The sequence below is a fragment of the Streptomyces sp. NPDC002643 genome (assembly GCF_053592555.1).
The window spans coordinates 10,511-66,652 of the sequence record NZ_JBSFVY010000018.1; the positions used below are offsets into that span (position 1 = coordinate 10,511).

Annotated in this window: 51 protein-coding genes (1 of these 51 running past the window's edge); 20 read left to right on the forward strand and 31 right to left on the reverse strand. The window is 70.8% G+C overall.

The genetic code is table 11. From position 1 onward, the window contains the following. Nucleotides 1-117: 117 nt before the first annotated feature. The 5 genes from ACWD4G_RS26200 to ACWD4G_RS26220 all read right to left on the reverse strand — a co-directional run bounded on the left by ACWD4G_RS26200 (nt 118) and on the right by ACWD4G_RS26220 (nt 6,906). Nucleotides 118-2,595, reverse strand: a complete 2,478-nt coding sequence (locus ACWD4G_RS26200; protein WP_451297433.1) for a carbohydrate binding domain-containing protein — start codon at nt 2,593-2,595, stop codon at nt 118-120. A 115-nt stretch (nt 2,596-2,710) separates the two neighbouring features. Next, entirely contained in the window at nt 2,711-3,565 is an 855-nt protein-coding gene (locus tag ACWD4G_RS26205) for a glycoside hydrolase family 43 protein (RefSeq protein ID WP_451297435.1), read from the reverse strand. A 179-nt stretch (nt 3,566-3,744) separates the two neighbouring features. After that, a complete protein-coding gene (locus tag ACWD4G_RS26210; protein WP_451297437.1) occupies nt 3,745-4,656 on the reverse strand; it encodes a carbohydrate ABC transporter permease in 912 nt (303 codons plus the stop codon). Between the two features lie 14 nt (nt 4,657-4,670). Continuing rightward, entirely contained in the window at nt 4,671-5,543 is an 873-nt protein-coding gene (locus tag ACWD4G_RS26215) for a carbohydrate ABC transporter permease (RefSeq protein WP_451297439.1), read from the reverse strand. Between the two features lie 91 nt (nt 5,544-5,634). Further along, nucleotides 5,635-6,906, reverse strand: coding sequence for an ABC transporter substrate-binding protein (locus tag ACWD4G_RS26220; RefSeq protein WP_451297441.1), 1,272 nt, complete (start codon nt 6,904-6,906; stop codon nt 5,635-5,637). Between the two features lie 385 nt (nt 6,907-7,291). Between ACWD4G_RS26220 and ACWD4G_RS26225 the strand changes: the two genes are divergently transcribed. Beyond that, the gene (locus ACWD4G_RS26225) at nt 7,292-8,338 is read left to right on the forward strand and encodes a LacI family DNA-binding transcriptional regulator (protein WP_451297443.1); all 1,047 of its coding nucleotides are present in this window, start codon (nt 7,292-7,294) and stop codon (nt 8,336-8,338) included. A gap of 208 nt (nt 8,339-8,546) precedes the next feature. Here the strand turns inward: ACWD4G_RS26225 and ACWD4G_RS26230 are convergent, their stop codons facing one another. The 9 genes from ACWD4G_RS26230 to ACWD4G_RS26270 all read right to left on the reverse strand — a co-directional run bounded on the left by ACWD4G_RS26230 (nt 8,547) and on the right by ACWD4G_RS26270 (nt 17,115). After that, the gene (locus ACWD4G_RS26230; protein WP_451297445.1) at nt 8,547-9,215 is read right to left on the reverse strand and encodes a response regulator; all 669 of its coding nucleotides are present in this window, start codon (nt 9,213-9,215) and stop codon (nt 8,547-8,549) included. After that, complete coding sequence (locus ACWD4G_RS26235; protein ID WP_451297447.1) at nt 9,212-10,582, reverse strand: sensor histidine kinase; 1,371 nt, start codon at nt 10,580-10,582, stop codon at nt 9,212-9,214. Before ACWD4G_RS26235 ends, ACWD4G_RS26230 begins: the two co-directional genes overlap by 4 nt. Before the next feature lie 27 nt (nt 10,583-10,609). Next, complete coding sequence (locus tag ACWD4G_RS26240) at nt 10,610-11,461, reverse strand: ABC transporter permease (RefSeq protein WP_451297449.1); 852 nt, start codon at nt 11,459-11,461, stop codon at nt 10,610-10,612. Next, nucleotides 11,461-12,390, reverse strand: coding sequence for an ABC transporter ATP-binding protein (locus ACWD4G_RS26245; protein WP_451297451.1), 930 nt, complete (start codon nt 12,388-12,390; stop codon nt 11,461-11,463). Before ACWD4G_RS26245 ends, ACWD4G_RS26240 begins: the two co-directional genes overlap by 1 nt. 344 nt (nt 12,391-12,734) lie before the next feature. Continuing rightward, a complete protein-coding gene (locus ACWD4G_RS26250; protein ID WP_451297453.1) occupies nt 12,735-13,133 on the reverse strand; it encodes a hypothetical protein in 399 nt (132 codons plus the stop codon). Between the two features lie 207 nt (nt 13,134-13,340). Next, complete coding sequence (locus tag ACWD4G_RS26255; RefSeq protein ID WP_451297455.1) at nt 13,341-14,654, reverse strand: Gfo/Idh/MocA family protein; 1,314 nt, start codon at nt 14,652-14,654, stop codon at nt 13,341-13,343. 11 nt (nt 14,655-14,665) lie between these two features. Next, nucleotides 14,666-15,253, reverse strand: coding sequence for a hypothetical protein (locus ACWD4G_RS26260; protein ID WP_451297457.1), 588 nt, complete (start codon nt 15,251-15,253; stop codon nt 14,666-14,668). 12 nt (nt 15,254-15,265) lie between these two features. Then, entirely contained in the window at nt 15,266-16,090 is an 825-nt protein-coding gene (locus ACWD4G_RS26265; RefSeq protein WP_451297760.1) for a carbohydrate ABC transporter permease, read from the reverse strand. Between the two features lie 59 nt (nt 16,091-16,149). Further along, nucleotides 16,150-17,115 (reverse strand): carbohydrate ABC transporter permease, encoded by a 966-nt coding sequence (locus tag ACWD4G_RS26270; RefSeq protein ID WP_451297459.1) that lies wholly within the window; start codon nt 17,113-17,115, stop codon nt 16,150-16,152. A 226-nt stretch (nt 17,116-17,341) separates the two neighbouring features. Between ACWD4G_RS26270 and ACWD4G_RS26275 the strand changes: the two genes are divergently transcribed. Together ACWD4G_RS26275 and ACWD4G_RS26280 are read left to right on the forward strand one after the other, a co-directional pair. Continuing rightward, entirely contained in the window at nt 17,342-18,643 is a 1,302-nt protein-coding gene (locus tag ACWD4G_RS26275; protein WP_451297461.1) for an ABC transporter substrate-binding protein, read from the forward strand. 35 nt (nt 18,644-18,678) lie between these two features. Beyond that, the gene (locus tag ACWD4G_RS26280; protein ID WP_451297463.1) at nt 18,679-20,007 is read left to right on the forward strand and encodes an enolase C-terminal domain-like protein; all 1,329 of its coding nucleotides are present in this window, start codon (nt 18,679-18,681) and stop codon (nt 20,005-20,007) included. Between the two features lie 29 nt (nt 20,008-20,036). On the opposite strand, the gene ACWD4G_RS26285 is transcribed toward ACWD4G_RS26280, so the two are convergent. The 4 genes from ACWD4G_RS26285 to ACWD4G_RS26300 all read right to left on the reverse strand — a co-directional run bounded on the left by ACWD4G_RS26285 (nt 20,037) and on the right by ACWD4G_RS26300 (nt 24,402). Beyond that, nucleotides 20,037-21,041 (reverse strand): LacI family DNA-binding transcriptional regulator, encoded by a 1,005-nt coding sequence (locus ACWD4G_RS26285; RefSeq protein ID WP_451297465.1) that lies wholly within the window; start codon nt 21,039-21,041, stop codon nt 20,037-20,039. Between the two features lie 128 nt (nt 21,042-21,169). Next, a complete protein-coding gene (locus ACWD4G_RS26290; RefSeq protein WP_451297467.1) occupies nt 21,170-21,307 on the reverse strand; it encodes a hypothetical protein in 138 nt (45 codons plus the stop codon). A gap of 122 nt (nt 21,308-21,429) precedes the next feature. Continuing rightward, on the reverse strand, nt 21,430-22,929 hold the full coding sequence (locus tag ACWD4G_RS26295) for an MFS transporter (RefSeq protein WP_451297469.1): 1,500 nt from the start codon (nt 22,927-22,929) through the stop codon (nt 21,430-21,432). A 264-nt stretch (nt 22,930-23,193) separates the two neighbouring features. Beyond that, nucleotides 23,194-24,402, reverse strand: a complete 1,209-nt coding sequence (locus ACWD4G_RS26300) for an oxygenase MpaB family protein (RefSeq protein WP_451297471.1) — start codon at nt 24,400-24,402, stop codon at nt 23,194-23,196. A 347-nt stretch (nt 24,403-24,749) separates the two neighbouring features. On the opposite strand from ACWD4G_RS26300, the gene ACWD4G_RS26305 reads away from it, so the two are divergent. The 3 genes from ACWD4G_RS26305 to ACWD4G_RS26315 all read left to right on the forward strand — a co-directional run bounded on the left by ACWD4G_RS26305 (nt 24,750) and on the right by ACWD4G_RS26315 (nt 26,916). Further along, the gene (locus ACWD4G_RS26305) at nt 24,750-25,361 is read left to right on the forward strand and encodes a TetR/AcrR family transcriptional regulator (RefSeq protein WP_451297473.1); all 612 of its coding nucleotides are present in this window, start codon (nt 24,750-24,752) and stop codon (nt 25,359-25,361) included. A 640-nt stretch (nt 25,362-26,001) separates the two neighbouring features. Further along, entirely contained in the window at nt 26,002-26,292 is a 291-nt protein-coding gene (locus tag ACWD4G_RS26310) for a hypothetical protein (RefSeq protein ID WP_451297475.1), read from the forward strand. A 66-nt stretch (nt 26,293-26,358) separates the two neighbouring features. Then, entirely contained in the window at nt 26,359-26,916 is a 558-nt protein-coding gene (locus tag ACWD4G_RS26315; protein WP_451297477.1) for a cytochrome P450, read from the forward strand. A gap of 676 nt (nt 26,917-27,592) precedes the next feature. Here the strand turns inward: ACWD4G_RS26315 and ACWD4G_RS26320 are convergent. From ACWD4G_RS26320 to ACWD4G_RS26335, 4 genes are all read right to left on the reverse strand, one after another. Further along, nucleotides 27,593-27,901, reverse strand: a complete 309-nt coding sequence (locus ACWD4G_RS26320; protein WP_451297479.1) for a hypothetical protein — start codon at nt 27,899-27,901, stop codon at nt 27,593-27,595. 141 nt (nt 27,902-28,042) lie between these two features. Next, nucleotides 28,043-28,627, reverse strand: a complete 585-nt coding sequence (locus ACWD4G_RS26325) for a TetR/AcrR family transcriptional regulator (RefSeq protein ID WP_451297481.1) — start codon at nt 28,625-28,627, stop codon at nt 28,043-28,045. Nucleotides 28,628-28,807: 180 nt separating this feature from the next. Further along, nucleotides 28,808-29,392, reverse strand: coding sequence for a TetR/AcrR family transcriptional regulator (locus ACWD4G_RS26330; protein ID WP_451297483.1), 585 nt, complete (start codon nt 29,390-29,392; stop codon nt 28,808-28,810). 751 nt (nt 29,393-30,143) lie between these two features. After that, complete coding sequence (locus tag ACWD4G_RS26335; RefSeq protein WP_451297485.1) at nt 30,144-30,776, reverse strand: hypothetical protein; 633 nt, start codon at nt 30,774-30,776, stop codon at nt 30,144-30,146. Between the two features lie 281 nt (nt 30,777-31,057). Here ACWD4G_RS26335 and ACWD4G_RS26340 point away from each other — a divergent pair, with 281 nt between their 5' ends. The 5 genes from ACWD4G_RS26340 (at nt 31,058) to ACWD4G_RS26360 (ending at nt 33,832) form a co-directional block, all read left to right on the forward strand. Next, nucleotides 31,058-31,204: a hypothetical protein gene (locus tag ACWD4G_RS26340; protein WP_451297487.1), complete on the forward strand. Its 147-nt coding sequence runs from the start codon at nt 31,058-31,060 to the stop codon at nt 31,202-31,204. A 29-nt stretch (nt 31,205-31,233) separates the two neighbouring features. After that, the gene (locus ACWD4G_RS26345; RefSeq protein ID WP_451297777.1) at nt 31,234-31,449 is read left to right on the forward strand and encodes a hypothetical protein; all 216 of its coding nucleotides are present in this window, start codon (nt 31,234-31,236) and stop codon (nt 31,447-31,449) included. Next, nucleotides 31,419-31,502 (forward strand): hypothetical protein, encoded by an 84-nt coding sequence (locus ACWD4G_RS26350; RefSeq protein ID WP_451297762.1) that lies wholly within the window; start codon nt 31,419-31,421, stop codon nt 31,500-31,502. The genes ACWD4G_RS26345 and ACWD4G_RS26350 overlap by 31 nt, the downstream gene beginning before the upstream one ends. 379 nt (nt 31,503-31,881) lie before the next feature. After that, nucleotides 31,882-32,913, forward strand: coding sequence for a helix-turn-helix domain-containing protein (locus ACWD4G_RS26355; RefSeq protein WP_451297489.1), 1,032 nt, complete (start codon nt 31,882-31,884; stop codon nt 32,911-32,913). A 64-nt stretch (nt 32,914-32,977) separates the two neighbouring features. Then, complete coding sequence (locus ACWD4G_RS26360; RefSeq protein WP_451297491.1) at nt 32,978-33,832, forward strand: hypothetical protein; 855 nt, start codon at nt 32,978-32,980, stop codon at nt 33,830-33,832. A gap of 640 nt (nt 33,833-34,472) precedes the next feature. Here the strand turns inward: ACWD4G_RS26360 and ACWD4G_RS26365 are convergent. Continuing rightward, complete coding sequence (locus ACWD4G_RS26365; protein ID WP_451297493.1) at nt 34,473-35,228, reverse strand: IclR family transcriptional regulator; 756 nt, start codon at nt 35,226-35,228, stop codon at nt 34,473-34,475. 192 nt (nt 35,229-35,420) lie between these two features. On the opposite strand from ACWD4G_RS26365, the gene ACWD4G_RS26370 reads away from it, so the two are divergent. The 3 genes from ACWD4G_RS26370 to ACWD4G_RS26380 all read left to right on the forward strand — a co-directional run bounded on the left by ACWD4G_RS26370 (nt 35,421) and on the right by ACWD4G_RS26380 (nt 40,352). Continuing rightward, nucleotides 35,421-36,137 carry a CoA transferase subunit A gene (locus tag ACWD4G_RS26370; RefSeq protein ID WP_451297495.1) on the forward strand — a complete coding sequence of 239 codons (717 nt, stop codon included), beginning with the start codon at nt 35,421-35,423 and terminating at the stop codon, nt 36,135-36,137. 1 nt (nt 36,138) lies between these two features. Beyond that, complete coding sequence (locus ACWD4G_RS26375; protein WP_451297497.1) at nt 36,139-36,771, forward strand: 3-oxoacid CoA-transferase subunit B; 633 nt, start codon at nt 36,139-36,141, stop codon at nt 36,769-36,771. 434 nt (nt 36,772-37,205) lie between these two features. Further along, entirely contained in the window at nt 37,206-40,352 is a 3,147-nt protein-coding gene (locus ACWD4G_RS26380; protein ID WP_451297499.1) for a S8 family serine peptidase, read from the forward strand. A 120-nt stretch (nt 40,353-40,472) separates the two neighbouring features. Here the strand turns inward: ACWD4G_RS26380 and ACWD4G_RS26385 are convergent, their stop codons facing one another. The 3 genes from ACWD4G_RS26385 to ACWD4G_RS26395 all read right to left on the reverse strand — a co-directional run bounded on the left by ACWD4G_RS26385 (nt 40,473) and on the right by ACWD4G_RS26395 (nt 41,645). Next, nucleotides 40,473-40,835 carry a hypothetical protein gene (locus ACWD4G_RS26385; protein WP_451297501.1) on the reverse strand — a complete coding sequence of 121 codons (363 nt, stop codon included), beginning with the start codon at nt 40,833-40,835 and terminating at the stop codon, nt 40,473-40,475. A 140-nt stretch (nt 40,836-40,975) separates the two neighbouring features. Beyond that, a complete protein-coding gene (locus ACWD4G_RS26390) occupies nt 40,976-41,242 on the reverse strand; it encodes a hypothetical protein (protein WP_451297503.1) in 267 nt (88 codons plus the stop codon). A 166-nt stretch (nt 41,243-41,408) separates the two neighbouring features. After that, nucleotides 41,409-41,645: a hypothetical protein gene (locus ACWD4G_RS26395; RefSeq protein ID WP_451297504.1), complete on the reverse strand. Its 237-nt coding sequence runs from the start codon at nt 41,643-41,645 to the stop codon at nt 41,409-41,411. A 469-nt stretch (nt 41,646-42,114) separates the two neighbouring features. Between ACWD4G_RS26395 and ACWD4G_RS26400 the strand changes: the two genes are divergently transcribed. The 3 genes from ACWD4G_RS26400 (at nt 42,115) to ACWD4G_RS26410 (ending at nt 44,644) form a co-directional block, all read left to right on the forward strand. Further along, on the forward strand, nt 42,115-42,873 hold the full coding sequence (locus tag ACWD4G_RS26400) for a nuclear transport factor 2 family protein (protein WP_451297506.1): 759 nt from the start codon (nt 42,115-42,117) through the stop codon (nt 42,871-42,873). Between the two features lie 329 nt (nt 42,874-43,202). Further along, nucleotides 43,203-44,234: a quinone oxidoreductase family protein gene (locus ACWD4G_RS26405; RefSeq protein ID WP_451297508.1), complete on the forward strand. Its 1,032-nt coding sequence runs from the start codon at nt 43,203-43,205 to the stop codon at nt 44,232-44,234. A 182-nt stretch (nt 44,235-44,416) separates the two neighbouring features. Continuing rightward, a complete protein-coding gene (locus ACWD4G_RS26410) occupies nt 44,417-44,644 on the forward strand; it encodes a hypothetical protein (protein WP_451297510.1) in 228 nt (75 codons plus the stop codon). Between the two features lie 678 nt (nt 44,645-45,322). Here ACWD4G_RS26410 and ACWD4G_RS26415 read toward each other — a convergent pair. Beyond that, on the reverse strand, nt 45,323-48,883 hold the full coding sequence (locus ACWD4G_RS26415; protein WP_451297512.1) for a S8 family peptidase: 3,561 nt from the start codon (nt 48,881-48,883) through the stop codon (nt 45,323-45,325). A gap of 222 nt (nt 48,884-49,105) precedes the next feature. Here ACWD4G_RS26415 and ACWD4G_RS26420 point away from each other — a divergent pair, with 222 nt between their 5' ends. After that, nucleotides 49,106-52,963 (forward strand): nSTAND1 domain-containing NTPase, encoded by a 3,858-nt coding sequence (locus tag ACWD4G_RS26420; protein ID WP_451297514.1) that lies wholly within the window; start codon nt 49,106-49,108, stop codon nt 52,961-52,963. 300 nt (nt 52,964-53,263) lie between these two features. On the opposite strand, the gene ACWD4G_RS26425 is transcribed toward ACWD4G_RS26420, so the two are convergent. From ACWD4G_RS26425 to ACWD4G_RS26435, 3 genes are read right to left on the reverse strand one after another with little or no spacing between them, the layout of a single operon-like run. Next, complete coding sequence (locus ACWD4G_RS26425; RefSeq protein ID WP_451297516.1) at nt 53,264-53,857, reverse strand: TetR/AcrR family transcriptional regulator C-terminal ligand-binding domain-containing protein; 594 nt, start codon at nt 53,855-53,857, stop codon at nt 53,264-53,266. Next, nucleotides 53,799-54,170 carry a hypothetical protein gene (locus tag ACWD4G_RS26430; protein WP_451297518.1) on the reverse strand — a complete coding sequence of 124 codons (372 nt, stop codon included), beginning with the start codon at nt 54,168-54,170 and terminating at the stop codon, nt 53,799-53,801. Before ACWD4G_RS26430 ends, ACWD4G_RS26425 begins: the two co-directional genes overlap by 59 nt. Before the next feature lie 9 nt (nt 54,171-54,179). Further along, nucleotides 54,180-54,392, reverse strand: coding sequence for a hypothetical protein (locus tag ACWD4G_RS26435; protein ID WP_451297520.1), 213 nt, complete (start codon nt 54,390-54,392; stop codon nt 54,180-54,182). A gap of 402 nt (nt 54,393-54,794) precedes the next feature. On the opposite strand from ACWD4G_RS26435, the gene ACWD4G_RS26440 reads away from it, so the two are divergent. Both ACWD4G_RS26440 and ACWD4G_RS26445 read left to right on the forward strand, forming a co-directional pair. Further along, entirely contained in the window at nt 54,795-54,944 is a 150-nt protein-coding gene (locus ACWD4G_RS26440; RefSeq protein ID WP_451297522.1) for a hypothetical protein, read from the forward strand. A gap of 145 nt (nt 54,945-55,089) precedes the next feature. Then, nucleotides 55,090-55,416: a hypothetical protein gene (locus ACWD4G_RS26445; protein ID WP_451297524.1), complete on the forward strand. Its 327-nt coding sequence runs from the start codon at nt 55,090-55,092 to the stop codon at nt 55,414-55,416. A gap of 341 nt (nt 55,417-55,757) precedes the next feature. Here the strand turns inward: ACWD4G_RS26445 and ACWD4G_RS26450 are convergent, their stop codons facing one another. Then, on the reverse strand, nt 55,758-56,142 hold the 3' end of the coding sequence (locus ACWD4G_RS26450) for an alpha/beta fold hydrolase (RefSeq protein ID WP_451297526.1). It continues 425 nt past the right edge of the window; 385 of the gene's 810 nt are visible here — the last part of the coding sequence; its start codon lies off the right edge, out of view — the gene reads right to left on this strand; its stop codon occupies nt 55,758-55,760.

Here is a 56,142-nt window from a genome sequence, read left to right on the forward strand (position 1 = left end):
CGGATGACCCCGCCGTCGCACTGGCGGTTGGTGCGGCCCCGGCTGATGAGGGCGATGAACATACCGACGATCGGGGGGTCCGGCACGGCCCGCCCGAGCGGTCAGGAGGGGTTGGGGCTACGGGAGCTTGATGAGGGTGTAGTCGTCGCAGTATCCGGCCGCGGAACCGGCGTTCTTGTAGCAGTAGACGGCGGCCGAGGTGGCGGAGGCGCCCGTGGTGAAGAAGATCGGCTGCTGGGCGTAGGACGCGGCCGAGGTCCGCAGATACGTTTCCGTACCGCCGAAGCTCTTCACGCCGACCGCCACTTCCTCACCCGCGGTGGCCACCTTGGCCCAGCCGGCCAGCAGGTAGGTGCCGCTGGAGCCGAGGCCGCTCACCGTCTGCTGGGCACCGCTGGCGCTGTTCCCGGTCTTCAGGGCGTAGGTGCCGGAGCGGGGGTTGGAGGCGACCACGCTGGACGCCGTACCCGTGCTCTGTCCCCACGGCGACAGCGCGCCGGTCTCGAAGCCCGGGTTGGTGACCGGGTTGGTGGCGGACGACAGGCGCTCGACCGCGAGGTCGTCGCAGTTGCCGGAGCCTGTGCCGCCGGTGTTCTTCCAGCAGTAGATCAGCGCGGAGGTGTTCGAACCGCCGGTCGTGAACACCACGGCCGCCTGGGAGTACGACGAGGTGGCCACGTTGGTGAACGTCTCCGTGCCGCCGTAGTTCTTGACGCCGATCGCGAGGGTTTCCCCGGCGTTGGCGACCTTGGCCCAGCCGGTGAGCAGATACGTGGTGTTGGGGCTGAGGCCGGTGATGTTCTGGTTGGCGCCGCTGCCGCTGGCCTGGGTGGTCAGCGCGTAGGTGCCGGTGCGGGCGCCCGAGGAGGTGACCGAGGGGGCCGCTCCGCTGTTGGTCCAGGGGCTCATCGCGCCCGACTCGAAGCCCGCGTTGTTGGCGAGGTTGCCGCCGGTGCCGTTGTAGGCGCCGATGTTGGGCGCGGCCGTCGCCGAGACGGTGTTGCCGAAGGCGTCCTTGCCACCGTTGTCGCTGATCACGGTGCCGGCCCGGATCACGGGGGAGGAGGGGTGGACCTGGTAGGCGTCCATGCCGGTGTACGTGGACGAGGAGTCGGCGTTGCCCGGGTTGCGGAACTGCGGGTCCGTCGTGACCTTGACCGTGTCGGCGGGCTCGGAGGAGGGGTGGTTGCCGTAGTAGAGGTTGTTGGACCAGATGGAACCGCCGGTGGTGGTGAAGTAGCCGCCGGTGCCGTAGTTGAAGACCGCGTTGTTCTGGAAGACCAGCCGTCCGGTGACGCTGCTGCCCCTGCGGGAGTAGAGGATCGGGGTGTTCAGGCCGCTCTGGTTGACGTAGATGGTGTTGTTGTAGATGTTCGGGTAGGCGACCGCGCTGCCGCTCTTGTTGGGGATGTTGCCGACGAAGTGGAAGACGCCGGTGCCGTGGGTCGGGGTGCCGGCCATGGGGCAGCCCTCGTTGGTGCCGTCGTTCTCGCTGATGTTGTAGCGGATCACCGTGCCGTCGCTGGGGACGGTCGAGGTGGGCTCGTTGGCGATGGTGAAGGGCGGCATCACCAGCATGAAGCCGCCGATGTTCTGGTGGCTGTAGTTGTACTGGAACGTGGTGTTGTGGTTGCCCCAGTCCACGTCGAAGCCGGTGCCGTCGGCGCCGTCCACGTGGCAGTAGACCTCGTTGTTCTGGACCACGGTGTCGTTGCTGCCGGACATCCAGATACCGGCCGAGGCGCGGTTGCAGTACTGGCCCGACGGTGGGCAGTCCTCCTTCGCGCCGCCGTAGCCGGCCTTGTTGCCCTCGATCAGGGCGCCGTCGTTCTTGACGACGAGGATGTCGTCGGCGCCGCTGTAGGTGATCGTGTTGTCGCGGATGACCGTGTTGGTGGTCTGGTTGGTGCCCTCGCCGTCCCCGTCCGGGGTGACGGCGACGGCTATGCGGTCGACGTGGTCGAAGGTGTTGTCCTCGATCACCACGTCGTCCCAGGTGGATGCCGGGGTGGTGTGGTTGGTCTGGACGCCGACGCCCGCGTTCGTGGCGTACCAGCCGCCCGAGTAGCCGCTGATGTGGTGGATGTTCATGTCGTGCACCCGGATGTGGTGCAGGACGCCGCCGGAGGCGTTCTCGGCGAGGACGCCGGAGCGGTAGTTCGGGGAGGAGGCGGCGTTGGTCAGCTCCAGGCCGCCGATCTCCCAGTACTCCTGGTTGAGCAGGTGGATGACCGGGCCGGTGGCGCCCTGGGCGTCGATCTTCGGCTTGGCGCCGGTGCCGTAGGACCCCATGGTGATCGGGCTGCCGGAGGCGCCCGATCCGCCGGGGGCGACCTGGCCGGTGCAGGTGGTGCCCGCGGCGAAGAGGATGCTGTCGCCCGGGCCGAAGGTGGTGTTGTTGACGCCGGTCACCGAGTTCCAGGGGCTGGACTGGGTGCCGTTGCCGTTGGTGGACGCCGAACAGTTCACGTAGTAGGTGGTGGCCGCCGCCAGCGCGACATGGGCCGGGACCATGACCGCTCCCGCCATGGTGGCGAGCAGGGTCAGAACACGTGCCGCCCGGCGGACCGGACGTGACGGTCTGCGACGCTTCATCGCGACGCTCCTTGCTGGGTGATCGAGTCCCCCGCGTCGCGGAGCGCGACACGGGTCTTCCTGCACCGGGCGGGTCGCACCGAGGCGGACCCGCCCGGAACCTGCGGCCGCTTCCCTAGCCGGGGAGCGAGTTCAGGGCGGATGTTTCGAGGACGGAGGCATGGCGCATGCCCGTCGGCAGGGCCAGGGAGACCGGCTCCCAGTCCACGCCGTCCTTGCTGCGGGCCGCGCCGTATCTCCCCTCAAGGAAGTGGTCGAAGATCATGACGAGTTCGTCGCCCCGGCGGAAGAACGACGGTCCCTCCACCACGGGAGGAGTGACCGGTCCGCGCACGGCGGAGAACGGACCGCCGGGGGTGCCGAAGGCCGCCAGGTGGATGTCCTTGTGCGCGGTGCCGAGGTCGTTGGAGCCCCGCTCGTCCTTGAACGCCATCAGGAATCCCCCGCCGTCGACCTCCCGCACGGTGGCGTCGATGACCGAGTGACCGGGGTCGAAGAAGACGGCCGGGGCCGAGAAGGTCCGGAAGTCCGCTGTCGAGCAGTGCCAGATGCGGTGGTTCTGGCTGTTGTGCTCGAAGTCGCGGCCCTCCGCCGTGGCCCCGGGCTCGACGACCGACGACCAGATGAGGTGGTACAGCCCGCTGGCCCGGTCCAGGAAGAACTCCGGGGCCCAGGCGTTGAGGGCGCCCTCCACACCGGCCATCACGGGGAGCAGCCGCTGCTCGGACCAGTCGATCAGGTCGGCCGAGGTGGCGTGGACGATATACGGGCTGGTCCAGCCGTCGGTGGCCAGCAGATGGAACAGCCCGTCCGGGCCCGTGCCGATGAACGGGTCCCGCAGCCTGCCGGTGCCCACCGTGCCCCGCAGCACCGGCAGGCCGTCGTTGACCGGGGTGAACACCTCGCCGTCGAGGCTGTGGGCCAGATGCAGCGCCTCGTCGGCGTCGGTGAAGTAGGAGACCACGTACATCGGTGGGGGGTCCTTCCAGGACTACGGAACCAGGGGGCACGGGACTGCCGGGCTTGGGGCGTCGTCGCCGAGAGGTGTCAGGGCGCGACGGGACAGCCGTACGACGGCGCGGGACGGCCGACGTCAGCGGGCGAACCGGTGGAGGGCGAACCGGTGGAGGGCGAACCAGCAGGCGGGGGTCAGGACTTGACGGCGCCGGCGGACATGCCGGCCACCACATGGCGCTGCAGGAAGATGAAGACCAGCAGCAGGGGCGCGACACCCAGCAGGGCGGCGGGGAACAGGGTGGTCGGCTGCACCGTGTGCGGGTCGAGGAAGGCGTACGCGTTCACCATGACCGTGCGCTTGCCGGGGTCCTGCAGGAAGACCAGCGGGATGACCAGGTCGTTCCAGACCTGGATGCAGACGAACGTCAGCAGGGTGCTGGTGATCGGGCGCAGCAGCGGCAGGATGATGACGAAGAACGTACGGAACGCCCCGCAGCCGTCCAGCGCGGCGGCCTCCTCCAGGTCCACCGGGATCGACCGGATGAAGCTGGTGTAGAAGAACACCGCGACCGGCAGGAACATCGCGGTGTAGACGAAGACCACGCCCGCGTAGCTGTCCAGCAGGTTCAGGTCCCGCATCAGCAGGTACAGCGGCGCCACCACGACGAAGACCGGTACCGAGGTGCCCAGGATGAACAGCCGGTACGCCCAGGTCGACCAGCCCTGGGTGATACGGGCCAGGGGGTAGCTGGCCGCGGAGCCGAGCACGGTGATGGCCAGGCACGACAGCCCCGTGATGAGCAGCGTGTTGAGCGCGCTGCGCCCGTAGTGGATCTGACTGAAGGCGTCGGAGAAGTTCTTCAGCGTCAGCGAGTCGGGGAAGCCCAGCGGGGACTGGGCCACGTCCGCCGCGGTGCGCAGCGAGGTGACGACGGTGAACAGGAACGGCAGGACGAACACCAGCACGCCGAGGCAGAGGAGCACGGTGCCGAGCGGGCCGCCGACGCGGCGGACGAGACCGGGCCGCGCGGGCCCGCCGTCGACCGGGGGTGCGGGGGGCACGGGCCGGTGGGCCGTCTTCGAGGGAAGGGTGTTGGAAGTCATGGTTGGCTCGCCCGTCAGATTCGGCGCTCGCGCAGGCGCAGCAGTGAGGAGGTGGCGCTGGACAGGACGACCACGGTCACCAGGAGCAGGACGGAGACGGCGACGCCGAAGGCGAACTTCCCGCCGCCGAACACGTTCCGGTAGACCAGCGTGGTCAGGGTCTCGGTGGCTCCGGCCGGGCCGCCGTTGGTGAGCACCAGGGGGAACTCGAAGACCTTGAGCGAGCCGATGAGACTGAGGGTCACGTTCACGGTCAGCGAGGGCGCCAGCATCGGCCACTCCACGCTGCGGAAACGCTGCCAGCCACTCGCGCCGTCGACCGCGGCGGCGTCGAGGAGTTCGGTGGGCACGCTCATGTAGCCGGCCAGGAAGATGGCGCACGAGTAGCCCGCGAACATCCAGATGTTGACGCCCGCCACCGCGTACAGGGCGGTGGAGGTGTCCCCGAGCCACACATGTTCGAGCGAGTCCAGGCCGAACGCGCCGAGCAGGGCGTTGATGCCGCCGTCCGGGGCGTAGAGGTACGACCAGATGAAGGCCGCCATCACCGGGGAGACCAGGGTGGGGGTCAGCAGTACCACGCTGAGCGTCTTGCGGACCTTGGGCCGACGGAAGAGCATGCTCGCGAAGAGCAGGCCGAGACCGTTCTGTGCGACGACGACGACGGCGGCGTACACGATGGTGTGCCACAGGGCCGCGGTGACGTCCGGGTCGTCGGCCATGGCACGGTACTGCTCCGTGCCGACGAAGTTGGCGACGGGTCCGCCGAGGCTGTCGGTCATGCTCAGATAGACGCCTCGGACCAGCGGGTACAGCATGAACGTGCCGTACACGGCGATCGCCGGGAGCAGGAAGGCGGCCATGGTGGCGCGCCGTCGATGGAACACGGGGAATCCTCCTCTTGCCCGGAAGTGCCGTGGCGAGGGCTCCCAGGGAGCCACCCTTCGCCCCCGCCACGGCTGACCGGGAGGTGCCGGACTACTTGGCGGACGCGGCGCTCTGGATGTCCTTCAGGGTCTGCGCGGCGGACGACTTGCCCAGCAGATAGGACTGGATCTTCGAGCCGGTCTCGGTCTCGGCGGCCGCGGCGTACCAGGAGTTGGACGGGAGGATGCGGTAGCGCCCCTCCTCGAAGGCCGTGGTGAAGGCCGTCGTCGAGTCGTTCTTGGGAGTCGTGCCGCCGGTGAACGGCGACTGCGCGTTCTCCGCCTCCAGGAACTTGGCCAGGTTCTCGTTCTGCGACCAGAAGTCGACGTACTTGCGCGCTGCCTCGCCCTGCTCCGACTGGGAGTTGACCGCCCACATCGTGCCGGAGAACAGCATGCTGTTGGGCTTGGTGCCCTTGTCACCGCCCGGCCAGGGCGCGAAGGAGACGGGGAAGCCGGCCTTCTCGATGTTGGAGACCTGCCAGGCGCCCTGGTACCAGAAGGCGCTCTTGCCGGCGCTGAAGTTCTGCGGGCCCTGCGACCACTCGTCGACGCCGAGTTCGTTCTTCCAGTCGATGTACCCCTTGTCCTCCAGGGTCTTCAGCTGCTCCAGCGACTCCTTCCAGTCCGGGTCGAAGGAGGCCTTGCCGGCGGTGAAGTCGGCGTCCCACTGCTTGTTCTTCTGGTAGACGCGGGTCGAACCGGCCGCCTGGAAGACGGAGCCGCCGGTCCAGGCACTCTTGTCGGGCAGCGAGATGGGGGTGATGCCGGCCTTCTTGACCTTGCCGAGCACCTCCAGGAACGTCGGCCAGTCGGCCGGGACCTCGGTGACGCCGGCCTTCTTCAGCAGGTCCATGTTGGCGTACAGGCCGATGCCGATCAGCTCCATCGGCATGGCGAGGGTCTTGCCGTCGGCCTCGGCGAAGGGCTTGGCGTCGGGGGCTATCCGGCTCGCCCATGCCTCGTCGGACAGATCGGCGAGGTAGCCCGAGGCGCCCCACTTCTTCATCTTGTCCGTGTCGACCATGATCACGTCGCCCGCCTTGCCACCGAGCAGTTCGGGCTGGAGCTTCTGGACGTAGGTGTCGTTCGCGGTGATGTACTCGAAGTCGATCTTGATGTTGGGGTTGGCCTTCTCGAAGGCCTTGTTGATCTCCGCGACGTTCGCGGGCTCCGCGCCGCCGCCCTTCCACGCCTCGACGTGGAGGGTCACCTTGCCGTCGCCGGAGGAGGAGTCGGACGACTCGCCTCCGCACGCGGCCAGTGACATCGCCATGGCGACGGCCGTGGCGGTGACCGCGATTCGTCTCCCGGAACGCTTCATTGCACACCTCACCCAAGGTCGGTACAGGCCGACTTGATCTCTGTGAACGGATTTGACGTAGCCGGTCGGCTTCCGTGCGGGTACGGCACTGAATAGGTGCGGAACATGCGGGTCGACCGGAGTTGCGGTGAACGTTACGTGTTGATGGCGGGGACTGTAACGCAAAACTTAGGCGACATCTATGCGTAACTTTCGGTGACTGATCTACTGCGCTTCGCGAGACTTGCCATCCCTGTTCAGGTGGGGTTTCTTTTACGCCGAGCGAGCCTTATCGTTATAGTTTCCCGGAGGTTTCCGTGAAGCTTTGGCGACTGATCCCCTAGGAGTGGGAGAGTGGGCGCGGCTTCAGACGGACAGACGGAGGGGAGTTGGGGTGACAGGGCGGGTGACCATCGCTCAGGTGGCCGGGGAGGCCGGCGTCTCCGCGATGACGGTGTCCAACGTGATGAACGGCAAGCCGGGGGCCTCCGAGGAGACCCGCCGCCGTGTCATGGAGGTCGCCGAACGGCTGGGCTATCGGCCCAATGTCTCGGCCCGCAACCTCAAGGCCGGCCGCAGCGGGCTCATCGGCCTCATCGCCCTGGACCTGACGAGCCAGTACGGACTGGAGATCCTGCGCGGCGTCGCCGACGAACTCGCCGACGCCGAACAGGAGTTGCTGGTCAACGCCTCGTACCACGACGCGGTGCGGGAGAAGGACCGGATCGAGTTCCTCGGGCGGGGCCTGGTCGACGGTGTGCTGCTGATCGCACCCGTCCTGGAGGACGAGACGGTCAAACTGCTGCGCCGGCGGAACCTCCCCTGTGTCGTCATCGACCCACGCCGCATGGACGTGGCGCTGCCCCGGCTGACCGTCGACAACTACACCGGCATGCGTGTCGGCACCCGGCATCTGATCGACCTGGGCCACACCCGCATCGCCTATCTGCGAGGCGAGGAGGACCTGGAGAGCTCATCCGTACGCTTCCAGGGCTTCGAGGACGCGATGCGGCTCGCCGGACTTTCGGTCGACCCGCGACTTGTCGCCACCTGCGACTTCTCCTACGCCTGCGGATTTCGCACCGCGACCCGTCTGATCACCGACCACGGCCCCACGGCGATCGTCGCCGGCGCCGACCTGATGGCCCTCGGCGCGGTCGACGCCGCCCGGGCGCTCGGCCTCGACGTGCCCGCCGACTTCTCCGTCGTCGGCTTCGACGACCTCCCCCAGGCGGCGCAGAGCTTCCCCGGCCTTACCACCGTGCGACAGCCGCTTCATGACATGGGTCAGAAGGCGGCTCGCGCGCTGCTGTCCCTCATCGAAGGGCAGAAACTGCTCATGGAGCACATGGAGGTCGCCACCGAACTGGTCCTGCGCAACTCCACGGCCCCGCCGCGGGACGACGCCGTACGGGAAGTCGCCGGGCAGCGGGCCGTCAGCTCACCGGAGTGAGGAAGGCCGGCACCGAGGCGCCCTCGTCCCGGTACATGTCGAAGATTCAGTAGGCGCTCGGGGCGACGGCCCGGGTGCAGACGTCGAAGGCGAGGCTGCCATCCCGGGGACCTTGCCGGCAGACCGCCTGGAAGCCAGCACAAGGCGTTGGACGGACTGGTGTTGCCGGGAATCCGGCGGGTGATGTGCCCTCGTCGTTCCGGACGGGCTACGACTTGGCTTTGACCAGCCCGGCGTCGTACGCCGTGATCACGGCCTGGACGCGGTCGCGGGCGCCGAGCTTGGCGAGAACGCGACCCACGTGCTTCTTGACGGTGGACTCGGTGAGGACGAGCCGTTCGGCGATCTCCGCGTTCGTCCAGCCCTGGCCGATGGCCACCAGGACCTCGCGTTCGCGATCGGTGAGGGCCTGCAGGCGGGGGTCCTCCGCGGCGGGGGCGCCGACGGGAGCGAGGGCCTGGTGGGTGTAGGCGTCCAGCAGACGGCGGGTGAGGCGGGGGGCCACGACGGCGTCGCCGATGGCGACAGCATGGATACCGGCGACAAGCTCCTCGGGGCGGGCGTCCTTGAGCAGGAAGCCGCTGGCGCCGGCCCGCAGACCTTCGTAGGCGTACTCGTCGAGGTCGAAGGTGGTGACGATGAGGACGCGGGTGCGGCCGCCGGAGGCGATGATGCGGCGGGTGGCCTCGATGCCGTCCATGCCGGGCATACGGATGTCCATGAGGACGACGTCGGGGCGGAGTTCGGCGGCCAGGCGAACGGCCGCGGCGCCGTGCTCGGCCTCGCCGACCGCGTCCAGGCCCGGGGTGCCCTCGATGAGCATACGGACCCCCATGCGCTGGAGGGGCTGGTCGTCCGCGATGAGCACGGTGGTCATGGGAGGGGCACTCCTGGGGCCAAAGGGGCGGGTGCGGGCGGTGCGTCGAGTTCCACGTCCACGAGCCAGCCGTGCGTGGTGGGGCGGGGACCGATCGTGACGGTCGCGTTGTACATCGCCGCCCGTTGCCTGATGCCGACCAAGCCGTGTCCGGAGTCTTCGCTCTCGTGGCCGGGGGCCGCCGGGCCGTCCGCCCCCGGCGGTGCTCCGGTGTCGGCGACCGTCACCTTCACCCTGCCCGCGTGGGCGGTCACGGTGACCTCGGCGGCGGAGCCGACGCCCGCGTGCTTGAGGGTGTTGGTCAGCGACTCCTGGACGATGCGGTACACGGTGAGCTGAACGCCGTCGCCCAGTGCGTCGAGATCCCCGGTGGTGCGGTAGACGACGGTGAGCCCGGCGGCGCGTACCCGCGACAGCAGGGCGTCCAGATCCCGGAAACCCGGCTGCGGATTGAGCATCCGGACGTTCTCGTGGTCTCGCTCCTCCCGCAGGACGCCCAGGACGCGGCGGAGTTCGTCCATGGCCTGGCGTCCCGTGTCGCCGAGGATGCGCAGAGCCTCGGCGGACCGCTCGCCCCGGTTGGCGGCGAGGACCGCGGCGCCGTCGGCGACGCTGACCATCACCGAGAGGTTGTGGCCGACGATGTCGTGCATCTCGCGGGCGACCCGGGAGCGTTCGGCGGCGGCGGTCAGCCGGACGCGCTGGTCGCGTTCGATCTCCAGACGCGCGGCCCGGTCCTCCAGGGCGTCCAGATACATCCTGCGGATACGCAGGGTCAGGCCGAGGGCAATCGCCGCCGTCGCCGTCCCCAGCAGGAAGAAGAGGCCGAGTACCGGGCGCTCCACGGGCGCCAGGACACTGACCGCCAGCGTCAGCTCGGCGGCCGTCAGCGCGGCGGCCCAACCCAGGACCCGCAAGGAGCCGTACAGGGCCAGGGCGTACAGCGCGACGAGGGCGCTGATGCCCGTCTGCTGCCACACCCCCAGCGACCACTGGGCGAGCGAGACCAGCGCGATGACGAAGTAGGTGACTGCCGGGGCTCTGCGGCGCCACCACAGCGGCACGATGAACGCGGCGGCGAAGGCGATCATGACGCCGGTCGGCAGGTCGGCGCGGTCGGCTGTCGCCCCGAAGGGCCCGTGGCCGTCCGGGGAGATCAGGTCGGGCAGGCTGATCAGGGCGACGACGACCACGACCGCGGTGTCCAGCAGCCAGGGATGCCTGCGGTCCAGTCGCTGACGCCGGCTCTGGCCGCGCATCATACGGCCGAGGAGAGGGTGCGCCCAGGCGGCGTCGAGCCCGGGGGACGGCGAGGTCGCCGTCCCCCGGGCGGTGTCGGCGGCTGCTGCCGCGCGGCGCGAGGTCATGATTCCCATTGTCCTCGAAGCGGCGGGTCAGGCGTCCGTCTTGACGAGTCGGACGGCCGCACCGACGAGGGTCAGGGCCACCCAGCCGGCGAAGACCGCGAGACCCGCTCCTGGCGAGAGGGCGTCGGAGGACTCGTTCAGGGCGTAGATCGCCGACCCCGCGTTGCTGGGGAAGTAGGGGTTGACGCTGTCGTACAGCGAGTCGGGCAGCAGCGAGGCGAGGCCGGGCAGGATCAGCAGGATGCCGACCAGGACCGCGATCGCTCCGGCGGAGGAGCGCAGCAGCACGCCCAGGGCGACACCGAACACGGCGACCAGGCCGAGGTAGACGCCCGCGCCGGCCAGGCTGCGCAGCACACCGTCGTCGCTCAGGGAGAGCGCGATCTTCTCGCCCTCCAGGCCGAGGGTGCCCAGCTGGAACGCGGCCAGCGCGCCCACGGTGGTGACGACCAGGGCGATGGGCCCGATCACGGCGGCCTTGGACCACAGGACGGGCAGCCGTCGCGGTACCGCGGCGAGGGTGGAGCGGATCATGCCGGTGCTGTACTCGCCCGCGGACAGCAGCACCCCGAGCACGCCCACGGCCAGGGAGGCGAAGGTCACGCCGAGCAGGGCCAGGCTGACCGCGTCCTGGGGGCCGGAGTCGCCCGGACCGCTGCCGGGTGCGTTCGTGGCCGTGTCGGGGCTGTAGGTGGCGGAGGCGATGGCCCCCAGAGCGATGACGAGGGCGACGGCGACGGCCAAAGTGATCCAGCTGGAGCGCAGCGACCAGAACTTGGCCCACTCCGAACGCAGCACCCGCAGGCCGGTCACCTTGTAGGCGGGCTTGGTGGCCGCTTCCTTCGGAGCCGGGGCCACGGAAAGCGTGGTGGTGGTCATCAGGCGGCCTTTCGTTCGGTGCCGGCGGGAGCGCTCTGGTACTCCACGGCGTCATGGGTGAGTTGCATGAAGGCCTCCTCCAGGGAGACGGCCTGCGGGGTGAGTTCGTGCAGGGCGATCCCGTGCTGGGCGGCGATCGCCCCGATCTCCCGGGCGTCCCGTCCGGTGACCACCAGTTCCTCGGCGGAGGAGGAGCTGATGGTGACGTCCGGGCCGGCCAGCAGCGAACGCAGCCGTATGGCCTCGGTGGTGCAGACCTTCACGCCCGAGCCGCCGGCCTCCCGGGTGAAGTCCTCGACCGTGGTGTCGGCGAGCAGCCGTCCGCGTCCGATGATCACGAGGTGGTCGGCGATCAGCGCGGTCTCGCTCATCAGGTGCGAGGAGAGCATCACGGCCCGGCCCTCGTCGGCCAGCGCCCGCAGCAGGTTGCGTACCCACAGCACGCCCTCGGGGTCCAGGCCGTTGACCGGTTCGTCGAGCATGACGATCTCCGGGTCGCCGAGCAGGGCCGAGGCGATGCCGAGCCGCTGCCCCATGCCGAGCGAGAAGGCGCCCACCCGCTTGCCCGCCACGCTGGTCAGTCCGGCCAGTTCGATGACCTCGTCGACCCGGCGGCGCGGAATGCCGTGGGTGTGGGCCAGCGCCATGAGGTGGTTGCGCGCGGTGCGCCCCGGGTGGACGGACTTGGCCTCCAGCAGGGTGCCTATCTCCTGCAGCGGTGCGGCGTGCCTGCCGTACGACTTGCCGCCCACGGTGACCTTGCCCTCGGTGGGGGAGTCCAGGCCGACGATCATGCGCATGGTCGTGGACTTGCCCGCACCGTTGGGGCCCAGGAAGCCGGTCACCTCACCAGGCTTGACGGTGAAGCTCAGGTGGTCGACGACCGTCTTGTCGCCGTACCGCTTCGTCAGCTCACGGGCTTCGATCATGGGTGTGGGCCTTCCTCGACTGGAACACGGCCGCTGCCGGGTGGCGACCTCTGCGTAAGACGCTACGAGAGCGACCGGCACCGGTCCTGGGACCACGGGGGACACTTCGGTGGCCGAGTGGTACCGCGGTACCACGGGGCAGCCCGTGTCGGTCCTCCGCAAGGGTGACCCGAAGGACGCCGGTAGGCAGCGTCTTGTGCGGAGGCGGAGCCGGTGGAGAGGGCCGAGGCGACCACGGCCGTCCGAGCGCGGAGGACGCGGAGGACACCGTCACACCGATGTCGACGTCCTGGGCGCTGCCGGACAGACCGATCTGTCGGCATACGCCGCCGTATCGGAAGGTGCTACGCACGTCGGTCGTCCGGGTTCGTCGGCCGGCGGACGGCGTTCCTTCGAGGACCGGTGGAGTGCGTCCATGTCGAGTGCGGGCCGGGGCAGGGGGGGGAGGCGCTGTCGTGATCGCTTCGCATGCCGTCCAGGATCAGGGGGAAGTCGGTCGGGCCGATGCCGTCGCGGAGCCGGCCGTCCCGCTGGGCGCGGGTGAAGACGGCCGCGACCATGGGGTGAGGTTCGTCCCGGGCCGCGGCCGGCCGGAGCCTGCCGCCCGCGCCGCGCAGGAGGACGTCGCGCAGTCCGCGGTTCGCCGCCAGGACCTGCCCGGAGAGGTCGTCGCCGCGCGGCCGGGAGCTGCTCCTGGCCGTCGCTCTCCTGACCGTCGTCTTCACGGCGCTCGGTCCGGTCACCGGGGGGAGGAGGCACGAGGCCCGGCACTGCCCCGGATGGACACGGCCGCCGTCGCCGCTCGCGGAGGCCGCCCGTTCACCACCCCACCGGACGACGGATCGTGACCGAGGGTCTGGTCCCGTGCGGCGGGCGAGACGCGTCCGGTGGCCTGCCCGCCCCTCCCGGCGGTGCGGGACGGGACGGACCGGCTCCGGTGCCCGCCCGGCTCACACGTCGAGCAGGTCCCGTGTCCGTACCGGGCCCCCCGACTCGAAGGACCGGTTCGCGGCCAGGCCCGTGACCAGTGAGCGGGCCCCGTCGGTGGCGTCTGCCGCCCTCCCCAGCGGGTCGGGCGCGGGCTCGCCGAACAGGTCCGCGAGCATCCTTACGTCACCGCCGCCGTGGCCGCCCTCGCCGGTGGGCACCTTGAGTTCGCGCGGCGGCTCCCAGAACCGACGCAGCATCAGCTCCGTACGCCCCGCCGTGTCGCCCACCGACTCCCCGTGCAGCACCGCGCTGTCGCCCGGCACGGCCACTTCGGACCGGGTCCAGGTCGATTCCTCGACGAGCAGTTCGAGCCGCCCCTCGCTGCCGTTGAAGGCGATCCGGTATCCCTCCCAGGGGGCGTACGCGGTCAGGTGGTACGTGAGGGTGGCGCCGGAGGCGTAGCGCACCAGAACCGCCATGTCGTCCTCGATCGTCACTCCCGGTCCGAAGACGTTCTGGTCGCGGTGATAGCCGTCCTCGGCCTCCGCGTCCAGGTACAGCGCGGTGAGCAGTGGTGAGTCGGCCAGCCGTACGGCGAAGGGGTCGTCCGCCGCCGCGGGGGAGCCGTGTGCCCGGGCGTAGTCACGGGCCAGGCCACGGCGTGCGCCGGCCTCGTCGCCGTAGAAGAACAGCCCGCCCTGGGCGTACACGGTTTCGGGTTCGGTGCCCAGCCACCAGTTGACGAGGTCGAAGTGGTGCGTGGCCTTGTGCACCATGAGACCGCCGGAGTTGGCCTTCTCGCGGTGCCAGCGCCGGAAGTAGTCGGCGCCGTGCCGCAGATCGAGCAGCCACTCGAAGTGCACCGACCCGACCTCGCCGATCTCCCCGGCCGCGATCAGCTCGCGCACGGTCGAATGCACCGGGTTGTAGCGGTAGTTGAAAGCGACCCGTACCTCGCGGCCGGTGCGCCGCCGGGCGTCGAGGATACGGCGGGCGCGGTCGGCGTCCGTCGTCATCGGCTTCTCGGTGACCACGTCGCAGCCGGCCTCCAGGGCCTGGACGATGTAGTGGTCGTGGGTGCGGTCGACGGTGCAGACGACGACGAGGTCGACGCGTTCGCGGCGCAGCATCCGTGTGAAGTCCTCGGCGGCGTACGTGGGTACGCGGGCGCCGATCCAGTCGTTGTGCACGGCCATTCTGTGCGGGTTGACATCGCAGAAGCCGACCAGGTCGATCCGGTCCGCGTAGGGACCGGCGAGCGCCTGGGCGAAGAGCCGGGCGCGGGCGCCCAGTCCCACCACGGCGCAGCGGCGGCGTGCGGTGTCGGCAGGCATGTGTTCTCCGTTCAGTTCGCGGACATCTCGGGGGAGGGAAGGGAGGGGAACGGGGGCAGGGGGCGCCACGTGTCGACGGCCGTGGCGGCGAGGGCGAGCGGTCCGAGGGCGACGAGCAGCAGAACGGGGGACATGGCCACCAGCGCGGCGGCCGCGACGGCGGAACCCGCCAGCAGCACGGGCACGAGCGGCTGTTGGGGCATCGAGCGGAACGCCGAGGCGACGACCGCCCGCCACGCGGTCCCCTCGCGCCAGCCGGCCGCACACCGCAGCCCGAGGGCCGCCACCAGTGAACTCGCCGCGGCCACGGGGAAGCCCATGCCGGGACCGCGCGCCTCCAGGGCCATGGCGTCCAGCCACAGCAACGCCAGCACCCCCGTCGGCACCAGCCAGACCGCGCGCCCCGAGCGCAGCACCCGGCGCAGTGCCGCCAGCAGGATCGCCGGCGTCACGCCCGGACCGCCCCTGGCCTGCTCGCGCAGCACCGCGCAACCGGCGACGAACGCCGGGAACGCGGTGAGAACGGGCAGCGAGCACAGGATGAGGAACACGCCGAGCAGCAGGCAGTCCGCGAAGAGGGGGAACCAGGAGCGTCGCATGTCGTCGTACCCCTATCCCTTGAGGCCGGAGGTCTGGACGCCCTCGACCAGCAGACGCTGGAAGGCGAAGAAGAACAGCATCACCGGCACGAGCGTCAGCACGGACATCGCGAACATCGGGCCGAAGGCGGCGCTGCCGGACTGGTCGACGAACAGGTTGAGACCCAGTTGCAGGGTGTAGGTGTCCGGGTCGGCGAGATACATCAGCTGGGGGAGGAAGTCGTTCCAGCTCCAGATGAACGAGAAGATCGTCGTGGTGACCAGGGCGGGTTTGAGCAGCGGCAGGATGACGTGCCAGAAGGTGCGGTACGGGCCGCAGCCGTCGAGGAGCGCCGCCTCGTCCAGCTCGCGCGGCAGCGAGCGGATGAACTGGACGATCAGGAAGACGAAGAACGCCTCGGTGGCCAGGAACTTCGGCAGGATCAGCGGCAGATACGTACCGACCATGCCGAGCTTCTGGAAGATGATGTACTGCGGGATCAGCACCACGTGCAGCGGCAGCATGAGCGTGCCGATCATCAGCGCGAAGTAGAGGCCGCGGCCCCGGAACCGCAGCCGTGCGAAGGCGTAGGCGGCCAGCGAGCAGGAGACCACGTTGCCGACGACCGTCCCGGCCGAGACCAGCAGCGAATTGGCGAACATCCGCCACAGCGAGATGCCGCTCACCCCGTCGATGGCGTTGGTGTAGTTGCCCGGAGTGAAGACCTGCGGGATCGGGCTCAGGTTGGAGATGATCTCGGTGCCGGACTTCACCGACGCGGTGAGCAGCCACAGCACCGGATAGAGCAGTACCAGGCCGATCGCCACGCAGACGACATGCCACAGCGCCGAACGCATCGGTCCTGCGGGCGAGTTGGAGGCGGGGACCGAGACCGGGGGCGGGGGTGCCGTGGTCGTCACGACGCGTCCTCCTGTCCGTAGTGGACCCACATGCGGGAGGTGCGGAAGACGAGCGCGGTGACCAGCGCGATCACGATCAGCAGCACCCACGCCATCGCGGAGGCGTATCCCATGTGGAAGTTGGTGAAGGCCTGTTCGTACAGGTAGAGGGAGTACAGCAGAGTCGAGTCGGCCGGCCCGCCGGCGCCGTCGCTGATGACGAAGGCGGAGGTGAACGACTGGAAGGAGTTGATGATCTCCAGGACCAGGTTGAAGAAGAGGACCGGGGACAGCATCGGCAGGGTGATGGAGAGGAAGGTGCGTGTCCGGCTCGCCCCGTCGAGCGAGGCAGCCTCGTACAGCTCCCTCGGTATCTGCTTCAGCCCGGCGAGGAAGATCACCATGGGGGCGCCGAACTGCCAGACGGTCAGCGTGATCAGCGGGTACAGCGCGTAGTCCGGGTTGTCGGTGAAGCCGCCGAGATGGATGCCGAACGAGCTCAGGGTCTTGTCGCTGAAACCGTCGGTGGCGAACAGCGACCGCCACACGAGCGCGACGCTGACGCTGGCGCCCAGCAGTGACGGAGCGTAGAACGCGGCTCGGTACAGGCCGACTCCGCGCCGGACCCTGTTCAGCAGCAATGCCACGGCGAGTGCGACCGCCAGCTTGAGCGGGGCGCTGATGAGGACGTATTCGAGGGTGACGCCGATGGAGGCGAGGAAGCGGTCGTCCTCCAGCATGTAGCGGTAGTTGGCGAGGCCCACCCACTTCGGCGACGTGAACAGGCCGTAGTCGGTGAACGACAGATACAGGGAGGCGAGCATCGGCCCCACGGTCAGCGCGATCATGCCGATCAGCCAGGGCGTGAGGAACACGTGTGCCGACAGGCCCTGTGAACGACGGCGCGGGACTGGGGCATTGGCGTCGGTGGCGCCGCCGCGCGGGCGGGGCAGAGGTCGGGGCGGGGCGGTCGCCTGGGCCATCGGGGGCTGCTCCTCCACGTTGAGGATGGATGACGGCGGCAACGTTTGCATGGGTGGTCGGACTCACGCAAGAGTCAAGGACATGCCTGATTGTTCGGCCCTCTCCATTGACTCGGGCCCGTTGCCGAGCGTAGCTTCCGGGCCAATTGGAAACAGAGTGGGAACGTTTGCAGCCGTTCCCCGATCACCACCCGACCCACCGAGCGAAGGGCCGCCGATGTCCCCGATGCGCCGACCCCGTGTCCTGCCCTCGCCCTCACGCCGTCAGGTGCTCGCCTCACTGGGCGCCCTCGGTCTGGGCGCCGCCGTCGCGGGATGCGGCACCGAGGACGCCTCGGCCGACGGCGAGGTGACCCTCAACTTCCAGTGGTGGGGTGGTGACGAGCGCAACCTGGCGACCCAGAAGGCGGTCGAGCTCTTCGAGCGGCGCCATCCGAGGATCAAGGTCTCGGTGTCCTTCACCGGGTACGACAAGTACTTCCAGCGGCTGGCCGCCCAGGTGGCCGCGGGCACCGGCCCGGACGTGCTGCAGATGGACTACTACCAACTGCGCGACTACTCCGCCAATGGCCTGATCGCCAACCTCAGCGGGCCCGACTTCTCCGGCATCGACGTCAGCGGCATCCCCGAGGTCTATGTGGACGCGGACCGGCTGGACGGCGACATATGGGCGGTGCCCACGGGGATCTCCAGCCAGGCCCTGCTCGTGGACCCGAAGATCTGGCAGAAGGCCGGAGGACTCCCGAAGCCCGGCTGGACCTGGGACGACCTCATCGAGGACGTCGGCCCCGCCCTGCGCAAGGCAGCCCCCGACCGCTATCCGCTCACCGACTTCGGCCGCTACAGCGAGACCTTCGACCTCTGGCTCAACCAGCGCGGCAAGTCCCTGTACACGAAGGGCGGTTCGCTCGGCTTCACCCAGGCCGACCTCACCGCCTTCTGGGAACTGACCGCCCGGCTGCGCGACAAGAAGGTCTTCACCCCGCCCAACCTCACCGCCTCCTACGACGGCAACACCTCCAACTCCCTGCTGGTACGAAAGATCTCCACCGCCGAGTTCAACCTCACCGGCACCGTCATGCCCTACTTCGAGGCCTACGGCGACATCGACCTCGTTCCCTTCCCCACCGCCTCCTCCAGCGCCCCGCTGGGCCTGACCGCGGGGCCGGGAATGATGTGCGTACGCCAGAGCAGCACGCACAAACGCGAGGCCGCGCAGCTGATCGACTTCCTGCTCAACGACCCGGACGCGGGCAGCGCCCTCGGCGTGGTGCGCGGACTGCCGCCGAACCGGCAGATCCTGAACCGCATCGCCCCGCAGCTCAGCAAGGGCGACCGGACGGTGTACGAGTACGTCAGCTCGCTGGAGAAGCGGTTCCTCCCGATGTCGATCCCCCCGTCCGGCTCCGACGAGGACAAGCTGCAGTTCCGGCGGTTCAACGAGGACGTCCTGTTCGGGAACAAGACGGTACGGGAGGCGGCGGCCGAGATGTTCGAGAAGTACAACAGCACCGTCCCCAAGGGCTGACTCTCGCACCGCGGCCCGCCGGAAGGCACTCACACATGATCATCCAGGAACTGCGCGTCACCCCCGTGGCCTTCGCCGACCCCCCGCTGCTCAACGCCGACGGCGTGCACCAGCCCCATGTGCTGCGCGCCGTCGTCGAACTCGTGGTCGGCGACGGCCGGGGCGGCGAGGTGACCGGCCTCGGTGAATGCGCCGGACACGCCTGGCAGCTGGACTGGCTGGAGCTGGTCGGCTCCCGTCTGCCCGGCACCAGTGTGTACGAGACGGGACGCCTGGCCCAGCTGGTGCGGGAGCTGCTGTCCGGACGGGCGGACAGCGTCGACTACGGGCCCGACGCGCCCTGGCGACGCTGGGCCGGCCGCGCCGACCCGCCCGAGTCACGCGGACCGGCACCCGTTCCCGCGCCCGCCTTCGACATACGGCGTGTGTACTCGGCGCTGGAGGTGGCGTGCCTGGACGCGCAGGGTCGGCTGGCGGGCGTACCCGTCGTGGATCTGCTGGGCGGCCGGGTCCGGGACACGGTGCCCTACAGCGGCTATCTGTTCTACAAGTGGGCCGGGCATCCGGGCGCGGCCGCCGACGAGTGGGGCGAGGCCCTCACCCCGGACGGCGTCGTGGCCCAGGCCAGGCGCATGGTCGACCGCTACGGCTTCCGTTCCCTCAAACTCAAGGGCGGGGTGTTCGCGCCGGACGAGGAGATCGCCGCGCTGCGTGCGCTGCGGGCCGAGTTCCCCGGCCACCCGCTCCGCCTCGACCCCAACGCGGCCTGGACCCTGCCGACCGCCCTGGCGGCGGTCGGCGAGTTGGAGGGCATCCTCGAATACCTGGAGGACCCGGTGGCCGGCGTCGAGGACATGGCCGCCGTCGCCGCGCGGACCCCGCTTCCCCTCGCCACCAACATGTGTGTGACCTCGCTGGAGCACATACGCCCCGCCGTGGAACGCGGCGCCGTACGGATCGTGCTCGGCGACCACCACATCTGGGGCGGCCTGCGGGCCGGCGTCGCGCTCGGGGATGTCTGCCGGGCCGTCGGCTGGGGGCTGTCCATGCACTCCAACTCCCACCTCGGGATCAGCCTCGCCGCCATGACCCACGCGGCGGCGGCCACGGCCGGGCTCGACCACGCCTGTGACACGCACTACCCGTGGAACGCGGCGGAGGACGTCGTGGTGCCGGGCGCGCTGTCGTTCACCGACGGCTCGGTCCCGATCCCGCGGGGCCCAGGCCTCGGCGTCGAACTCGACCGCGCCGCCCTGGACCGGCTGCACGCGGTGTATCGGTCCCTGGGGCGTGAGCACCGCGACGACACCGCCTACCTGCGGAGCGTGCGGCCGGAGTTCGATTCGGCGATGCCCCGCTGGTAGGCCCGAAGCCCTTCACGGGGCGGGCGCGTTCAACGCCGCTCGATCGCCGCCGTCGATCCCCGCACCACGAGATGCGTCGGCAGCACCCGCTGCAAGGGCTGGGAGTCCTCTCCCGCGGGTGTTCCCAGGATGCGGAACAGCAGGTCCACCGCCGCCCGGGCCGCCTGCGCCTTGGGTACGCCGACGGTGGTCAGCGGCGGAGCGGCCATCCCGGCGAGGGCGATGTCGTCGCAGCCGACCACACTCATCTCGTCCGGCACCCGGACCCCACGAGCGGTGAAGCGGCTGATCAGGCCGAACGCGACGATGTCGTTGAAGGCCACCACCGCGCTGGCGCCGCTGGCCAGTACCACGTCGGCGGCGCCCGTGATACCTCCGTCGAAGTGGGGGGCGACGCTGCCGACGTGGATGATCTCGACCTTGCCGGAGCCCGCCATGGCCTCGATGCCGGCGGCCCGCTCCTGGGCCGTCCAGGTACTGCGGGGGCCGCCCACGTAGGCGATCCGACGATGGCCGAGGGCGTGCAGGTGGGTGAGGGCGTCGGTCATGCCCTCGACCATGTCGGCGGTGACGCCGGCGAAGCCCGGCTCCTTGCGGTGCAGCAGCACGATCGGCTTCTGGGTGAGCTGGTCCAGGGAACGCAGTTCCTCGCTGCTCAGGTGCGGGGCGCACAGCACGATGCCGTCCACCTCCGGAGCCATCGTGCGGATCGCGTCCAGCTCCAGGCCCTCGTCCCGCTCGGCGTCGCTGACGAACACGGCGTGGCCGAGGCCCCGGGCGCGGGCCTGCGCTCCCTTGCAGATGTCTGCGAAGAACGGGTTGAGCAGATCGGGGACGATGACCCCCACATGGCCCGTACGGCCGGTGATGAGGCCGCGGGCGGCGCGGTTCGGCTGGTAGCCGAGCCGGTCGGCGGCGGCCTGGACCCGCTCCCGGGTGACCGCGCTGACCGTCCCACCCGGATCGAGCGCCCGGGACACCGTGGACGGGGAGACCCCGGCCGCCTTCGCAACTTCTCGAATCGTCACCTGCACGTGCCGAGGTTTACACCCCTGCCCATGAGCGTCAATCACACGGTCGCCGGGGGCCGCGTCCACCGGAAAGCCCAGCCGGCGGGGACGCGAGGGCGGCCCACGGGATGCCGTACCTCATGCGGACCGCCTCACTCTGTGCCCGGTACCTCCCGCACCAGGCCGGGCCAGATCGCCTCGTTCACCGGGATTCCGAGGAACTCGCCGGTGGGCTTGATCGCGCCGAGCGTCAGGACGTCCGGTGACGGCCCCTGGGCCGGGTCGCGCACATCCTGTACCTCGCCCCGCCGCGGCTGCTCCCGGGACTCCTGCCCGCACGCGAGAGTCGATACGGCCCGCCGGTCATCCGGCGGGCCGTATCAGTGGGGGGAGGGAGGGCATGGGCCGGGTCCTACATGTGGACGACGGGTGCCGCGTCGGGGTTGTGGACGGGGACGCCGCGCCGGTAGAGGAGGACGCTGATGACGAGGCCGGCGACGAAGAAGGCGGCGGACCACCAGTAGGCGGTGGAGTAGCCCTCCAGGCCGGCCTGGGCGAGGACCATGGGGTCCTTGGGGTTCTTGCCGTCGATGTAGTTGGTGACGGCACTGGAGAACAGGGTGTTGAGCAGGGCCGTACCGAGGGAGCCGCCGACCTGCTGCATGGTGTTGACGGCGGCGGAGGCGACGCCGGAGTCCTCGGCGGCGACACCGTCGGTGGCCAGGCTCATGGCGGGGGCCATGATCAGGCCCATGCCGAGGCCGGCCACGATCAGCGGGGGCAGGATGTGGGCGGCGTAGGAGCTGCCCAGGTCGAGGCCGGTCAGCCAGACCATGCCGGCCGCCGCGACGCCCATGCCCAGCGGGACGACCGGCTTGGGGCCGAAGCGGGGGATGAGTGAGGTGGTGGCGAGGGTGGAGGTCACCATGAGCGCGGCGATCATGGGCAGGAAGGCCAGGCCGGTCTCGATGGGGGTGTAGCCGAGGGTCTGCTGGAGGTAGTAGGTGAGGAAGAGGAAGACGCCGAACATGGCGGCGCCGATGATCAGGACGGAGATGAAGGAGGCGCCGCGGTTGCGGTCCAGCAGGATGCGCAGGGGCAGCAGCGGGTGCGCGGCCTTGGTCTGCCACCAGGTGAACGCGGCCAGCAGGACGGCTCCGACGACCAGGAAGCCCCAGGTCTGCGGGGAGCTCCAGTCGTGGCTCTCGGCGTTGGAGAAGCCGTAGACCAGGCAGAACAGACCGCTGCCGACGAGGATGGCGCCCGGGACGTCGATCTTGGCCGTCTTGTCGCGGGAGGTGCGCTGGAGCAGGATCGCACCGCCGATGAAGGCCGCGGCGGCGAAGACGAGGTTGACGTAGAGGGTCCAGCGCCAGTCGAGGTACTCGGTCAGCACGCCGCCGAGCAGCAGGCCGACGGCGCCGCCGGCGCCGGCGATCGCGCCGTAGACGCCGAAGGCCTTGGCGCGTTCCTTGGCGTCGGTGAACGTCACGGTCAGCAGGGACAGCGCGGCGGGTGCGAGGAGCGCGCCGAACAAGCCCTGGCCGGCGCGGGCGACGATGAGCATCTCGAAGCTGGTGGCGGCGCCGCCCAGGGCGGACATGCCGGCGAAGCCGACCAGGCCGACGAGGAACGTCATCTTGCGGCCGAAGAGGTCGGCTATGCGTCCGCCGAGGAGCAGCAGGCTGCCGAAGGCGAGCGCGTAGGCGGTGACGACCCACTGCCGGTCGCCGTCGGAGAAGCCCAGGTCCTGCTGGGCCGAGGGCAGCGCGATGTTCACGATGGTCGCGTCCAGCACCACCATCAGCTGGGCCAGGCCGATGACGACGAGGATCCACCAGCGATGGGGAGGCGGTGCTTCCGCGGACGGGGGTACTGGCAGGGTGGGTGTGTCAGTCGCGGTGTGGGACATGACGAGACTCCATAAGTGGTGGCAGAGGAAATGTGGGTGGTGCGAGGCGGGACGGCTGCTTCGTCGGAGTCCGTCACCTGGTCCTGTCGGCGTGGTGACCGATGAGTCGGCCGGTCAGGCGCCTGACGCTCGGCTGAGCGTGGCCATGGGTCCGGCGACAGTTTGTGTGGTCGGCGATCGAGTGCCGACCGTCGCGGTGTCGGCGGTGGTACGCCTGGTCGAGGGCGGCGGTCGCGGGACCGCCGGTTGTTGCTGGAGCAGGGGTCAGGCCGCCGGAACACCCGCGGTGTCGGCCCTGGCCGGCCGCTGGTTCGCGGTGGGGCCGGGGAGGACGGCCGCGATGAGTTCGGGTGCGGGTCCGGTGAGTGCGCGGCGGCGGGCCTCTCCGGCCGAGGCGGGGGAGAAGTTCTGCCAGTACCGGGCCTCGCGGTTGAGTCTGCCGATGAGCGGCATGAGATCGGTTGCGCTGGGGAGGGGGATGCCCAGGCGGCTCGCCTTGTCGTCCCCGAAAGCCCGCCGCAGCACGCTGTGGATGAGTGCGCGCAGCTGTTCCTCGGTCAGGACGGCGCCGGGTGCGGCGGCCATCGCTCCTGCCTGCGCATCGATCATGGTCGCCGTCAGGGCGGTCGAGTTCTCGTCGGGGGCGGGCGTCATGGTGTCGAGCTGGTTCCGCAGCCGACGGGCACGGGCGTGGTCGGTCACGTCCTTCCAGAGCCTCTCGTCGAGGCCCAGGAGATGGGCGACATGGGCCCAGTACCCGTACAGGCTTCGCTCCTCGTCGGGGGTGGTGTCGATGCCGACGGCGGCAAGCGCCTGGAACGCCACGACGGTGAAACCGAGCCATGTGCGGGCCATGTCGAGCTGGCCGACCGGTAGACCGGGCACGCCCGTGTCCCAGTCCGTCAGGGACCTGGCCCGCATACGGGCATGGCGCAGCCGGAGCTGAGCCGTGGCCACGTAGCCCGGCCCTCCGCGCAGCAGCCCGCCCGGCCGGATGGTCTGCCGTGCCCATACCCCGGTCTCCACGAGCAGGCGCGTCGCCCTGTCCGCCGGCCGGTCCGTGCGGGGCAGTCGCCGGGCGACGGCCGGGGACGCGTGGATGTGCGTGAGAGCACTGGTGATCGAGCAGAGGCCGAACCACATCGGGGGCACGGACAGGGTCACCACATCGCCCCGGTGGGGCAACAGGGGGTCGATCCCGGGAGGGGGGATCTCCAGCTGGTTCAGGAGCGCGGCGACGGCTTCGGGGGGCCGTTCGTCCAGGCTCGCCAGGCCGTGCCGGAGGCCGGCGTCGAGGGCCTGCCGTGCTCGCGGGCCGACGGTGTCCAGTTCGGCGATGACGGCGTCGGCGAGTGGGTCCCCGGCGGTGAGCATGGTCACCAGGTCGTCGGCCTGCCCGCCGTTCCGACGGCGTGCCGCTTCCAGGTCGACCACGCGCTCGGAGGATTCGCGGTAGGGGTGGTGTGCGGTCATGAGCTCTCACTCCCAAGAGAGGACGGACAGGTCGGGCGCGTCATGCCCGGCTCGGCCTGCTCCTCGCACCGGAGACGGTCTGACGTCTGTCAGATTACAGTTAATCTGACAGACGTCAAGTAGGGTGGTCGCAGGCCCGGCGGAAGCGGGCGGCCCGCGCGTTCGGGAGGGGGCGCAGTCCGAGCAGGTCGCGGTGCATCAGACGGTCGTGACCTCTGCGGATCACGCGACATGCGGGCGCCATCAACGCGACATGCGGACACCGTCAATCAGTCATGGAGGCAGGGATGGGAGCAAACGTCGAATCCGCTCGACGGCCGGGACGGCCTGGTGCGGGTACTCCTGCGGTGCCTGAGGGGCAGAGTGTTCTGCTGCGGGGGCTCGAAGCGTTCGCGGAACTGGGTTACGACCGGGCCTCGGCGCGCGAGCTGGCCCGCCGGCTGGGTGTCAGTCACAACTTCGTCAACGATCGGTACGGGTCCAAGGCGGCGTTCTGGCGTGCGGTCGTGGACTACGCGTTGGGGGCGCAGCTGGCGCGCATGCCGCAGCCGGATACCTCCGCCGACGATGCCGAGCAGTTGAGGCAGTTCATCACCGGCTTCTACTGGAACGCCGTGGACACGCCCTTGATCGGACGGCTCATGGTGGACGAGTTCACCCGGGACACCGAGCGGCTGGACTATCTGTACGAGCGGTACATCGCCCCGATGCTGGGGCTCGTGCGGCCCGCCGTCGAGCGGCTCGTGGCTCGCGGGCGCATGGCGCCGGTGCCGGTGGACGTGCTGTTCTTCGCCGTCATGGGTCCTGTCTCCGGGATGCTGGAGGTGCCGTTGGCGCTGCGTCTGGGCAGGCCCGAGAACGCCTCGCCGCAGCAGCTCGCGGCCACGGCGGAACTGTTGGCGGAGTTCGTCGTCAACGGGCTGCTCGCGACGGGTGCGGGAGACCGGGCGCGAGCGTGATCCAGAGGCCCGGCCGCTCCGCGCGCGGCGTCGCGGCGGCGGGCGTCGCCTCTGCGCCGCGCCGCCTCGCCGACGCCGGACTCCCCGTCGTCAAGGTGCGCGCGTCCAGCGCCCTCCAGGCCGACGACCCCACGGACCCGGCGGTACGCGGCGCCCTGGCCCGGTTCGCCGAACCCCGCTTCCCGCACCAGACACGCACGGCCCCGCACGGGACCGTCACCGGCGTGGACGACCTCCCGGACGCCCTGGCCGGAGGGCTGGACCCGGGCTCCGCCTGGCAGGCGCACGTCCACGCGCCGCTCCGCGCCGAGCCCGAACCACCCCTGCGCACCACCGCGCCCGAACTGGCCGTCGCTCCGGAAGAGCTGCTCGGCGGCCCGCGGGCCGTCCGCGAGCACATCGAGGTCGAGACCTGCACCTGGACGGTCCTGCCCGAACACCTGCGGCCGCACGGCCGCGACGGCCTGGCCGCCTCGCCAGGATCACCCTGTGGGCAGACACCCACCCCTGGCTCGTCACCCGCCACGAGGACGCCCGCGCCGTCCTCAGCGACGCGCGGTTCAGTTCGCGGAACCCTCGGCCCGGCTTCCCCGGACTCCAGCCGACGCCACCACCGACCACGCGCGGCCAGCTGTTCGCCATGGACCCGCCCGACCACACCCGGCTGCGCCGCATGCTCATCCCCGAGTTCACCTTCCGCCGGGTCGAACAACTGCGGCCCGCCATCCGGAACATCACCGCGAAACTCCTCGACGGTCTCGCCGAACAGGAGCGACCCGCCGACCTCGTCGAGCACTTCACTCTGCCGCTGCCGCTCCTGGTCATCTGCGAACTGCTCGGAGTGCCCTACGAGGACCGCGACTTCATCAACCGGCACGCCGCCGCGTTCGCGACCGTCACGGCCGGACCGGAGGCGATGCGCGCCGGCTGAGGCGCGCTCTTCGGCTGCCTCCAGCAACTGCTGGCCGCCAAGTCACGGGAACCCGGCGACGATCTGATGAGCAAGCTCGCCACCGAGCGGGCCGCCACCGGCGAGGCGAGTGCCGTGGAGGCCGCCGGGCTGCTCGTCCAGTTCCTCATCGCGGGGCACGAGACGACCGCCGGCATGCTCTCCCTCGGCGTCGTCGGCCTGCTGCGGTACCCCGACCAACTGGCCGCACTGCGCGCGGACGAGGACCTCGTCCCCGGGGCCGTGGAGGAACTCCCGCGCTCCCTCATCGTCGTCCACATCGGCATGCGCCGCGTCGCCACCGAGGACGTCGGGGTCGGCGGCGTCACCATCCGGGCCGGCGAGGGTGTGGTGGTCGCCCTGCAGGCGGCCAACCGGGACCCCGCGGTCTTCGCCGACCCGGACACGCTCGACCTCACCCGGGACGCCGACCGGCACCTGGCCTTCGGTCACGGCCTCCGTCACTGCCTCGGCCAGTCACTCGCCCGCGCCGAACTCCAGATCGCGTTGCCCATGCCGTTCCACCGGCTGCCCGGACTGCGCCTGACCGGGCCCGCTGCGGAGGAGTACGCGTTCGAAGGACGCGCGATTCACGGGGTGCGGTAGCTGCCCGTGGCCTGGTGATACCGGCCGCGAAGAACTTCACGGAGGCGGACCACGGCCCGCGATCACGTCCGCTTCCGGGCCGGGCGTCCACCGGCACGCGGTGCGGGAGGCATGGCGCGGCTGGATCTCCTTCGCCGGGACCGAAACCCTGGCAGCGGGTTCGGCCACGGCGGCATTCGTGACGCGCCCGGGACCGGCCTCGACGAGAAGCTCCGTGGCGGCCACTGGGGCGGCGGTGCTGCGGCGAGCGCGGGGGTCTCCATGACCTCCAGGACGTCGACACAGCTCTTCCGTGAATCTTCCACAAGGCAGCCTATGAGACTGGTTGACTCACCGAGCATCATTGATACAAACTGTCTCACAGTGGGAGGGGTGCCGGCCTTCCTTCGGGAAGCTGGCGGGCGACACCACCGCAGGCGGACCCTTCCGGCCCCACCGCGGGGCCAACGTCTCCCACGCAACAGACTGCCACGGGTGTCCCCCTGGGAGTCACCGCCTCCGCCCAGGCCGCCACGTACTGCAACATCGAGGCCGAGTGCAAGGCGGCTCTGCAGAACGTGTCCGGATACGCGGAGTGCACCCAGACCTGGGGCGGCGCGGCTCCTTGACGTGCGTCGACCTCCTGCTCCACCTCGGCTTCCTCGCTCCTGCCCCGGCCGCCTGGCGTGTGCGGGTCCTACGGTGTGACTTCCTCGATCCGTACGGTGCCCGTGCGATCGCCTCGGGGAACTCCCGCCGAGCCGCCGGATTGCTGGTGCGGGCGGTTACGGCCGAAAGCGACGCGCCCCACGTGGTACGTCGTCGCCTCCACACTGCCGAGCGAGAGCGCGAAACAGGGCAACGGGGCTTCGGGCGTGATGAGTTGGTACTCGTCGGCGGCCACGTCAAGGAACGGATCGCCCATCTCCTCACCGGGCGGAGCGGCGCGGTCGTCGTCGGCCCGCCCTTCGAACTGGTCCTGCTGGTGGAGGGACCGCGGTGGCACCCCATGTGCGAGCAGGGACTCCCCTCCCCTTCCGTGCCACGGCTGGGCTTCCGTCGTCGTGCCTCACGCCAGGCCGTGGTCATGCCCCGTCAGCCCGCGCCGTACGTCACGTCGTCGTACGTCACGTCAGGTCGTGCCTCGTCAGGCCGTCGTCGTCCAGGGCGCGAGTGCCATGTCGACCTCGCGCAGGACCATGTCGTCGTCGATGTGCGCGCCGAGCACGAAACGCCGGAACAGCAGGGGGCCCAGGATTCGGGAGACCAGCCCCCTGACGCTCCCCCCTACGCCGGGACGGAGTTCGCCGCGTTCGACGGCGACGGTGAGCGCGCTCGCGAGGTGTTCGTCGGCGCGGCCGAACATCTCCTCGCGGATGCGCCGTACCCCCTCGTCCCGGTCGGCCCGCTCGATGACGGTGGCGATGACCGAGGCGGAGACCGCGTGGTTGAGCCAGTCGGCCTGTCCCTGGAGGTAGGTGATCAGTTGGGCACGGACGGGGCCGTCACCGAGGGCGAACGGGGGGCGGGCGATATCCGTCAAGGTGCCGAGGAGCAGGGAGTGCGGGTCGGGCCAGTGCCGGTAGACGGTTGCCCGGCCGATTCCCGCCCGCTCGGCGACGGCGGCGTGGGTGACCCGCTCCGGACCGCCCTCGATCAGCAGGTCGGTGGCGGCAGCCAGGGCGGCGGTGCGACTGCGCAGGATGCGGGGATCGACGCTGGTCCTGGGCATCGGCACACCTCTTTCGCAAGAAATCTATGAGACCCATCGACTCGAATTTCATTTCTGCTACAGATTGTCTCACAGATTGGTTGGAGGATGCACGGATGCACGCCTGTGCCCAGGGCGGCGGCAAATCCGCCCGTACGACTCGGCTCCCTCGTCGCCGTTCGGTGTGGCGACGGGCAGTCTTCACGCGTCTGGCAACCAGGGCGCCAGTGCCATGTCGACCGTCCGGACGACCATGTCGTCGTCGAGCCGTGCCCCCAGCATGAACCGCTGGAAGAGGAGCGGGCCGATGATGCGGGAGACGAGCTCTCTCTCGTGGTCCTGGGCGCCGGGGCGGAGTTCACCGCGCTCGACGGCGGTGTCGAGGCGGCTGACGAAATGTTCGTCGGCGCGGCCGAACATCTCCTCGCGGATGCGCCGTACCCCCTCGTCCCGTTCGGCACGTTCGATGACCGCGGCGACGACCGACGCGGAGACCGGCTGGTTGAGCCAGTGGATCTGCCGCCGGAGTTCGGTGACCAGTGCGTCGCGGATCGGCCCGTCGCCGAGCATGAGCAGGGGACTGGCCTCGGTGGTGAGGGTGTCGAGGAGGAGGGACTGGACGTCGGGCCAGTGCCGGTAGACGGTGGCCCGGCCGATACCGGCACGTTCGGCCACGGCGGCGTGGGTGACTCGTTCCGGCCCTCCTTCGACCAGCAGCTCGGTGGCCGCGGCGAGGGCGGCGGCGCGGCTGCGGAGAGCGCGGGGGTCGGCGCTGGCCAGGGACATTGAACACCTCTTCGCGAAAGCGATATCTGAGACGGACTGATCCGGAGAGAATCTCCGAAGCGCAGCGTCTCACAGAGAGGTCGGGCGGCGCCCGTCTTCATTCCCTCGTGACACTCCGCCCCGCACGATGCCAGGTGCCCGGGGCAGCCGAAGCCGTCCCGGGCACCTGGTTCGTGTGCGGGTCCCTTATGGTGCGACCTTCCTCGGCGAACCCAGCGGTGCGCCCTACGCGGGCGCGTAGTCGCCCGTCGCCTTCCGGGGGCGGCGGTCGAGGCGCCGGGCTTGGTTTCGGGCACGGTTACGGGGCCGGGCCAGGAGGCGCCGTACACGGTGACGTCGAGGTCGTACGGATGGTCGAGCGGCTTGGTGGCGTAGTACGACTGGACCAAGATCCCGGACGTCCGCCTGCGGGTCCGGGTGCCTGGCCGCCCGGGGCGGGCGTCACCGGCCGTCAGGTGGCGTCGCCGTCGATGACCGGTCGGTGGCGGACACGCCGGTGGGGGCGGACCCGGTTCGGCCCGCCTCCACCGCGCGGGGCAGGGGGGTGTTGCCCCACGTCTGTGGGAGATGTGTCGGCCGCACGGCGAACTGCCACCCCGGGGCCGGCGACACGGCCCTCCGTCGTCATCGCGGCCGTCGGGGTGGCAGCAGCCAGGGCGGGCCGGGGGGACAGCCCGCCCTGACTGTGCGGGGCGGGGGGGAGTTGGACCGATCTGCGGTCACCGCCCCGCGTCCGTGGAGCTCGTGGCGGTTACGCGGCGAGCTGCGGCGTCGCGCCCACGTTCACGCTCACGCCACGCCACCCCGACCTCTTCGCGGCCTCGGCGCGCTTGCGGTCGCGCCTGGCCTTCGCCTGCCGCTTCCTGATCAGCTCGGCGTCCTCTGCCATCGCCTTCAGCTCGGCCCGTACGGTGTCCGCCGGGCGGCGCTCCAGTACGGCGCCGTAGGTCATGGCCAGCAGGTTCAGGGCCTCGGTGTCGGATTCCCCGACCTCGGCGAGGAGGGCCGTCCCGCCCGGCGGGACGTGCGGCGTGAAGGCTCCGACCGCGCTGGCGATCTCGGTGGCCTCGGCGGCCTCGGGGGCCTGCCGGTGGCCGTAGCCTCCTCCGATCACCGCCCCGATGCCCCAGCCCATCACCGGTCCGAGGGGCCCACCGAGGATGTCCATCAGTGAGCCGACCAGTCCGCCGACCGCCGTGTTCCGCCCCGGCTCGGTCTCCAGGACCGCGGGGACACGGACCGTGCCGTCCTCCACGCGCTCGACCAGGACGGCGCCGCGGACCTCGGCGGTGTCGGAGCTGAGGCGCGTGAGGTCGCCGAAGGCCTGGTAGGCGGCGGCGCGGTCGGTGAAGCGGAGGGCGACGGCGTGCTCGTTCATGGACATGACCTGGCTCCTCGGGATGGCTGCTCTCGTCTGTGAGACAGCATGTACCAATGAAGGGCTATGGGTCAATCTGCCTCATAGATCTGTCCGTGAAAGAGGTGCCTCGCGTTCCGGGCTGGCGACGGCCTCGTTCTCGTCGCGGCGAGGGGGTCCTGGGTCCGGGTCGGCTCCGTGGGGATGTGTCATGCCTTACTTGACGAGTGTCAGATTTCGAGTAATCTGACACTCGTCAGACGCCTTTTGTTCCGAGGCGTCGCACGACCTACCGCAAGGGGAGAATCATGAGTGACATCAAGGCCATCGTCCTGAAGGCCGCCACGGAACTGCTCGGTGACAAGCACCCCTCCGCCTCGACCGTTGGCTCGCCGAGAACTACAAGCAGCGCAGCCCCACCGCGGGTGACGGCCGCAAGCCGCTGCGCCAGCTGATCGCCGGGTGCGGGACGGCGAACGGCGAGATGCCGGCCGTCGACCTGGTGGCCGAGACCGCGGCCGGTCGGCTCCTGATGAACCAGTCGCTGGGCCTGTTCAGCCTGTACTACTACCAGGCCCACGCCCGTGACGAGATGAGGCAGGCACTCCACGAGCTGACCGAACCGTCCGCATGGGACGGCTGCGGCTCGACACCGGCCGCCGACTGCCGCTGTCGGCGGCAGCCGAAGCACACCGGTTGATCGAGAACCGGCAGACCACGGGCAAGGTGGTCCTGCTGCCATGGGCGGACTGACCTCCCGCCCCCAGGGATGACCGGCACGCTCCGCTCATCCCGGCGCCGATGTCCCGGAAGCACGGTCGGCTTCCGGGACATCGGCCGATCCCGTCCGCCGTGCGCGGTGACTCCAGCAGGCGTCGCAGGTCGGACTGGGACGAGGCCATCGGGCACCTCCAGGGTTGAACTGGTCGTTCACCAGGGAGATGTGCACGGTGGCCTGCCCCTTGCCCAGGAAGCGGAAGCCGTCACCGGACGCACGCTCCGAGCTTCCCCCCCCCGCACAGATGAGTCCTTCTGTTGCGGGCCTCGTGCGGTGCGGCGTGTGCCGTACGTCTCAGGGGCCGCCGACAAGGGTGGACCAGAAGTCCCTTAGTAGCGATTGTGAGTGGCATCGATGACTCCCGACCCCGTGCGAGAACTCACCTCCGGGCAGCGCGCCCAGTTGGTCCGGCTGAGCAACGGCGCGTCGACGCCGCAGGCACAAGTACTGCGCTGCCACATCGTGTTGGCCTCGGCGGCCGGGGCGACGCAGGCCGAGGTCGCCCGCAGATTCGGGGTCTCCGCGCAGACGGTGGACAAGTGGCTCAGACGGTACGCGGCGGAGGGGCTGGCGGGGTTGCGGGATCGCCCCAGGTCAGGGGCGCCGCGCAGGATCGAGGACGCGACGGTCGCCGAGGTGTTGCACATCACCCGCCACGAGCCGCCACCGTTCGGCGGGAACTGGTCCAAACGGACGCTGGCCCAGCGGGCCGGGGTGTCGGCTTCGACGGTGGCGCGCATCTGGCGCGCCCATGGAATCACGCCGGGTGCCGACGCCCGGTCGGTCGCACCCGCGCCCGGCCACGCTTCGGACAGCGGGCAGCCGCCCATCGTGCCGAGAGCGATCTATACGAACGAGGCACTCTCCGTTCTCGCGCTCCGGAGCACGTCGGGCCCGAAGACCGTGGCCGGCCTGGTCGGCTCTCCTCCCGAGAACAGCCCCGCGGAACCCTCCGAAGCCGCGGACGGCGGCGCCGGGCGCTTTGCCACCGCTCTCGCCCTCCTCGCCTCCGCGGCCGAGCGGGAGCCGACCGCCGGAGGCCGCCCGACCCCCGGGTTCACGGCGTTTCTGCACCGCTTGACGATGACCAGGGAAGCGGACACGGAACTGCACCTGGTCTGCTACGCGGGCACCCCCTCCGCCCTGCTCGCGCTGCACCGCTGGCAGTTCGAGCAGCCCCGGCTGGCCGTACATCTGACGCCGACCCGCAAAACCTGGTTGTGGGTGCTGCGGGACGTGCTGTGCGGGATGGCGCCACCGGCTCCTGGTTCCGAGGCCCGGCAGGCCCTGGCGGAGGTCGAGAGGGAGCTGCGGGCGTGGCGGTGCAGGCGCGGCGCCGACCCGTTCATCTGGGAGCGCACCGACTGGCCCGATCCGGTGGAGTGATCTCCACTTACTTCCGGTCCAGACGTCAAGAGACAGTCAAACGGATTTTCCTAGGCTCCCGGCCATGACTTCTCACAACACGCCACCGCAGGCACACGACACCGGCGAACCGGCGCACAACGAGCCGGGCAGGAAGATGGAACGCCGTACGGTCCTCGCGGCGCTCGGCATCGGCGCCGCCGGCCTGGGGCTGGTGGGAGCCGCCTCACCGTCCCAGGCGAGTGCCGCCGCAACCTCGCGCACCAAGACGCCCGCGACCACACCGCCCTCCTGTGTCCTGGCACCCGAGGTGACGGAGGGGCCGTACTACATCGACGAGGACCTGATCCGGCGGAACATCGCCGAGGACCGTGAAGGCCTGCCCCTGGAGACGCGGATCGTCATCGTGCACGGCACCGAGTGCACCCCCATTCCCGGGGCGGAGGTGGAGGTGTGGATGTGCGACGCGGGTGGCTACTACTCGGGACACCTGGACGTCGATCCCGACCTTCCACCGAACGGCGCGACACACCGCGAGCCGACTGACTCCTCCAGGTTCCAGCGGGGCATGCAGATCGCCAACCGGCGCGGCGAGGTGCGCTTCCGCTCCATCTACCCGGGCTGGTACTGCGGCCGCGCCGTCCACATCCACATCACCGTGCATGTCGACGGGCTGGAGGTGCACACGGGTCAGCTCTACTTCCCCGAGGAGATCAACAAGAAGGTCGCGCTCATGGAGCCGTACGTGCGGCACACCGGGACCAGGCGGATCCCCAACGAGGAGGACATCGGCTACCTCAACTACGGCGGCGAGAAGTCCACGATGGACGTCCGGCCGCTCCGTGCGCACCGTCCGGAACTCGGCTACCTCGCGTCGATCACGACCGGCGTCATCCCCGGACAGACTCCGCCCGAGCCGACCTTCACGCCGTCCGCCTGATGTCCGGCAGAACAAGGGGGCCATCCGGAAGCGCAGGGCATGTGCGTGGACGGTTCCACCAGGGTCTGGGGCGTGGCGAGTCGTGACGAACAGCCGGCATTGCCGCGTCTGTCACCCCTGTGAGGGGAACTCATGAAGAGGCCTTCCCCGGCTGACCGCTCCGGTCCATGGCGACACCCGCTCCGCCTCAGGCCGGACGGGTCCGCCACCATGGCTTGAACACGTGGAACGAGGACCCCGGTCCGCTCGGCGGCCGGGGTTCCCGGCATGCCGGACCCCGCGACCGGGACCCCTGCGAACGGCGCCGGAGGATCACGGAGACGCGGTGCTCGCGGCACCGCGCACCGGCGAGTCGCAGGGGGCGAGCGGCTCGGCAGGTGGCGGCTGGAGGAGCGGCGTTCACGACGGAGCCGGTGGTGAGGGAACCGGTCACCAACGCGATCCGGTGCGGCAGCGGTCCCATCGGTTTCCGCGGCCGATCAGTGGCCGCTTCCCGATCTGCGAGATCTGCGACGGCAGCAGCACATCGCCCCACCCGGCAGAGCGACTCGTCCAGGGCCTATGGCCGTTTGTTCCCGCGGGTGGCCTGTCCGTACCTCTTCCACGCGTCCTCAGCCCACATGACTTCTTCCACGCGTCCTCAGCCCACGTGCTTCGTGAGCCGGTGTGCCTCCTCCAGGAGCAGACGGCCCAGGACCTCCTGACGATCGGGGCGGAAGCGCGGCTCGATTCCGGTGAGCGTCAGCGCCCAGCCAGGAGCCCCGGCGCTGTCGAACACCGCGGCCGCCATGCCCCACGAACCCTCGACGATCAGTCCGGGGTTGAGTGCCCAGCCGTGCGCGCGGGTCGCCGTCAGCCGCTCCCTGACTCGCGCATCCGAGTACGGGTCGCCCCACCGCCCGGCCAGGTTCGCCTTCCGCAGGTAGTCGTCCACCTGGCGGTCCGGAAGGTAGGCCAGGATCGCGATACCGGCCGAGGCGACACCCAGCGGGAAGCGGGCGCCTTCGTGGAGCACGTAGGAGCGGATAGGGAAGTCGCCGTCCTCTCTCAGGAGCACCACGGTCTCGTCACCGCGACGGACCGAGAAGAACGCGCTCTCACCGGTCTCCCTGGCCAGCCGGAGCACACTGCCGCGTGCCTCGTTGGTGAGGTCGTAGCGTGCCGCCGACGCCATGCCGAGCACATAGGTCTCCGGGCCGAGGAACCAGCGCCCCGAGCGCGCGTCGCGGTCCACCAGCCCTTCCGCCGCCAGCGATTCGAGCAGTCGATGTGCCGTGGCACGTGGCAGACGGGCATCCTCGGCGATCTGGGTCGTCGTGGCGCCCGACGCGGTGTGGCGGGACAGTTCCCGCAGCAGTGCCGCGGCGCGTGCCACGACACCCGGCGATTCACTCATGGACGCCTGGCCTTTCCCTGGCTGCACCTTGTCACCTCCCAGCCTAGCGTCCACACAGTGGACGCATATTCGGTGAATGTCCGCCGAGCGGGAGAAATGGCCTGACTGATTGACCCTGCACAAGCCCTGTTGCGATAAAGGTGCGTGCTCACTGAGTGGACGAGTGCTGATCATCTTACGAAGGAGACGGCCATGACCATGGTGCGAGCCAGTGCGGAGGAGGCCCTGGCGGGAACGCTCCGCGACGGGATCACCATCGCGGTGGGCGGCTTCGGGCTGTCCGGCAACCCCGTCGACCTCATCGAGGCCGTGCGCGACTCGGGCGTACGCGATCTGACGATCGTCTCGAACAACATGGGGATCGACGGGAAGGGCCTCGGGCTGCTCCTGGAGAACAACCAGGTGTCCAAGGTCGTCGCCTCGTACGTCGGGGAGAACACGTTGTTCGCCCAGCAGTACCTGGACAAGACGCTGGAGGTCGAGTTCTGCCCCCAGGGCACGCTCGCCGAGCGGCTGCGCGCCGGAGGCGCGGGGATCGCCGGTTTCTACACCCGGACCGGTGTCGGCACCCTGGTGGCCGAGGGCAAGCCCCATGCCGAGTTCGACGGACAGACCTGGGTTCTGGAGCGCGGCATCGTCGCGGACCTCGCGCTGGTGCACGCGCACACCGCGGACGCGGCCGGCAATCTGCGCTACCGGCGGACAGCCCGCAACTTCAACCCGCTGGTGGCGACGGCGGGGCGGGTCACGGCGGTCGACGCGGAAGTGGTGATCGAGGGGTACCTCGACCCGGACGACGTGATGACGCCCGGTGTCTACGTCGACCACGTGGTCCGGGCCGCCGACCGGCCCAAGGAGATCGAGCGACGCACGGTGCGGCAGCCGGATGCCGCCGGACAGGAGGTCTGACATGCCCTGGAACCGGGACGAGATGGCGGCCATCGCCGCGGGCGAACTCAGGGACGGCGACTACGTCAACCTCGGCATCGGTATCCCGACGCTGGTGGCCAATCATCTCCCCGAGGGCGTGAACGTGCTGCTGCAGAGCGAGAACGGTCTGCTCGGCATGGGGCCCTTCCCGTACGACGGCGAGGAGGACGCGGATCTGATCAACGCCGGGAAGCAGACGGTCACCGCCGTGCCCGGAGCCTCGGTCTTCGACTCCGCGACCAGCTTCGCGATGATCCGGGGCGGGCATGTGGACATCGCGATCCTGGGCGCGCTCCAGGTCTCCGCCGGCGGGGATCTCGCCAACTGGACGGTCCCGGGCAGCTTCGTCAAGGGCATGGGCGGCGCCATGGACCTGGTGGCCGGCACCCGTCGGGTGGTCGTGCTCACCGACCACGTGGCGAGGGACGGCTCGCCGAAGATCGTCACGGAGTGCACGCTGCCGCTGACCGGACTGGGTGTGGTGCACCGCGTCATCACGGATCTCGCCGTCCTCGACGTCACCACCGACGGACTGGTCGTACGCCGACTCGCCCCGGAGGTCGGCCTCGACGACCTCCGAGCCGCCACCGGAGCACCCGTGGCGGCGGCCTGAACCGCGCCGAAGCGCGGAACCTGCCGCGCGCCTCCATGGAGTACTCACGGAGTACTCCATGTGCTCGTGGACCGGCGCGGTATCAGGGCCCCGGACATTCAGGGAGCCCACGCGTCGGCGCGCGGCTCCCGCTTGAGGATCTCGCCGCCGGCCTGGAGCCCCGGGCTGCCCTTCGGCGGCTTCGCGGCCTCCGGCTACGGGCGCTTCGGTGGGGGCTGGGGCATCGAGCCCTTCTCGAACGCGCGCTCGGTCGCCGTCTCCGTTCGCCCTGTTGTGTCCGGGCGGCCCGGGACACCGGGATCTCCCGAGCCGCGTGAAGGTGCGGTGCGGAGCAAGGAGATTCCGAATCCCAAGATCCGTCTGTGTGGTCGCGCCTGTGAGGGTGTGCGTATGGGGGTAGTACGTCACGCCAAATCGACCAATGTGGAATCAAGTTGACTCAGAGACACAGACGACGCAGCGCCACCGCCACGCTGCTGTGCTCCGCACTGACCGGAGTCCTCGCGCTTCCCTGGACTGTGACACAGGCTCAGGCGCGGGCGGCCACGATCGGGACACCGGTCCCGGGGCAGCAGAAGCAGTACGACGCCGGCATCTACGTGATCAAGCTCAGCGCCGCGCCCGTCGCCGCCTACCAGGGCGGCGTGGCCGGGGTGAAGCGGACCATGCCGGCCCCGGGAGACCGGCTCGACGCCGGCTCGGCCGCCGTGCGGAAGTACCGGAACTATCTCGACGACCGCCGGGACAAGGTGCTGGGCGCGGTTCCGGGCGTCAAGAAGCTGTACGACTACGACTACACGTTCAACGGCTTCGCCGCCCGGCTCACCGGAGAACAGGCCGCCGAACTGGCGGCCACTCCCGGCGTGGTGTCGGTGACCCGGTCCACGGTCCAGAAGCGGATCGATCAGGTGCCGTCGGAGGACGCGGCGTCGGCGAAGACGGCGGCAACGGGTACGACGACCGCCGCGAACGCGACGTCCAAGAACACCACCGCCGAGAACACGACCACCGAGAACACCACCGCTCTCCCCGACGTCCCCCGTTTCCTCGGTCTGTCCGGCGAGAAGGGCCTGTGGTCGAAGGTCGGCGGGCCGCAGCACGCCGGTGAGGGGGTGATCGTCGGCGTCATCGACGCGGTCGACACCAAGAACCCGATGCTCGCGCCGCTCCCCGAGCCCCGCCCGGACGCGGACATCATCGCGAAGAAGTGGCACGGCGACTGCGACGAGGGCGACGGCAGCGCCCCGCAGTACAAGATCACCTGCAACAACCGGGTGATCGGCGCCGGTTGGTTCCGTCAGGGCGTGCCCGACCCGCAGCCCGTGGACGTGCCCTCGCCGTTGGACATGGACAGCCACGGCACCCACATAGGCACCACGATCGGCGGCGCCTACGACACCCCCGCGTCGATACCGGGCACCAACATCAGCGGTAGCCTCAGCGGTCTCGCACCCGCGTCCCGGCTGGCCTTCTACAAGGCGTGCTGGAGCATCGGATGCCCCGACGTGGACACCGCGGCGGCGGTCGAGCGGGCCGTGGCCGACGGCGTGGACGTCATCAGCTACTCCATCGGCAGCGACATCACGCAGCCCACCGTGCTGGAGTCCATGTTCAACGCGGCCAGGGCCGGCGTGTCCGTGGTGACGGCGGCCGGGAACTCCGGCCTCGCCAACTCGGTGGAAGGGACCGCCCCGTGGGTCACCACGGTCGCCGCCGAGAGCCACGACACCGGCTACGAGATCTCGCTGGTGCTCGGCGACGGCAGCCGCGTCACCTCACCCGGCATGTCCCTCGGCACCTCCAGTGCCCCCCTGGTCAACGCCCTGGACGTCACCAAGGCGGACGCCGACCCCGAGCGCGCCCCGCACTGCGCGCCGGGCACCCTGGACCCTGAGCGCGCGAGAGGCAAGATCGTCGTCTGCGACCGGGGCGGTCCGAACATCTTCACGTGGGACGACCGGGTCAAGGAGGCGCTGAAGGCGGGCGCCACGGGGCTGGTGGTGGCCAACACCCCGGTCAGCGCTCAGGACCTGGCCGGCGACACCCAGCTCCCCACGATCACGGTGGGTCCCGAGGACCGCGAGAAGATCAAGGAGTACGCGGCCACGGAGGGGGCCACCGCCGAGCTCACGCCCACCGTGAGCACCCGTACCAAGGCCCCGGTCATCACCGACTTCTCCTCCGCCGGCGCCGACCGCCACTCCACCGGTGACCTGCTCAAGCCCGACATCGCCGCGCCGGGCAGGGACATCGCGGCGGGTACCGTGCCGGGCGATGTCGGCGGGTACGCGGGCGAGTTCGGCTTCATGAACGGTACGTCGATGGCGGCCCCGCACATCGCGGGCCTGACCGCCCTGCTCAAGCAGGTGCACCCGGACTGGTCGCCGATGGAGATCAAGTCGGCGCTGATGACCACCGCGACGACGACCGACAACGACGGCGATCCCCTGCGCCGTACGGCCGGAGGCGGCACGGTCGCCGCGACCCCGCTCGACTACGGCGCGGGCTCTCCTCGGGCCACCCGGGCGGCCGACCCCGGACTGGTCTACGACTCGACCTCGGCCGACTGGACGGCGTACCTGTGCGCGATCGGCGTCCAGCCGGCGACCGCGGACGGAACCGATGCCTGCGCCACCGTCCCGAAGACGGACCCGAGCGACCTCAACTACCCCTCCGTCTCGATCGGTGACCTGTACGGCACCCAGACGGTGACCCGGACGGTCACCAACGTGTCCGCCAAGGCCGCCACTTACCGTGCGACGCTCCAGACCCCGCCCGGCTACCGGGCGGAGGTCACCCCCGACCGCCTCACGCTGGCGCCCGGCGACTCGGCCGCCTACAAGGTGACGCTCACACGCGAGGACGCCGCCTACGACACCTGGTCCTTGGGCTCCCTCACCTGGAGCGACCGCCACAGCCACCATCGCGTCACCAGCCCGCTGTCCGTACGCGCCGCCCGCTTCAGCGCACCGCGGGAGGCCAGTGCCGACGGCGGTTCCACGACGCTGGACACGCGGGTCGGTTTCTCCGGCGAACTGACCGCCAGGGCAAGGCTGTTCGCCTCACAGCGGACCACCGGCACGCTGACCGGCACGGACACGTCCTACTTCTGGGAGGACCCGCACACCGGCCCCGCCGTGGCGAAGACACGACTCCACGTCGCCGAGGACGCCGAGTTCGCCCGGGTCGCCATCACCGCGGCGGACCATCTGCCCGGCTCCGACCTCGACCTGTACGTCGTCGACAGCGGCGGCACCATCGTCAGCCCCGACCCGACCGACTTCTCCGACCACCACGCCGACCTGGGGCCGGGTGACTACGACGTGTACGTCGTGCAGTACACGCTGCCGGAGAACATCGACAGCCAGCGGTTCACGCTGCACACCTGGATCGTCTCCCCGGACGATCCAGGGACGGCCGGCGAGGTCACCCCCGCCACCCAGAAGGTGACCGGCGGCGACCGCCCCCGGGTCACGGTCGCCTGGCCGGGAGCCGTCTTTGGTGAGCTGTACCTCGGGCTCGTCGACTTCGGCGACGGCACCGAGACCGTGGGCCGTACGACGCTCTTCGTCAGGCCGTAGCCCCGCGAGAGCCGACGGCCACCGACCGGTGGAAAAACGTGTACGGGGTCCGTCTGTCTTGACGGACCCCGTAGCGCCGCACCGGAGGTCGATTCACCGCTTCCGGTGACTGTGGGCCTGTCAGGACATGTTCGCCCAGAAGTTGGCCGCGCTGGTCGAGGCGGGGACGGAGAACTTGCGCTTGTCGATGAAGCCGTCCGTGCAGTTCGAGCTGGTGAAGGTGGTCAGCGTCACCTCCCGGTCCAGGTAGATGTTCTGCTTGCTGTCCTTCCACCCGCTGCCGGCGGAGAGAGACCGGCAGCGCTCGAACGAATCACCCAACGGGGTCAGGGTGCTGATGTACACCGACCGGCCGGTCGTCTTCACCATCAGGTTGATCAGGCCGGCGTCAGCGGCCGAGGCGGGGGCCGCCGCACAACCCAGGGCGAGTCCGGCCGCTGCCAGGACGGAGGTTGCCGCGATCTTGGCGCGATTCTTGAACATGGGGGGTGGTTCCAGATGTGTGAGAGAACGATGGTGTGGTTCGCCGCTTGTCAACGGCACCCGAGGGGGGCGTGCCGGGCACGCCCCCCTCGGGATCGCGCGGGGAGAAGATCCGGGAGAAGACCCGGGATCAGCTCGGATCAGGGAGTCCGGCAGAGCACGCTGCCGATCCACAGGTCACCGGACGGACGGTAGGCGTAGGTGCCGTCGACGGGCGTGCCGCCGATGGAGTAGCAGGCGTCGGCCGCGAACTGGTAGGCCTGGGTCTGGCCGATGCCGGCCTTGCCCTCGACCCTCACCTCGGCGGCGGCCGCGGGCAGCGCGGCCGCGCCCACGGCGGCTCCGGCGATCGCCAGGGTGGCGAGGCCTCGCCTGGCCCAGGAGACACGGGGGGTGGTCGTCCTCACGGGACTCTCCTTCTCTGCGGTTCTTCACTGTGGTCCGGAACGCCGTCATCGGTGCTCCGGAATGGATTACTTGTGCGGAAACTTGAGATCTACGGCGCGAAAGACACAGCGGCGCACAGAGGCGAATGCCGTCGGTCCAGCGCCCGTTACGCGCGTGGGGCGGCGGTCAGCCGGCCATGCCGGAGAGCAGCACCCACTCGCCCGGGACGGAGTTGCCGATGGTCTTCTCGCAGTGCAGCAGCTGCACGCCCTGCTTCTCCAGCTTGGCCAACTCGGCGGCGCAGGCCTCAGGGGAGCTGTAGTAGCCGTGGGTCGTGGCCGCGGAGGCCGGGGAGGCGATCGCGAGCCCGAGGCCGACTGCCGCTGCCGCGCTCGCGGCGATCAGGCTGAGTTTCTTGCGCATGTGTCGTTCCCTTCGTGCGGTGTGCCGTCGGGAGAGCCGACGGACCCGCGTCGTGTGTGTGGGGGGGAGTGGGGGGGGTCGGTGCGACCCCCGCCCCTCTGTGAGACAACATGCATCAGATCGATGATCTCGGTCAAGTTGTCTCACAAATCTTCCACGCGACTCTGTGCTCTTCATGGGCTTCTGCGGGGCGCGGGCCGGTCTGGCGTCCGTTTTGGGTGGCGAGGTCACCGGGGGGTGAGTGTCGGGCTTTGGCGGGCCTGTCGGGCCTTGCCGGGCCTTGCCGGGCCTTGCCGGGTCTTGCCGGGTCTTGCCGGGTCTGTCGGGCCCGCCGGGCCGCCTGTGCCGCCGTATCGACCTCCGGCGCTTGACAGTTGTCAGATTGCGGGTAATCTGACAACTGTCAGAGGGTCCTTCTGGTCCTTCTGGCCGCAGAAGCCACGCCACCCCCGGCATAAGGAAAAGAATCATGGCCGACGCCAAGAGCACCGTCCTCAAGGTCGCCGCCGAACTCCTCGGCGACAAGGACCTTTCCGCCATCGACCGCTGGCTCGCCGCCGACTACAAGCAGCACAGCCCCACCGCGGGCGACGGCCCGGAGCCGCTGCGCGAGTTGATCGCGTCCGTCCCGGAGGGCTTCCGTCACGAGGTGCACCGGGTCGTCGCCGACGGCGACATGGTCGCTCTGCACGCCACCTACCACGGCGTAGGCCCTGTCCCGCTGGTCGCCTTCGATGTCTTCCGGGTCGACGAGAACGGCAAGGTGGCCGAGCACTGGGACGCCCTGACCCCGCGGGTCGCGGACACGGTCTCCGGGCGTTCGCAGACCGACGGCCCCACCGAGATCACCGACCTGGACAGGACGGACGCCAACCGTGCCCTGGTGACGGAGTTCGCCGAGAGGGTCCTCGTCGGCGGCGACCACTCCGCCCTGGCCGACTATGTCGCCGATGACTGCCGGCAGCACACCCCCGAGGCCGCCGACGGACGCGACGGCTTCGCCGCCGCCGCGGCCAAGTGGGCCGAGCAGGGCAAGTCCCTCGTCCACAAGAAGGTCCATCACGTCATCGCCGAAGGAGACTTCGCCCTGGTGATGTCCGAGGGCGAGTTCGGCGAACCCGCCGCCCTGTACAGCCTGTTCCGCGTGGCCGACGGCAAGATCGCCGAGCACTGGGGCATCGTCATGCCCGTCCCGGCCGATATGCCGCACGGCAACGGCCTGTTCTGACCGGGACGATCGCACGGCGTCGACCGCATCCCCCACACGGTTGACGCGCCCGTCGGACGGCGGCACCGCAGCCGCGATCGGTGAAACGCGTGTCGGGCGAGGCCGCGGTACTCGCCGCCTCCGCGGCTCGCGGCCGCGTCGCGGCGTCCAGCGGTCCGGATGGCTTCCCCCCACGATTCGCCATCCGCACACCGCTGTCGCACCCACCCTTCGCGGCCCTCGCGGCACTCTGCGCAGCCCGCGCCCCCGGGGGCGGGCCGCCGTCCGACACTTCCGAAGGCCCGCCGGTGAGGCGAGGCCACACCCACGAGACAGGAAAGAGCACTCCCATGCAGACCCAGACGATGAAGGCCGCGCGGATACACCGGCAGGGGCCCCCGGAGGAACTCGTCTACGAAGACGTGCCCGTACCCGCACCCGGTCCGGGCGAAGTGCTCGTCCGCAACGAGGCCGCGGGCATCAACTTCGCCGACATCGAGCGCCGCCGCGCCGGCTACTACCCCGTGCCGGTGACCGAACTGCCCCACATCCTGGGCGGCGAGTACGCGGGGGAGGTCGTCGCGGTGGGTGACCAAGTCTCCGGCGTGAAGGTCGGGGACAGGGTCTGCGGCATCGTCGACACCCATCGCTCCAGCTGTTACGCCCAGTACGTCGTGGCGGTGGCCGACGACGTGTACGCGCTGCCGGCCGGTATCGAGTACGCCGACGCACCGGCGCTGCTGATCCAGGGCCTCACGGCGTACTTCCTCGTGCGCGACGGTGTACGCCTCGCCAAGGGCGAGTCCGTCCTGGTCCTCGCCGCCGCCGGCGGGGTCGGCACCCTAGCCGTGCAGCTGGCCCGGATCATGGGAGCGGGTCGGGTCATCGGCGCGGCCAGCACGCCGGAGAAGCGACGCCTGGTCCTCGACCTGGGCGCGGACGCCACCGTCGACTACACGCAACCGGAGTGGAACGCCCAGGTGCGCGCCGCCACCGACGGCCGGGGGGTGGACGGGGCGCTGGTCAGCTCCGGCGGTGAGGCCCTCGGCCAGACGCTGGCGAGCCTGGCGCCCCGCGCCCGCGTGGCGATGTACGGGACCGCGAACGGGGAGATGCCGGCCGTCGACTTCGTGGCCGAGGCCGCTGCCGGCCGGCTCCTGATGAACCAGAGTCTGGGCCTGTTCAGCCTGTACTACTACCAGGCCCACGCCCGCGGCGAGATGCGGCAGGCTCTCGACGAACTGGCCGGATACGTCCGCGACGGGAGTCTGCGGCTCGGCCTCGGCCGGAAGCTGCCGCTGTCGGCGGCGGCCGAGGCCCACCGCCTGATCGAGACCCGCCAGACCACGGGCAAGGTGGTCCTGCTGCCGTGGGCGGAGTGACGGGCGCGGCGACGATGCCAGCCATTGTTGGAAGTTCCAGAAAGCGGCCGTCTAATGATCACCGTGTCATGAGCCACTGAACCACCAAGGAAACAGGGGCACTTCCTGCGAGTGCCCCTGAGTCCGGTCTGCTTCCGGGCGCTTGGCCGGCGTCTCCGATCCCCCCCACCGAAAGGCTCTCCATGAAGACCCCTGTCTCGGCGGTGTCCGCCGCCGCTGTCGGCGTCGCGGCCTGCGCGCTGCTCAGCGTCCCCGCCACCACGTTCGTCGCCGCCCCCGACGCCGCGGCCGAGTCCTCCACCTCCTCCGTGATCGCCGGCAGCGCCCTCCACGACGCCCTGGCCGACGGCACGACGGTCGGCACGCTGGACTACTGCGAGCCGAAGGCCAACGACGGGCCCTGCGTCTGACCGGTCGGCCGACGGGTCAACTCCCCTGCCGGGTCGGCCGAATCAATCGGTCGACCAGGCAGGACGGCCCACACGCGCTGAGGCGTAAGGACGGTGAGGGCGCGGTATGAGCGCGTCGCACGCACTGGTGGTGTCGCTGCGCGAGTCGGGCACCCATCCGCTGAGAGAAGCCGTGACCCGGTTCGGCTACACCCTCTACGGAGAGGTCACCGCCGACGTGGGTGCCCAGCCGAGGCTGACGGGTGAGACGCTGTGGCGGGCGCTGACCACGGTCCTCGACGACGAGGAACCGCACCGGCTCACCGAGAGCCAGGACCGGGCCGCGGTCGACGCGGTCGTCGCCGACGCGGTGGCCGCCTACTACGGGGCCTGGCGCACCCGGCTCGGCGTGCCCTGGCGGGGGCCCGCGAAGGAGGCTCCGCCGGACCGGCTCGTCGCCAAAATCCTCGCGGCGGGCACCGCCCGCCGCTTCGCGGAGACTCCCGGCGGCGTCTGCTGGTTCCTTCACCAGCTCGACCCGCACCGGGTCGACGAGCGGTTCCTGAACGAGTGGCTGGACACCGGCAGCCCACGGATCGCCTTCAACTACCGCGATCACCGCGACGTCCTGCTCTCCATGGTCGACTTCCTCGCCGCCGAGACCGGCCGCGGGGTCGGCCACTTCACCGACCACCGCGTCTACCGCGGGTGTGGGGGGTGGCGCTTGGGGGAAACGAGACAGGGTTTCTTGAAAGTGAAAGTAACAGGAGGGATACCTGTCGTGGATGGCTTTCCGGTGAAGATCTCGTGTGGTGGGTTTGCCGTGCGAATGGCGCCAGTTGGTGCCGATAGGCGCCATTCGTCCCACTTGCGGAAGTACGCGTCGTAGATCGAGATCGTCGACGTGTTGCCCTTCTTGTCGGTGACCTTGGCGCGCAGCGAGACGGACTTGCCCTTCGCCGGGTTCTGCACGGTGACCTTGCCGTGGGAGACCGTTGCCTTCTTCCAGGTGTGGCCGTGGTCGTACGACGCCCACACCACCAGGGACTTGAGGTTGCCGCCCCCGGCGGGCCCCTCGACGGTGACCGGGAAGGTGGCCTTCGGGCCGGTCACCGTGCCGTCCAGGCCGGTGGCCGGGCTGAAGCGGACCGAGGAGGCCGGGAGGCGGACGCCGTCGGCGCCGGTCTTCTTCGAGCGGAACGTCCAGGTGGCGTCGGTGCGGGTGGAGACGGCCGACAGCCGGGCGGAGCGCTTGACCGAGGTCGTCAGCCTGTACGCGGCCTCACCCGCCGGGACCTTGAAGGAGGTGCCGGTGACGAGCGGGGCGCGGCGGGTGGCGACCTTCTTGCCGTCGCGGTAGAGCGTCGTCGTCGCGGAGGTGATGTCCGAGTCGCCGGAGTGGCCCGCGCTGTCGGTGAACGGGGGCAGTTCGCCCGAGATCGTGTTCCCGTCGCGGCGGACACCGCTGTCGGTGCCGGACGCCATCCGCGGGCCGAAGACCGCGGTGTTGAAGCGGAGTCGGTAGGTACGGCCCGCCTTGGGCGTCAGATAGTCCTCGACCGAGGAGACCACCTCGGAGACCGGCTTGCCGTCCTCGTCCTTCTTCCCGGAGTACTGGTAGAAGTCGGGCCGCCACTGGGCGCCGCCGACGGCCGACACATGGTACGTGCGGGTGCCAGGCAGCTGCTGCGGGACCTCGGCGGCGAAGCCGGACCGGTAGCCGAAGCCGTCGGGCACGATGGCGGTGAGCGCGATCCCGCCGGTCTTCCCCGGCACCGAGGAGCCCATGCCGACCTTCAGCGTGGCGAACTCGGACGCCTTGTAGTGGTGGACGTACGCCCCCTTGATCTCCTTCACGGGCTCGGCGGCCACGATGTCGTACTCGGTGTTGCCGCTCGTGGTCCACTGTCCGGACCAGTTCTGGGACAGGTTGTCGACCTTCGGGCCGATGTGCGCGAGCCGGATGTCGGAGAAGGAGCGCAGGATGACGCCGTTGCCGTTCTGTCCGCTCGGCCCCGCGTAGTACTTGTACGACACCCATGCGTTGATCTGCTCGGCCTGGGGGTCGGGCACCGTGATGTCGGGTGACTTCGCCTTGTTCAGGTCCAGCGTGACCGTCATGTCCTTGGTGACCTTCAGCCTGGGCGCGAGAAGCCAGTCCAGGCCGCCCTCGTAGGTCTCCAGGTTCTTCGCGCTGGCCGACTCCAGCATGTACGAGCCGGGCGCCACCCGGAGGGTGACGGTGTCGTTCGTGTGTTCGTCGGTGAGGGTCGCGGTCTGCTCCGGGCTGTCGATCGACAGCAGGGAGGCGCGGTGCTGCGGGGTCTGCCCGGGGCGGTTGACGTACTTGAGCGTGAGGTCGTAGTGCTCGGTCTCACGGATGACGCCCAGCGGTGTGGTGACGCTCTGGCCGTCGCCCGTGGCCGTCACGCGGCCCGACCAGCCGCCGTCGAGCTTGCCGCCCAGCCGGGTGTTCACGGTGACGTCGACCGAGGCGCTGCCGCCGGCCGGCACGGTGACCTGGTCCGCGCCGAGGGAGAGGAAGCCCGCGGGGGCCGCCTTGTACTTGGGGTCGTGGGCGGTGCCGGTGAGGTTCAGCGTGATGGCCTTCGTCCCGCTGTTGCGGTACGTCAGCTTCCGGGTGACCGGGGTGTCGTCGGTGTGCGGCCACTGCTGGAGGGGCAGGTCCAGCGAGGCCGGCTCGGCCACCACCGTCTGCGCCACGGCCCGGTCCACGCGGATCTGGCCCGCGCCACCCTGGAACGCCGTGTACGAGCCGCCCCGCGCGGAGGCGATGAGCGAGGTCTTCAGCTGGGTGTACGTCCAGTCGGGGTGCTGCTGCTTGAGAAGGGCGGCGGCACCGGCGACATGCGGGGTCGCCATCGACGTACCCGAGATCGTCACATACCCGGCGGGCTTCTCACCGACCTCCTTGGCGATGAGGCTTCCCTTGGCCGAGGCCGCGGTGATCGCCACGCCGGGTGCGGTGACGTCCGGCTTGAGCGCGCCGTCGACGGTCGGGCCCCGGCTGGAGAAGACGCCCAGCTTGCCCTTGCCGTCCACCGCGCCGACCGTCAGCGCGTCGGCGGCGCTGCCCGGGGAGCCCACGGTCCGGTCGCCACCCTCGCCCTCGTTGCCGGAGGCGATGGTGAACAGGATGCCCTTCTCCTTGGAGAGCTTGTTCACCTCGGCCTCCAGCGGGTCCACACCGGGGGTGTCCTCGCCGCCCAGGCTGAGGTTGACGATGTCGGCGCCCTGCGCGGCGGCCCACTCCATCCCCGCGAGGATCGAGGAGTCCTCGCCGCCGCCCTCGTCGCCCAGCACCTTCGCGTTGAGCAACTTCGCGCCCGGCGCGACGCCCGCGTACTTCCCCTTGGACTTGGCGCCCGTACCGGCCACGATCGACGCGACGTGCGTGCCGTGCCCGAAGCGGTCGGTGGTGCCCCTGGAAGCGGTGAAGTTCCTGGCCGCGATCACCTGGTTCCTGAGGTCCGGGTGGGTCGTGTCGATGCCCGTGTCGAGCACGGCGACCTTCACGCCCTTGCCGTCCAGGCCCTTCGCGTGCGCGGCCGGGGCGCCGATCTGCGGCACGGACGTGTCGAGGGCGACCTTGCGGATGCCGTCCAGCCAGACGCGGGAGACGCCGGGGGCGAGGGTGTCGCCCCGGGTGACCGCGCCGCCGTTGGTGACGGCGTCCCACAGTTCGGGCGTGTCCTGCCGGGGCGTCCGGACGGCGTCCGCGTTGAGGGTTCGGAAGGCCGACCGCAGTGTTCCGGTGTCCCGGACGTCGGACTTGGCCGTCCTCGCCGTGCCCCGGTAGCCGACGATGACCTTCAGACCGCTCTTCCGGCTCCCGCGGTCGGCCACCTTGGTCAGCTCGGTGACGTCGAACAACCGCTGGTCCAGCCTGCCGTTCGCCACCAGCGGGGCCGCGTCCATCGGCACGACCAGGGTGTGACCGCCGACGGTCCGCACCTGCACGGGCACGCGCTCGCGCCCCTTGGCCCGCTGCACGCCGACGACCTGGTTCCTTCTGTCGAGGCTCACACGGTCGCCGGTGATGAGGGTGACATGGCGGGAGCCGCTGCCTGCCGGGTCCCCGGCGGCGCCCTCGGCGGCCTGCCAGGCGGTCGGTTCGGCGGTCGTACCGGCCGGTGTCGCCTCGGCCGTGGCGGTCGGGCCCGCGCCGGTCAGGCCGGTGGTGAGTGCCGCCGTCGCGGCCACGGCCGCGCCGGCGGCACTTCTCGCGCGCTTGCGCAAGGGTCCCCCTCTTGGAGTGTGTCGAGCGATCTGCTGGGATGTGCTGGCGCGGCGGTGATCCGCAGGGTCCTCCGGGGCTGCTGGGATCTCCGCCGCCGACACCGAGGCTGGCAAGCGGAACGTTGATGCACAGCCCCCTCCATCAGGCGAAACAATTCGGAACCCGTCGTACCGGACCGGCCTCAACCCGGGTGAGCCCGATCCGCAGGAAGAGGTTGGCGCGTGGGACGTCCCGAAAGACCACTCGACCCGGAGTCCGGGCCCGTGCAGCAGCTCGCGCACGGACTGCGTGAACTGCGCCGCGCCGTGGGCAGCCCGTCGTACCAGGCCATGGCGAAGACGGCCGGCTGCTCCGCGACGACACTGTCCCGGGCGGCGGCCGGCGTGCGGCTGCCCTCGCTCGACGTCCTGCGCGGATACGTACGGGCCTGCGGCGGCGACATCGAGGAGTGGGAGACGCGCTGGAAGGAGGCCGAGGCCGCCGACACGGCCCCGGTACCGACGGCGACCGAGGACGCCCCCAGCCCGCCGTACCGGGGGCTCGCCCGCTTCGAACCCGCGGACCGGCATCTGTTCTTCGGCCGCGACCGGGTGACCGAGGACCTGGGCGCTCTGGTGCGCGACCACCGGCTCGCGGTGCTGTTCGGGGCGTCGGGCAGCGGGAAGTCGTCGCTGCTGCGGGCGGGCCTGATCCCCCTGCTGCGGGAGCGGGCCGGGCGCCACGACGGTGACGGCGGGCGGCCGCCGGCGCTGCGCGTCCTCACACCGGGGGCGCGGCCCGCCGCCACCTACTGCCATCTGCTGGCGCCCGCCGAGGGGGAGCCGGAGAGCTGGGTGGTGGTCGACCAGTTCGAGGAGGTGTTCACGCTCTGCCACGACCAGGCCGAGCGGGCCCGGTTCATCGACCTGGTGCTGGCGGCGAGGGACCCGCGCAGCCGGCTGCGCGTACTGATCGCCGTACGCGCGGACTTCTACCCCCGCTGCCTGGAGCACCGGGGCCTCGCGGACGCATTGCGCGGCGCCGCGCTCGCCCTCGGCCCGATGACGGCCGACGAACTGCGCGAGGCCGTCGTCAAGCCCGCCGCGACCGCCGGTCTGCTGGTGGAACGGGAGCTGACCGCCCGCCTCGTCGACGAGATCCTCGACGAACCCGGCGCGCTGCCGATGCTCTCCCACGCCCTGCTGGAGACCTGGCGGCGCCGTCGCAGCCGGATGCTGAGCCTGGCCGCGTACGAGGCGGCCGGCGGGGTACGCGGCGCGATCGCGGCGACCGCCGAGGAGGTCTACGGCACGCTCGACCCCGAGGAGAGGGCCGCCGCACGCCGGCTGCTGCTGCGGATGGTGGAGCCCGGGGGAGAGCCCGCCGGCCCCCATGGCCAGGGGGCGGGCGGAACCACCGCCGACACCCGCCGCCCGCTGAGCCGCGCCGAACTCGACGAGTGGGCCGACCCAGTGGTGCCCGGCGTCGTCGAACGGCTGGCCGGGGCCCGGCTGCTCACCGCCGACGAGGACGGCGTCCAGCTCACCCACGAGGCGCTGATCAGCTGCTGGCCGAGGCTGGCCGGGTGGCTGGAGGAGGACCGGGAGCGGCTGCGCCATCACCGGCGGCTGGCGGAGGCGGCCCGCGCCTGGCTGGAGGCCGACCGGGACCCCGGCGCCCTCTGGCGCGGCACCCGGCTCGACCTCGCGCGCGAAGGGTTCACGCACGACGACCTGCTCACCGCGGCCGAGCGGGACTTCCTCGCCGCCGCCCTGGAGGCGCGCGACGCGGAACACCGTACGGCCGCACGGGCCGCGCGCCGCTCCCGGCTGCTGCTCACCACGCTGTCCGCCGTCGTCGCGGTGGCCGTGGCCGTCGGGCTGGTCGCGGTGACGCAGGCCCGCGCGGGCGAGCGCCAGCGCACGGAGGCCGCTGCCCGCCGGGCCGCCGCTGTCGCCGACTCCCTCCGTACGACCGACCCGCGCACCGCGATGCGGCTGAGCGCCGCCGCCTGGCGGCTGGCCGCGCTGCCCGAGTCACGCCGCGCCCTGCTCGGCGCCCTCGCCCAGCCCGAACTGGACACCTTCACCGCCCCCCAGCCGAGCGGCATGTCGACGGACCACCTCGTCGACTCGGGCCGGTCCCTGCTCGGCGTCGACGACCGGACCTGGCGTACCTGGGACGTGGCGACCCACCGCCGCACCGCCTCCGGAACCCTGCCCGCCGGCGCCCAGCTGTTCGCCACCGGGCCCGACGCGCACACGCTCGCGCTCGTCGTGGACGACGGCATCCGGCTGTGGGACACCGAACGGGACCGCTGGGTGGGGGAGTCCCGTCCGCGGCCCCGCCGGACCACGTATCTCGCATTCGGCGGCAGCGGGCGCGCCTATGTGGTGGGCGATGTCCGGGCTGACGGGGCCGACGGGATCGACGGCCGGGTGGAGCTGCGTTCCGTCGCCGACGGCCGGCTGCTGTTCGCCACGGAGGTGCCCGGTGGGGCCCAGGTCGCCCCGAGCCCCGACGACCGGTATGTGGCCCTCTGTCCCGCCGGGAAGGCGCCCAGGGTCTTCGACACCGGAGATGGCCACGAGATCACCGGTGCCTGGCAGAACGCCGACGGGCTGTGCGGCGACGGCGTACGGCTGCTGTTCGGCGGCGCCCGGGGCGCGGCCCAGCGGTTCGCCGCCGTCGACGCGAACGGCGTGAGCGTCTGGGACACCGCGACCCGGCGCGAGGTCGCCACCCTCTCCGACCCGGAGGTGACCTCCGCCGTGTTCAGCGCGGACGGGGCGTTCCTGGCGACGGCCAACGACACGGAGATCAAGGTCTGGCGGCCGGCGTCCCCCGACGCCCCGGTGTTCCGCCGCCCCCTCGACGAACAGCAGGCATACGGCACCCTCGCCTGGAACCCGGCCCACACCACCCTGCGCTACCTGGACGTCAACACCGTCCACTCCTTCGACACCACGACCGCCACCACATCGGCGTGGCGCGACGAGGCCCTGGCCGACACCCTGCTCTCCCCGAACGGCGACACGGTGGCCACCGCACGGCTCACCGGCGACGGCTACCGCTTCGAGCTGCGGGGGACCGCCGAGGACCGCGGCACCGGCGGCGGGGACGACACCCGCGGCGGCTCCGGAACACGGGTCCTCCCCTCCGTGCCGCTGCCCGGCCCCGCCGACCCCGAACGGCCCGTCGTGGCGCGGGAGACGGCGCCGCTGATGGCGTTCAGCCCCGACGGCGAGATGTTCGCGTACGGGGCCTCGGCCCTCGCACAGGACCCTGCCGAGCAGCGGATCACCGTCTGGGACGTGGCCCGCGGCCGGGTCCTGGCCACCCTGCGGACGGCACCGGAGCGGCCGTCCGCCGACAGTGTGCTCTCGATCGCGCTCGGCCCCGGTGGCCGCACCCTGTACGCCGTCCGCCAGAACGCCGAAGGCGGTGCGGTGAACGAGGTGTGGAACGTGACCCGGGGCCGCCGGTCGGGTGTGGTGGCGAAGCCGGCGGGCTCCCTGCTCGCGGTCCGCCCCGACGGCCGGCTGCTCGCCGGCGAGAACCGCGCCGTCCGCCTTCCCTCCGGCCGTCCCACGGACCTGGGCCCGGACCCGGACGACGGGATCACGGCGCTCGCCTTCACCGCCGACGGCACCCGCCTCGCCGCGGGTGACCGCTCCCGCCGCGTCACCCTCTGGGACGGCGACCTGAGTGACCACACGGACATCCTGCGTGACGCCTTCCCCGACGCCCCGGCGGGCAGCCCGGAGGAGATCGGCTCCGTGGCCCTGAGCCCGGACGGCGGCACCCTCGCCGTCGGCGGCGACGAGGGCACACTCCAACTCTGGGACCTCGACACCCGCCAACCCCTGGGCGGCCCCCTCCCCACCCCCGGCGAGGCGATCACCTCCCTCGCCTTCGCCCCCGACGGCCAGACCCTGTACGCGAGCGGCACCCACGTCCCCGTCCAGCGGTACGACCTCGACTCCGCCCACGCGCTCCGACGCGTCTGCGCCCGCGCGGGCGGCCAGGACATGACCCGGACCACGTGGCGGACGTACCTGCCGGACGCCACGTACCGGAAGGTGTGCGACGACCGCTGAGCGCCGCGTTCGGTGACCTGACGCGCATCGGCTCCGCCGCAAAGATCCGCGGTGCCGTCCTGATGGAATACCGGACGCCCCCGCGGGCCGAGGTCTGAGACCTCGGTCTTGGGGGCTTCGCGCACCGGAATCGGCACCGTTCTGGGCCGCTCGAAGCGGTTGTCGAAGTCCTGTGCTCCGAAGGTCCGCATGGATCGCCGCTGCTCGGGCCGCGGGAACGGTACGTAGTTCGTCACCGGACGTCAGGGGCCATCGGCGCCGGACCTCATCGAACGTCACCGGACGCGGCCTGTCGTACGGTCATGTGTTCGGCAACCAGGGCGCGAGCGCGGCGTCGACCCGGTTGGCCACCAAGTCCTTCTCAAGGCGCATGCCGAGCAGGAAGCGCCGGAAGAGCAGCGGGCCGATGATACGGGCGATGAGATCTGTGGCGTGCTCCGGGACGCCGGAGCGGAGTTCACCGCGTTCGACGGCGACAGCCGGCGCGCGGGCGAAGTCCTCGTCGGCCCGGCCGAAGGACTCCTCGCGGATGCGCCGTGCCTCCTCGTCCCGATCGGCCCGCTGGATGACCGTGGCGAGGACCGACACGGGCCTTGGCTGGTTGAGCCGAAGAGCCAGCTGTTCCAGCTGGTTCACCAGTTGGGCGCGGACGGGGGTGCCGTCGAAGGAGAGCCGAGGGCGGACCTCGTTGGCGAGTGCGTCGAGGCGCGCGGCGCTTCGCGCCGGCAGGCCGGCACCGTCACGAACTTGTCGCCGGCGGCGCCGGCTGTTCCGGGGGCGGCCAGGCCGCTGAGCAGGGTCCCTACGGCGAGTACGGAAATGGCGATCTTGTGCTTCAGGCTGAGCGCCGCACTCCATCGACCCCGACGAGAGCGCGCGGGCCGAACTGACCATGGTCCTGGGACACGACGACCTCGCCCAGGACGCCACCCGCACCTCCAACCGGCTGCGCGGACTGTCCACCTCCCTCCACCCGGCCCTCGAACGCGTCCTCGGGCCCCGCCTGCGACACCCGGTCGTCCTGGCCCTGCTGCAGACCTACGGCTCCCCTGCCCGGCTGGCCCAGGCCGGCCCCGAGCAGGTCGCGCAGGTCATGCTCCAGGCGGCCCCGCGGAGGCGCAGCGCCCACAGCGTGGCGGAGCAGATCACCGCCGCCCTGGCCATGCGCGGCGTACGTCAGCCGGTACTCGCTCCCCGAGGGCGTCACGAGCCAGACCTACATCCCGCGCACCTGGATCATCGGCGACTCCACCCGGCCCGACCACCAGGCCACCGCCGATCCGGCGGCCCGGCCGGTGACCGGCCGCGACACCCCGAAGGTCACGGTCTCCTGACAGAGGCTGTCGCCCGAGGAGTCGACCGCCTGCGTCGGCCTGGTGGAGTACGGCGACGACACCACAACGCTCGGCCGGACCCTTGTGACGGTCACGACCGCTCCGTAGCCGACAGAGTCCGCCCCGGGGTGACGGTGCCACCGCCCGGGCACACCGGCCCGCACCCCGCACGCCGGCGGCCGCTCGGCGCCGGCCGCGTCTCTCCGGTGAGGTGCCCGGCGGCGGGTCCACCGCACCCGCACCGCTCGACCACACGCGCCGAGTCCCCAAAGCCCCGTCGCTCGGCCGCAAGTCCGTAACCAGCCGTGGGGATATCCCCATGGTTCACGGTAGTTGACCGGGTGACGGTGGACCTTCGAGTAGCGTCCGGGCATTCGCACCACTGGTTTCCCCACCCCCCATCCCATCGGAGACCACCTCGCATGTCCTCTGCGACAAACGCAGCCGGCTCCGGCCTGCCGGACGCCCGATGTACCAGCCCCGCTCCCACCGTCCTGATGGACGACCAAGTCCTCGCGGACTTTCTCGGCGCTGCCGTCGGTGAGTGCCAACTCATCACCCCCGAGGTCCCATTGCCCTGCTTCGCGCTGTTGCTGGGCACCGCCGAGGGGACGACATACCACGTACGGAGCATCGCCTTCGGCTGAAACGCCCGTACCAGTGACCCAGCGGCTCGACGGGAGTTCCGCGAGACGATCGTGCCGAGTTTCCGCCTACGAGAACGAACGCCGCGGCTGGTGGATGGATTCCCGCGACCTTCTCCGGGCCTCCCACAAGGCCGACGCTCCGGACATGGATCTGCTCGGCTCCATTCACATGCACCCGGACTGGCACCGCCTCGGCCCGCCGTCGGAACGGGGGCAGCCGCTCAGCGAGCGTCCGACTCCCATGGACCGCCATCTCTTCAGCCGGGCCGGATGGCCCCTCAACATCATCTGCTACCTGGAGCGTCGAGGCGACTCCTTCTACCACGCCCTGGCGGCCTGGGCTCCGCCTCCCCAGCAGGTCTCCGAGGGCACCGGGTTCGCCGGGCCCATGGGGAGCACCGAGTGGGATCGTCCGCCGACGTACCGACGGGTCGTTGAGCGCCGTGGCGGCGACCGTCGCTGCCGCGGCTGACCGATGACCGAGGACCGGATGCCCAGGCCGGCTGAATGGTGCCGTAGTCACACAGCGTTCAGCGACACCGGCGACGCCGTGACGATGCGTCTCGATCACGAACCAGGCTGCTCCGGCGCCCATCACAGCGGTCGCCGCGAGGGAGGGCGCGGGCCGCGGTCCCCGCGGTGCCGCTCCGCTGCGATCGGCGGCCAGAACAGGCCACACCGCCAGGAGCGCGAAGCCGACCGCGGCGGACGAACCGTGACGCATGGAGCCCCCACTGCTCGCGCTTCGCCCAGCAGACACCAGGGGGTTCGTGCTCACGGGACTCTCCTTCCGTGACACCCGGGGGGCCCACCTCAGTCGACGGTGTCCCCGCCCGCCCAGTCACGGATGAGCCCGATGGTGCGCCCGGGCCGCTCCTCGTGCAGATAGTGGCCGGTGCGGGACCAGTGGTCGACGCGTGAGCCGGGCACCCACAGTGTGCCGCGCTCCCACTCGGCGGCCTCCGCGGACGTCCACACGGTCAACGCGGGCTGCGGTCGCAGGCGCAGATGCGCCTCACTGTATGGACGGACGCCCACGGCGCCGGGGTCGGTGTACATGCCCGCGTAGGCCTGGGCGACGACGTGGTCCGGGGTGCCGAGCATGGTGCGGATGTGCGCGGTGCGCAGGCCGGGCGGCGCCTGCGCGGAGAAGGCGCCGGCCACGAAGGAGGCGGCGGCACGGGCACCGTGCTTGCGG

Coding starts and splice junctions, on each gene's coding strand:
- ACWD4G_RS26245 (WP_451297451.1), bottom strand. CDS start 12,390: ATGATCGAAGCCCGTGAGCTGACGAAGCGGTACGGCGACAAGACGGTC.
- ACWD4G_RS26355 (WP_451297489.1), top strand. CDS start 31,882: ATGACTCCCGACCCCGTGCGAGAACTCACCTCCGGGCAGCGCGCCCAG.
- ACWD4G_RS26335 (WP_451297485.1), bottom strand. CDS start 30,776: ATGTCCATGAACGAGCACGCCGTCGCCCTCCGCTTCACCGACCGCGCC.
- ACWD4G_RS26240 (WP_451297449.1), bottom strand. CDS start 11,461: ATGACCACCACCACGCTTTCCGTGGCCCCGGCTCCGAAGGAAGCGGCC.
- ACWD4G_RS26370 (WP_451297495.1), top strand. CDS start 35,421: ATGACCATGGTGCGAGCCAGTGCGGAGGAGGCCCTGGCGGGAACGCTC.
- ACWD4G_RS26425 (WP_451297516.1), bottom strand. CDS start 53,857: ATGGTCAGTTCGGCCCGCGCGCTCTCGTCGGGGTCGATGGAGTGCGGC.
- ACWD4G_RS26200 (WP_451297433.1), bottom strand. CDS start 2,595: ATGAAGCGTCGCAGACCGTCACGTCCGGTCCGCCGGGCGGCACGTGTT.
- ACWD4G_RS26210 (WP_451297437.1), bottom strand. CDS start 4,656: ATGACTTCCAACACCCTTCCCTCGAAGACGGCCCACCGGCCCGTGCCC.
- ACWD4G_RS26300 (WP_451297471.1), bottom strand. CDS start 24,402: ATGACCGCACACCACCCCTACCGCGAATCCTCCGAGCGCGTGGTCGAC.
- ACWD4G_RS26275 (WP_451297461.1), top strand. CDS start 17,342: ATGCGCCGACCCCGTGTCCTGCCCTCGCCCTCACGCCGTCAGGTGCTC.
- ACWD4G_RS26395 (WP_451297504.1), bottom strand. CDS start 41,645: ATGCGCAAGAAACTCAGCCTGATCGCCGCGAGCGCGGCAGCGGCAGTC.
- ACWD4G_RS26330 (WP_451297483.1), bottom strand. CDS start 29,392: ATGTCCCTGGCCAGCGCCGACCCCCGCGCTCTCCGCAGCCGCGCCGCC.
- ACWD4G_RS26220 (WP_451297441.1), bottom strand. CDS start 6,906: ATGAAGCGTTCCGGGAGACGAATCGCGGTCACCGCCACGGCCGTCGCC.
- ACWD4G_RS26375 (WP_451297497.1), top strand. CDS start 36,139: ATGCCCTGGAACCGGGACGAGATGGCGGCCATCGCCGCGGGCGAACTC.
- ACWD4G_RS26360 (WP_451297491.1), top strand. CDS start 32,978: ATGACTTCTCACAACACGCCACCGCAGGCACACGACACCGGCGAACCG.
- ACWD4G_RS26255 (WP_451297455.1), bottom strand. CDS start 14,654: ATGCCTGCCGACACCGCACGCCGCCGCTGCGCCGTGGTGGGACTGGGC.
- ACWD4G_RS26315 (WP_451297477.1), top strand. CDS start 26,359: ATGAGCAAGCTCGCCACCGAGCGGGCCGCCACCGGCGAGGCGAGTGCC.
- ACWD4G_RS26230 (WP_451297445.1), bottom strand. CDS start 9,215: ATGACCACCGTGCTCATCGCGGACGACCAGCCCCTCCAGCGCATGGGG.
- ACWD4G_RS26295 (WP_451297469.1), bottom strand. CDS start 22,929: ATGTCCCACACCGCGACTGACACACCCACCCTGCCAGTACCCCCGTCC.
- ACWD4G_RS26260 (WP_451297457.1), bottom strand. CDS start 15,253: ATGCGACGCTCCTGGTTCCCCCTCTTCGCGGACTGCCTGCTGCTCGGC.
- ACWD4G_RS26340 (WP_451297487.1), top strand. CDS start 31,058: ATGAGTGACATCAAGGCCATCGTCCTGAAGGCCGCCACGGAACTGCTC.
- ACWD4G_RS26445 (WP_451297524.1), top strand. CDS start 55,090: ATGGATCTGCTCGGCTCCATTCACATGCACCCGGACTGGCACCGCCTC.
- ACWD4G_RS26325 (WP_451297481.1), bottom strand. CDS start 28,627: ATGCCCAGGACCAGCGTCGATCCCCGCATCCTGCGCAGTCGCACCGCC.
- ACWD4G_RS26365 (WP_451297493.1), bottom strand. CDS start 35,228: ATGAGTGAATCGCCGGGTGTCGTGGCACGCGCCGCGGCACTGCTGCGG.
- ACWD4G_RS26205 (WP_451297435.1), bottom strand. CDS start 3,565: ATGTACGTGGTCTCCTACTTCACCGACGCCGACGAGGCGCTGCATCTG.
- ACWD4G_RS26270 (WP_451297459.1), bottom strand. CDS start 17,115: ATGGCCCAGGCGACCGCCCCGCCCCGACCTCTGCCCCGCCCGCGCGGC.
- ACWD4G_RS26280 (WP_451297463.1), top strand. CDS start 18,679: ATGATCATCCAGGAACTGCGCGTCACCCCCGTGGCCTTCGCCGACCCC.
- ACWD4G_RS26345 (WP_451297777.1), top strand. CDS start 31,234: ATGCCGGCCGTCGACCTGGTGGCCGAGACCGCGGCCGGTCGGCTCCTG.
- ACWD4G_RS26405 (WP_451297508.1), top strand. CDS start 43,203: ATGCAGACCCAGACGATGAAGGCCGCGCGGATACACCGGCAGGGGCCC.
- ACWD4G_RS26235 (WP_451297447.1), bottom strand. CDS start 10,582: ATGACCTCGCGCCGCGCGGCAGCAGCCGCCGACACCGCCCGGGGGACG.
- ACWD4G_RS26440 (WP_451297522.1), top strand. CDS start 54,795: ATGGACGACCAAGTCCTCGCGGACTTTCTCGGCGCTGCCGTCGGTGAG.
- ACWD4G_RS26385 (WP_451297501.1), bottom strand. CDS start 40,835: ATGTTCAAGAATCGCGCCAAGATCGCGGCAACCTCCGTCCTGGCAGCG.
- ACWD4G_RS26410 (WP_451297510.1), top strand. CDS start 44,417: ATGAAGACCCCTGTCTCGGCGGTGTCCGCCGCCGCTGTCGGCGTCGCG.
- ACWD4G_RS26265 (WP_451297760.1), bottom strand. CDS start 16,090: ATGCGTTCGGCGCTGTGGCATGTCGTCTGCGTGGCGATCGGCCTGGTA.
- ACWD4G_RS26310 (WP_451297475.1), top strand. CDS start 26,002: ATGGACCCGCCCGACCACACCCGGCTGCGCCGCATGCTCATCCCCGAG.
- ACWD4G_RS26400 (WP_451297506.1), top strand. CDS start 42,115: ATGGCCGACGCCAAGAGCACCGTCCTCAAGGTCGCCGCCGAACTCCTC.